This window comes from Hymenobacter segetis, from assembly GCF_038448715.1.
Lineage (GTDB): Bacteria > Bacteroidota > Bacteroidia > Cytophagales > Hymenobacteraceae > Hymenobacter > Hymenobacter segetis.
The window spans coordinates 1-57,671 of sequence record NZ_JBCEVZ010000012.1; the positions used below are offsets into that span (position 1 = coordinate 1).

A 57,671-nucleotide genomic window follows, 5' to 3' on the forward strand; every position below is an offset into this window, starting at 1 on the left:
GCTCGATGCCCAGTACCGCGACCCCAGGGAGCGGGCGGCCAAGCGCCGCGAGCTGGGGTATCTGGACGAGTTTAACTAGGGCCGGCCGGCCCGGAATCTTCCGCCGTGCCCGCCACCGCCGCGCAGCAAAAATCCCCGTCAGCATTGCGCTGACGGGGATTTTTTGTTCTGAATCCAACTTATCGAAAGCTCCCCGGAAACTCCTGCAAGCGGACGATGGAGGCCGAACCCGGCCGAACGGCAGTAACGGGGATTGCCACGCCGGCAAAAGCTCAAATAAAGCTCCCATATTTACGCTCCCTTTCCCCTTCATCATCTGCCAACCGTGAAAATCCATCAGGACGTATTGCGCCTGGATTTGCCAAATCAACCTTGTTGCTATTACGGGCTTGCTGTGTTGGGCTGATGACGTTTGGCGTTAATCGGTCGGGGCTATTTCATTGATTTCTTTACCTATTTCCCACCTTTTACCTTTTGCTTTATGCAGCATAATTTACCTTTTGCCGGTGCGTCGCCATCCCCGTTCGCGGGGAGCCGCACGCCAGTAGCCAGCCGCAGCTGGCGGCCCGTGGTGGCCACTCTGGGCCTCTTAGCCCTCTCGGTGGGTGCTTCTGCCCAGAACCGGGCATTTCCCTTGCCGCAGGCGGCTGAGCGAGTGGCCCGGCCGCTGGCGGCGGCTCCGGTGGCTGTGCAGCCATCCCGGCCCGTGGCGGCCCACAAGGTGCTGTCCGCCATCAGCTCGACGGCGGCGGGCGGCAACTGGAGCGCCCCGGCCACCTGGGTGGGCGGCGTGGTGCCCACGGCGGCCGATGACGTAACCATCGTGGCCGGCGCTACGGTGACACTGGACGTGGCGGCTACGGCGGCCTCGCTCACGGTGGCAGCCACGGGCTCGCTGCTGACTTCGGCCACCACGGCCTACTCGCTGCAGGTGGCGGGCAGCGTGACCAATAATGGCACGCTGGACCTGAGCGCCAGCAGCACCATCGGCTCGGACCTTCGCTTTACGGGCGCGGGCAACGCGGCCTTCACCGGCACGGGTACCACCGATTTGCAAACGGTGTCGCTGGCCAAATCGGTGCGGGCTGATATTGTGGAAATGAACCTGCCGACGCTGTCGGTGCAGGGCAGCACCACTGCCGGCACCGGCTTCCTATCCACGCGCATCACCACCAACACGGTGGATGACATGACCGGTACCCTGAAAATCTCGGGCACGGCCACCATCAGCAACCGGGTGTTCAGCAACGCGGCTTCCTACGTCATTCCCGCCACGGGGGGCTTCTGGCTGAACAACGCCAACTTTACGGTGGCCAGCCAGACGGGCTCGCCCATCGTTAACGGCTCGCTGCGGATTTCGACGGGCACCTACAACGTGGGCAGCTCCATTGGCAACTCCATCAACTTCGGCTCCGGCGCGGTGTACACCCAAGAGGGCGGCACGCTGAACACGGTGGGCCGGTTCACGAGCTTCACCAGCGCCACGGCGGCGGCGGCCATGACCTTCACGCTGAGCGGTGGCACCATGAACATCAGCACCGTGGGCAACACGTCGGGCACGCCCTCGTTCGGCGTGAACGGCACCACCACCATTTCGGGCGGTACCATCAACCTGGTGCAGCGCAGCACGGCCACCACGCCGCTCGACTACTACGTGGCGGGCACCTATACCTACACCGGCGGCACCGTGAACATCGGCACGGCGGCCACGGCTACCAACTTCGACTTCCGCGTGCGCGGCACGTTCCCGAACCTGACCGTCGACAACACGACCAACCCCAAGACGGCCGTGATGCAGGGCCAGACCAACGTGTACGGTACGGCGCTGGTTACGCCCGGTGCCACGCTGAACCTGAACGGCCAGCTATTGCTGCAACTCGGTGCCACCATCACCAACAACGGCACCCTGACGGGCACTACCACCGGCAGCACGGTGTACTTCGCCGGCTCGGTGCCCCAGACGCTGGGCGGCACCGGCACGTTTAGCGTTATTCGTAGCATCACCGTCGATAACAACGGCGGCGGCGTTACGCTGAGTGTACCCGTGGTGACGACCCGGGTGAACATGTTCACCGGCAACCTCAACGGCACCAGCAACCTGACTATTGGCGACGGCACGGCCATCTTCTTCGTTATTCAGATTGGGGTGACGGCCAACACCGGCACCAGCGGTTCGTTGACTTCGGCCCCGGTCTTCAACCTTGGCAGCGGCGCGCTGCAGGTGATTTACGCGCCGGAAGCCACGGCCCGCACCACCGGGTTTGAGATTCCGGCTACCCGCACGGTAGATGTGGTCACCATTTCCAACCCGGCGGGCGTAGTGCTGGCCGGTGGCAACCTGCTGGTAAACGGCGTATCGAACGCCTCGCTGCTGCTTTCGGCTGGTATTCTGACCACCACGGCCGCCAATACGGTAGTGATTGGACCGCTCGCGGGGGCTTTCCCCACGGGCCTGGCTACTTCGTACGTGAAAGGCCCGCTGGGCATCACGGTAAACAGCGCCACGGCAGTTGCCCGCACTTTTGCCGTGGGCGATGCCGCCGGCTGGCGTCCGGTAGTGGTAACGGGCATCACGGCCAGCACCGACCAGACCTTCACGGCCACGGTGGTGAGCGGTGCAACGGGGGGCCAGGTATCGGGCGGGCTGAGCAGCCTGAACCCGACCCGCTACGTGCGCCTCCAGAACACGGCCAACCTGCCGGCTACGGCCACGGTGCAGCTGAGCTATGGGGCCGATGACGTGCTGGGCAATGCGGCTACAGCCGTGGTGGCCCAGGCCCCTACGGCGGCCGGCGCGTATGCTTCCATTGGCGGGGCAGCGGCTACCGTGCCTACTACCGGCTTGGTTTCGACCCTGAACCTGACGCCTGGCAACGACTTCTTCGTGCTGGCAAATACCGAAGGCGGCACCCTCACCACCTCAGTGGCGACGGTGTGCGGCGGCACCAACTCGGGCACCATCACGCTGGCCAACAACGTGGGCACCATCGTGAAATACCAGGCCGACAGCGGCTCGGGCTTCGTAGATGTGGCCGGCACCAACACGGGCAGCACCTACGCCTTCAGCAACCTGACTGCTACCACCACGTTCCGCGCCGTTATCCTCACTTCGGATAACCGCACTGTGTTTTCGGCTCCGGTAACGGTGACGGTGACCCCGGCCACCACGGCCACGTTCGCCTACTCGGGCGCGACGTTCTGCGCCAGCGGCACCAACCCCACGCCGACGGTGACGGGCACCAGCGGCGGCACGTTTAGCTCCACCACGGGCCTGAGCCTGAATGCCACTACCGGCGCTATCAACCTAAGTGCTTCGACCGCTGGTGCCTACACTGTGACTTACACGGTGGCCGGCACTTGCGGCAGCTCCGCCACGGCTGCGGTGACCATCACGGCCGCTCCGGTGGCCGCGTTTAGCTACGGCACTACTTCGACCTACTGCGTGAGTGGGACCACGGCTCCGGCCGTTGTACTGGGTACCGGCGCTACGGCCGGCACGTTCTCCTCGACCACGGGCCTGACGATTAACGCCTCCACCGGCGCAATTACCCTGGCTTCGTCCACGCCCGGCACCTACACCGTGACCAACACGGTGGCCGCTGCCGGCGGTTGCGCCGCCACCACGGCTACCACCACGGTAACCATCACGGCCGCCCCGGTTGCTACGTTCAGCTACGGCACCACCACCAGCTACTGCGTGAGCGGCACTACGGCTCCGGCCGTTGCCCTGGGCACGGGTGCCACGGCTGGGACGTTCTCTTCGACTACCGGCCTCACGATTAACGCCACCACCGGCGCTATCACGCTGGCTTCGTCCACGCCCGGCACCTACACCGTGACCAACACGATAGCCGCTGCCAGCGGTTGCGCTGCTGCTACGGCCACCACCACGGTAACCATCACGGCCGCTCCAACGGCTGCCTTCAGCTACGCTACTGCCAGCGCCTGCGCGGGCTCGGCCACGCTGTTGCCCGCTACGCTGGGCACCGGCGCATCGGCTGGCACGTTCTCCTCGACCACGGGCCTGACCCTGAATGCTACGACGGGCGTGGTGAATCCGGCCACCTCCACGGCCGGCACTTACACCGTGACCAACACGGTGGCCGCTGCCGGTGGCTGCGCCGCCGCTATGAGCACCGCCACGGTGACCATCAACGCGCTGCCGGCCACGCCCACCTTCAACTACACCTACCCCACGCCCAGCACGGTGCTCTTCACCAGCAGCGTGGCCCCGGCCGGCACCACCTACCAGTGGTACCTAACCACCGGGACGACCACCACCATCATCGCGGGAGCTACTGCCCAGACCTATACGGCCAATGGCACCACCAACCCGGGCACCTACACGGTGCGCTTCATCAGCACGGCCACGGGCTGCCAGTCGGCGGCTTCGAACTCGCTGGTGGTAACGGCGGCGGCCCAGCCGCTGGCCGGCACTTCGCTGAACGTGTACCCGAACCCCAACCACGACGGCAACCTCAACGTGGTGCTGACCGGCTACCGCGCCCCCGCTGAGCTGACCGTGCTCAACGCCCTGGGCCAGGTGGTCTTCACGGCCACGGTGCCCGCCTCGAACGGCACCACCACGCAGCCTGTCAACCTGACGCAGCTGTCCTCGGGCATCTACATCCTGCGGGTGAAGACCGAAGGTGGCCTCGACACGCGCCGCGTGACGAAGGAATAGCGCTGCCCCGACAGTAGCCTCTGCTACCCCAAAAAGGCCCCGACCACATGGTTGGGGCCTTTTTTAGTGCCTGATAATGGCCGCCGGGAAGTGCCGGTGCTGGTTGGTGAGCCGCTTATTCGGGGGGGAAGCCGCTAGCTTTGTGTTATGGCTTCCGTTTTCCAGACCTACCTGCAACTCGGCTTTCTGCACATCTGCACGCCGCGCGCGGCCGACCACCTCACGTTTTTGCTGGCCCTGTGCGCGCCCTACGTGCTGAATGACTGGCGGCGCGTGCTGGCGCTGGTTACCAGCTTCACGGTGGGGCACTCGCTCACGCTGGCGCTGGCCACGCTGGGCCTGGTGGCCTTCCGGCCGGCCCTCATCGAGGCGCTCATTCCCATCACCATCATGGTCACGGCGCTGTGGAACCTGCGCGGCGCGGGCCGGCTCATCACCCGACGCGCGCCAATGCTGGCAGCGGCTCCCAATGCCCTGGCGCTGGGGTTTGGGCTGATTCACGGGCTGGGCTTTTCTAATTACCTGCGGGCCTTGCTCGGGCCGAACAGTCGGCCACTAGCGGAGCTGCTGGCGTTCAACATCGGCGTGGAGCTGGGCCAAATCCTCATCGTAGCCGCCATTCTGCTGGCCGGCGCGGTGCTGCTGGGCAGCCTGCGCGTGGCCCGCCGCGACTGGCTGCTGACCACCAGCGGCGCGGCCCTGGGCATTGCCACGGTGCTGCTGGCGCAACAGCTGTGGCCGTAGAAGCAGCCGGGTAGGGGGGAGGCGTTGTGGAGAGGCCTATCGGTGTTTACCGACAGGGGGGGCGGCGGGTCGGGAGGCCTGTCGGTGTTTATCGACATGGGGTCCGGGCGGCCGTCGGGGCACATCGGAAAACTCCGACATGCCCCGACGGCCGCACTGCCGCAACCTTGCCGTAACTTTAAGCGACCTTACCGGTCGCCATTTCTAATCTGATTTTCCCACTTACGCTTTTTCCATGCGTCGTCTTTTATTCGCTGGCCTGGTGCTGGCCGTGGCCGGCCAGCAGGCTGCCACTGCCCAGACCACCAACTCCGGCACCGACAAATTTGCGCAGCTCGAAACGATGCTGCCCACACCCAATAGCTACCGCACCGCCAGCGGCGCGCCCGGCTCCGACTACTGGCAGCAGCGCGCCGACTACGACATCAAAGTCACGCTGGATGATGCCAAGCAGGCCCTCACCGGCCGCGAAACCATCACCTACACCAACCTCTCGCCCGATGCGCTGCCCTACCTCTGGGTGCAGCTCGACCAGAACATCTTCGAGAAAAACTCCATCGCCAACGCTACCCAAGTGGGCCAGCTGCAGGATAAAATGTCGTTTCAGTCGGTGGATGGCATGATGTCGAACTTCGATGGCGGCTTCAAAATCGAGAGCGTGACCGGCAAGGATGGGCGCGCGCTGCACACCGTCACGAACAACACCATGATGCGCGTGGACCTGCCCGCGCCGCTGCTGCCGCGCCAGTCGGTATCGTTCAGCGTGAAGTGGCACTACAACATCACCGACCAGTACAAGCAGGGTGGCCGCAGCGGTTTCGAGTATTTCGCCGACGACAAGAACTACCTCTATGAGATGGCCCAGTTCTACCCGCGCATGGCCGTGTATTCGGATAACCAGGGCTGGCAGCACAAGCAGTTCCTCGGCAACGGCGAATTCACGCTGCCCTTCGGCGACTACAAAGTGAGCATCACCGCGCCCGCCGACCACATCGTGGGCGCCACCGGCACGCTGCAAAATGCCGCCCAGGTCCTCACCAGCACGCAGCAGAAGCGCTGGGAGCAGGCCAAGTCGGCCACCAAGCCCGTGCTCATCGTGAGCCAGGACGAGGCCGTGAAGAACGAAAGCAGCCGCGCCACCGGCACCAAAACCTGGTCCTTCGCCGCCAAAAACGTGCGCGACTTCGCCTGGGCCAGCTCGCGCAAATTCATCTGGGATGCCATGCAGATTAAGCAAAACGGCAAGCCCGTGATGTGCATGAGCTACTACCCCAAGGAGGGCAACCCGCTCTGGGGTCAGTATTCGACGCAGGTGGTGGCCCACACCATCAAAACCTACTCGAAATTCACGATTCCCTACGCTTACCCCGTAGCCATTTCGGTGCACGGCCCGGTGGGCGGCATGGAGTACCCCATGCTCTGCTTCAACGGCGGCCGGCCTGAGAAGGACGGTACCTACTCGCAGCAGGTGAAATACGGGATGATTTCGGTGATTATCCACGAAGTGGGCCACAACTTCTTCCCCATGATTATCAACTCCGACGAGCGGCAGTGGACGTGGATGGATGAGGGCCTGAACTCCTTCGTGCAGTTCCTCACCGAGCAGGAGTGGGAGCGCAACTACCCCAGCCGCCGCGGCGAGCCCCGCAACATTGCGGCCTACATGGCCACGGCTGATAACCTGCAATCGCCGATTATGATTAACTCGGAGTCGGCTCTGCAATTCGGCAACAACGCCTACGGCAAGCCCGCCACGGCCCTCAACATCCTGCGCGAGACTGTCATGGGCCGCGAGCTGTTCGACTACGCCTTCAAAACCTACGCCCAGCGCTGGGCCTACAAGCACCCCACGCCCGCCGATTTCTTCCGCACCATGGAAGACGCCTCAGCTGTGGACCTCGACTGGTTCTGGCGCGGCTGGTTCTACACCACCGAACACACGGACATTGCCTTGGAGTCGGTGAAATCCTACAACGCCAGCACCCGCAACCCGCAGGTGGAAAACGCCCGCCTCCAGCAGCAGAAAGCCGCCGCGCCGCAGTCCATCACCGCCCAGCGCAACGCCACCGACATCCCCAAAACGCTGGTGGATGAGAAGCCCGAGCTGAAGGATTTCTACAACAACTACGACCCCCTGGCCGTGACGCCCGCCGACCAGCAGCGCTACACCGCCATGCTCAACGGCCTCACGCCCGAGCAGCAGCAGCGCCTCAACGACTCGCAGAGCAACTTCTACGAGCTGAGCCTGCGCAACGTGGGCGGCCTGGTAATGCCCGTAATCGTGCAGATGACCTACGCCGACAACACCCAGGAAATCCAGACCATCCCGGCCGAAATCTGGCGCAAAAACAACGCCCAGGTCACCAAAGTCATCGTGACGAAAAAGCCCGTCATCAGCTTCGTTATCGACCCCTTCCAGCAAACGGCCGACACGGATTTGAGCAACAATGCCTTCCCGCGCCAGCCCGCCGCCTCGCGCTTCGAGCTGTTTGAGCAGCAACGCCCGCAAGCTCCCGCCAACCCCATGCAGCAGTCCAAAACCGCAGCCAGCCCCATGCAGAAGCTGGAGCAGAAGCCCGGCAGCAGCGGCAACTAGTCGTCTGTCATTGCGAGTGGAGCGCAGCGCAACGCGGCAATCCGTTCTGTACTAACCAGACACTCTCTTTCACCAGAAAGCCCCGGCACTGCGAAGTGCCGGGGCTTTCTGTTGTTAAAAAAGGCTTTATCACATCTCGGGGTTGGTCGCTCACGAGAGGACGGATTGCCGCGTTGCGCTGCGCTCCACTCGCAATGACAGACGATTTACGCCTTGATATTCGGGGCTTCACCGCCCACCATGCGCGAAATGAGCCCGTGGTCCTCCTTGCTCTCAGCCCAGACCACACCCACCACATGGATGAGAATGAAGCCGATAATGAGGTACATCGTCACATTGTGAATCTCCTCGGCCGTATGGTGCATGGGGCCGAAGAAGGCGGTATCTTCATATATCATGATGAGGCCGGTGGCCACCATGATGGTTAGGAAAAGGTAAAACAGCGCGTAGGTGGTTTTGGCAAACAGAATTTTGCCGGCTTGGCTCTTGTCGGCAGGCGGCGCGAGGCGGTAGCGGCGCAGGATTTCCATTAGCCGCGCCGAGAAGCGCAAGTTGGAAGGTCCCGTCAGCTGCAAGCCCAGACGCATTACCCACAGTGCCACCAGCGCCCAGCCAAAGTAGATGTGCCAGTCCCAGATTCGCTCGCTGATGATGTGCGCAAAAGCGCCGCCCTGCTTCGTGGTTATCGTCACGTTGGCCTTGCTCATGGCCTGCTGAAACTCCGGCACCGCCGACCGGGAATTAACAATCACCTTCTGAAACAGAATGGTAATCAACTGCAGGCTAATCAACAGCGCATTGGCCCAGTGCCAGAACCGGATGGAGCCCCGGTAATCCTTGATGGGTACTTCGACGGCGGGGGCAATGACTTCGTTCATGGCGCTGGTGGGCAAAGGGTCAAATAGTAAGGACAATGCCGGCTTCTACGGCGGCGGCGGGCACGGGTTCGGTGCGGCCGGGATACACCAGTAGCGCGTGCGCCAGGCAGTGGAGCGCCGCCGCTAAATCGGTCTGGTTGATGACGTAGGCCAAGCGTACTTCCTGCCGGCCCAGGCCTGGCGTATGGTAGAAGCCGTTGGCTGGCGACAGCATCAGTGTCTGATTATCCAGCGTAAAATCCTCCAGCAGCCACTGGCCGAACTTCTCGGCATCGTCCACCGGCAGGCGGGCCACCACGTAGAAGGCACCGCCCGGCACTGGGCACACCACGCCCGGCATGGCCCGTAGCGCATTCACGGTGAGGTCGCGCCGGGCCTGGTACTCGGCCCGGGTGCCATCGAAATAGGAGGGGGGCAGCTCGGCGGCGGCTTCGGCAGCCACCATTTCCAGCACCGGCGGGCATATTCGCATCTGGCCGAAGTGGAAGGCCGCCAGCCACACATCCGGGTTGCGGGTGACCAACGCGCCCACCCGCGCCCCGCAGGCACTGTAGCGCTTTGAGATGGTGTCGAGCAGCACCACGTGCTTTTCGCCGCCCACCAGGCTCAAGGCGCTGGTGGCCTGGGCGCCGTCGTAGCAGTATTCGCGGTAAGCCTCGTCCGACAGCAGGTATAAATCGTGCTGTTTGCACAGGCCCAGCAGGGCGTCCAGCTCGTCGCGCCGGTACACGTAGCCGGTGGGGTTGCTGGGGTTGCAGATGAGAATGGCCCGGGTGCGCGGCGTAATCACCGCCTCGAAATCGGCCAGCGGCGGCAGCGCGAAGCCGTCCTCGATGTGCGCCGACACGGCCACGATGCTCACGCCGGCCGCAATAGCAAAGGCTGTGTAGGTGCCATAAAACGGCTCGGCTACAATCACCTCATCGCCCGGATTCAGGCAGGTGAGCATGGCGAAAAGGATGGCCTCGCTGCCTGCCGTGGTCACCATAATGTCTTTGAAGCGGGCCGGAATTCCGGCGCGCTGGTAGTAGGTTTCCAGCTTGCGGCGGTAGCTGTCGGTGCCTGCGCCGGGGGCGTAGCCCAGCACCGCGATGTCGGCCTCGCGCACGGCGGCCAGCATTTCGGGCGGCGTCAGCACATCGGGCTGGCCAATGTTGAGCGGATAAACTACTTTGCCCTGTTGGCGGGCGGCGTCAGCATAAGGCAGCAGCTTGCGAAACGGCGAAACGGGCATGGCCTGCCCGCGCTTGGATACTTCTGGCATATAATAAAGTTAACTCCCCAACCGGCGCGGCATCAGCCGCCGGCCCCTCAATTGGCTAAATATAACGGCCCGCAATTAGTTACAAGCACTTCTTATACAGATTATACAGAATCCGGTTGTCGGCATCGGTCAGCGGCGCGCCCACGTTTTGCTGAATAAAATGCAGCTTGAATGCCCGAATGGCCGCCGGCAAATCCCGCGTGTCGTACCCGATAATCCGCAGCGCCTCACGCGGACTGAACACCGTAATCGGACTATTCAGTCGCGCCAGCTGGGCATCCACCCGGCTGGTATCCACAGGCTGAATAGAAGCCGTCGGCACATCATCCGCCGTCGGCAGGGGAGGAGTGAGCAGGCGGCCGGCCAGGGCAGCGGCGCTATCGGCCACGAAGGGGCTGGGCAGTGGGCCGGCATCGTACCACAGGCCGAAACCATTATCCGCTAGGCGCTTCCAAGGGAAGAGGGCGCTGGGGTCATTCTTGCGGCTGGGAGCAATATCAGCGTGGCCAATGAAGTTGGCCGTGGGAATTCCGTAGGCTTTTTTCAGGCCGGCCAGAATATGCATCAGGCTGGTAATCTGGGCTTCGGCGAAGGGCTCAATGCCGTTGTTATCCAGCTCGATGCCGATGGATGAGGAGTTGATATCCGTGGTGTTGCCCCACTTGGCCACGCCGCCATGCCAGGCCCGCAGGTAGTCGTTCAGCATATGGTACACCCGGCCGTCGCGCCCGATGACGTAATGCGCGCTCACCTGCGTGCTCACCATGGTAAACGTCTTGAGCGTCTGCGCCGTAGAGTCCTGCGCCGTGTGGTGAATGACGACGTAGTTGGGCTTGCGCAGGTTGAAATTGGTGGTGCCCACCCAGTATTTGCCCAGCAGGCTGTCGGCCCCCGGCGTGATGACCGGCGTGGCGCGTAGGGCCTCGGCATAGGCTTTCACCTGCGCTTTATACGACTTGTTGGTGGTGGCGTAGGGGTTCTTGGAGGCGGCACAGGCGCTCAACGCCAAGGTTGCCGCGAAGCAAAGGGAAGGTAAATAAGCCTTCATCAGAAACAGGTTAAACGGCAAAGCTGCCAGTGCAACAGCAAAAAAGAAGCCCTTGGAGCAACTGCTTCAAGGGCTTCCGGTAACAAAACGTCAGCCCGCGCTATTTGGCGTACGCCACGGAGCGCATCTCCCGAATTACGGTGATTTTAATCTGGCCGGGGTACTGCATTTCCTTCTCGATTTTCTGCGAAATCTCGAAGCTCAGCTCAGCGGCGCGTTCGTCGGTCACGTTCTCGGCGTCCACCATCACGCGCAGCTCGCGGCCGGCCTGGATGGCAAAGCACTGGTTCACGCCCTTGAAGCCGTTGGCGGTTTCTTCCAGCTGCTTCAGGCGCTTGATGTAGCTTTCCATCATCTCGCGGCGGGCACCGGGGCGCGAGCCCGAAATGGCGTCGCAGGCCTGCACCAGCGGCGAAATCATAGCCGTCATCTCAATTTCGTCGTGGTGAGCGCCGATGGCGTTGACCACGTCGGGGTGCTCTTTCCACTTCTTGGCCATCTCCATGCCCAGGATGGCGTGGGGCAGCTCAGGCTCTTCGGTGCTCACCTTGCCGATGTCGTGCAGCAGGCCGGCGCGCTTGGCTTTCTTCACGTCGAGGCCCATCTCGGCGGCCATGGTGGCGCAGAGGTTGGCTACTTCACGGCTGTGTTGCAGCAGGTTCTGGCCGTAGCTGGAGCGGAAGCGCATCCGGCCCACCATTTTAATCAGTTCCGGGTGTAGGCCGTGAATGCCGAGGTCGATAATGGTTTTCTCGCCGATTTCAACGATTTCTTCCTCGATGTTCTTGCGGGTTTTGGCTACGATTTCCTCCACGCGAGCGGGGTGAATCCGACCATCTTTCACCAGCAAGTGCAGCGAGAGGCGGGCAATTTCGCGGCGCACCGGGTCGAAGCCCGAGATGATGATGGCCTCGGGCGTGTCGTCCACGATGATTTCAACGCCCGTGGCAGCTTCCAGCGCGCGGATGTTGCGGCCCTCGCGGCCGATGATTTTGCCCTTCACGTCGTCGCTTTCAATGTTGAAAATCGACACGCAGTTCTCGATGGCATGCTCTGAAGCGGTGCGCTGAATGGTCTCCAACACAATTTTCTTGGCATCCTTGGTGGCGGTCAGCTTGGCCTGGGCCACGGTGTCCTTCACAAAGGAGCTGGCTTGGATTTGAGCCTCATTTTTGAGGCTTTCCACCAGTTGCTCGCGGGCTTCGGCGGCGGTCAGGTTGGCGATGGTTTCGAGCTGGCGCTGTACGGAGTGCAGCTGCTCATCGGCTTCGCGCTGCTTTTCTTCCAGTTCAGCCATCGCCTCCTCATGGTCGAGACGGCGCTTTTCGGCCTGGGCTTCCAGCTTATCGCGTAGCTGCTGGGTATCGGTCTGATTTTTCTCGCGCTGGCGCTCCAGGTCGGCTTCCTTTTTCTGAATCTGTTCGAGCTGGCGCTGTGTGGTTTCGGTGAGCATTTTGATGCTCTGCTCTTGCTCCACCACGCCCTGGCGGCGCTGGGTCAGCTCGCTGTCCAGCTCAGTTTTGAGGCGGCGGCTTTCCTGGTCAAACTCGTTGCGCAGCGTCTTGAACTTGTTCTTCGACTGCTCCAGGCGCTCATCGGCCTGCTTAATTTTCTCGTCGCGAAGGCGGTTGCCTTTCTCCTCCGCATCGCGGAGGATTTGTTGAGCGCGGGCCTGAGCCTCGCCCTCGTGGTCCAGCCGGGCTTTGCCGGCCAGCTGCCTGCCTACCACAAAGCCGACCACAAGGGCAGCCACTGCGGTGAGCAGACACATTATTAAAGGGGACATATGAATTATGGTTTTTGGGGTGGGGTAAAAACCATAACCGGGTAGAACGATTTTGCCCGGGCCGGGCGGAAGCGGCCGATTGCCGCGCCGCCCTGCCGGGCCAACGAGTTGTGTGCGTGCCAGTCGGGGGTATTACCCCGCCAGCACCACGCCGGATAGTAGCTCGTCGAAACGAGCCAGCCGTTCGGTTAGCGCCGCATCGGTGCCATCCTTTTCCTTGCTCACTTTCAATTGGTCGGCCATCGTGGCCAACGCAACCATGGCCAGCAAGTCCTGCTTGTCCTGAATGCCATAGCCTTCTTTGAATTCGCGCAGCTTTTCGCCCAGCAGGCGGCCCGCCAGGCGCAGCCGTTCCTCATCCTGCACGTCAACGCGCATGGGATAGTCCCGGTCAGCAATACGAATTTTGATGGCTAGTTCGCTCATACGGCGATAGTTAGGCTCTGGGGGTGAGGGTCGTTCGGTTTAGTCTCTCAAATAGGCAAGACACTTGTCCAGTTCGCGGATGTATTCGTTGAGGCGCAGTTTAAGTTCGTTGGCGTGGGTGGGTTCCCCAGCTATGGTGTGTACAAGTTTAACGATATTTTCCTGGTTTTGGCGCTCCTTCAGCAGGCGGTCCTTCTCGCGCACGTCGGCGCGGAGCTGCTGCACGGTGGTGTTGGCATCGGCCAGCTCCTCACGCAATTGCTGATAGGCAGCCACTAAGGTGGTAATCTGCCGCTCCAGGCGGTCGAGTTGCGCAAGCTGTTGGGAAGAGGCCACGGGCGAATAAATTTTGGGTGAAGATAACGCGACGGGCCGAAAGCTACGCTTTACCCGACGCTTGCTCGCGGCTTGTGGTTCAGCGCGGTTTGAGTTGCAACCGCAAAGAGCCACAAAAAAGAACGTCATGCTGAGCGCAGTCGCAGCATCGCTACCGCAGTAATAATCCAATAGTTAGGATTAGCTGCACGGTAGCGATGCTGCGACTGCGCTCAGCATGACGTTCTATTCGTCGTTGCCAACGACAAGTTGATGTTTACGACTTGCCCTTTTTGGTCTTGGTTTTGATTTTGCTGCCGTCGTCCATTTGCTTCTTCATCTTCTCATCCGCCGGCGCGGCCATTTCCGTGGGGGTGGTCATGGGCTTTTTCATCATTTCGGCAGCCACGGGCTTGCCTTCCATGTCCAGCTCCACCACGGGGTAGCCCAGGGCTTGCAGGGCGGGCAGCTGCTTGTTGTCGCCTACCACCACGATGGCCATTTTGTCGGCCGGCAGGTACTGCTTGGCGATGGCCTGCACGTCTTCCTTCTTCAGGTTCTTCAGGATTTCCGTTTGCTGGTTCACGTAAGTCGGGTCGAGGTTGTACTCCACCAGACGGGCCAGGAAGCCGGCTTTTTGCTGACCGGTTTCATACTTCAAGGCATCGCTCTGGCCCACCGACGACTGCACGAAGGCCAGCTCCTCATCAGAAATACCGTTCGGGTAGTTCGAAATCTCGCTCATGAATTCCTTCACCGAAGGAGCCGTGGCATCGGCGCGCACGCCGGCCTGGGCCGTGAACGGACCCGCGTAGCGCGTGCCGGCGAAGCCCGAGCGCGCGCCGTAGGTGTAGCCCTTGTTCTCGCGCAGGTTCAGGTTGATGCGCGAGTTGAAGGCACCGCCGAGCAGGTAGTTGGCCAAGTAGGCGCGGTAGTAGGGGCCGGTGGCGTCGTACTTCATGTCCGTCAGGTAGCCCACCCGGATTTCCGACTGCGCCGCACCGGGCTTGTTCACGAAGTAGATGGTCGTCTTGTCGGGCTGCGCGCCGGCCACGTCGGCCGGGATGGTCACGTCTTTCTTGGCCCAGTTTTTCAGGAAGCCGAGCTGCGGGTCCAGCGTGGCCTGGTCCACGTCGCCCACGGCTACGAGGTAGCTCACGTTGGGCGCGTAGTACTTGTTGTAGTAGTCCTTCACGTCGGCCAGCGTGAGGCTGCTCACCGAGGCGGTGGTGCCGGCCACGGCCGTACCGGCGATGTTGTTCTGGCCGTAGAGCAGGCGGTTGTAGGTGAGGTCGGCGATGACGGCGGGCTGGTTGGCGAAGTTGGCGATTTTCTCCAGCTGCTGCTTTTTCACACGGTCAAAATCCTGGGCATCAAAGCGCGGGTGCAGCAGGCGCTGGTCGAGCAGGGCCATGGTGGCAGGCAGGTTTTTGGTCAGGCTCTGCACGTACACGGTGGTTTCGTTGTCGTTGGCATTCGCAAATACCGACGAGCCCAGCTTATCGAGCGCCGCCGAGATTTCCTCGCCGGTGTACTTCTCCGAGCCTTCGTTCAGCATGCTGGCCGTGAGCTCGGCAATGCCGGCCTTGCCGGGCATGGCTTGCTCCAGGCGGTGGCCGCCGCGAATGGTCAGGCGCATGGTCACGGCCGGAATCTCGCTATTGCGGGTACCCACTACTTTCAGGCCGTTGGGCAGCGTTTCCTGGTAGAGGGCGGGCACTTTCACCACCGGGTTGGCACCGGATGCGGGCTGCTTGTTGCGGTCAAAGGTGTCGGTGGCCTTCGTGTATTTCAGGTTGTTGTAGCCGTAGTCGGGGGCTTTGTAACCGGCTTTGTCGATGGTGTAATTGTCGGGCTTGGCGGCGGCCACGCTGCCGGTTTTGGGCAGCACGCTCAGAATCACGGCGTGCTTGCCTTTGATGTACTTGTCGTACACGCGCTGCACATCGGCCTTGGTGAGGGCTTGCAGACGCTTGGTTTCCACGGTAATGTAGTTCGGGTTGCCGAAGAAGGTCTGGTTGGCGGCGAGCTGGCTCACCTTGCCCTGCACGCTGGCCAGGCCGCTCACGTTCTGGGCCTCGGTCTGGGCCTTGAAGCGTTGTACGTCCTCGTCGGTCACGCCCTTTTTCTCAAACTCCCGCAACGTGTTGCGGATGATAACCTCCGTGCTATCCAGTGTTTTACCGGGGAAGGGTAGGGCCACAAAATCGAAGAAGCCGCCCAGCTCCGAGTTCTGCTGGTAAGCCTGGGCCTGCACGGTTTTCTGGTTTTTCACCAGGTTTTTGTAGAGCAGCGAGGTTTTGCCGCCGCCCAGTATATCGGCCAGCGCGTCGAGGGGCATCTCGTCGGGGTGGCCGTGGGGCACCGTCGGAAACACCATTTGCAGCATTGGGAAGCGCACATTGTCGGTGTAGCTCACGTAGCGGTCGGCGGTGAGTACGGGCTCGGGCAGCTTCTGCACTGGCACCGAGGGGCCGCGCTTGATGGGACCGAAATATTTCTCTACCAGCTTCACCACTTCGGCGGGCTTCACGTCGCCGCCCACGGTCAGGGTGGCGTTGTTGGGGCCGTACCAGCGCAGGAAGAAGTTTTTCAGGTCCTGCAAATCGGCGCGGTCGAGGTCTTCGAGGTAGCCGATGGTGAGCCAGGAGTAGGGGTGGCCGTAGGGGTACAGCGTTTTCGAGATGTACTCGCTGGCCAGGCCGTAGGGGCGGTTGTCGTAGTTCTGGCCGCGCTCGTTTTTCACCGTCGAGCGCTGGATTTCAAATTTCTTCTGGCTCACGGCATCCAGCAGGAAGCCCATGCGGTCGGCCTCCAGCCACAGGCCGGTTTCGAGCTGGTTGCTGGGCAGCGTTTCGAAGTAGTTGGTGCGGTCCTGGTTGGTGCTGCCGTTGAGGTTGCCGCCGGCGGCCGTCACCAGCTTGAAGTGCTGCTGGTCGCCCACGTGGTCGGAACCCTGGAACATCATGTGCTCAAAGAAGTGCGCGAAGCCCGATTTGCCAATCTGCTCGCGGGCCGAGCCCACGTGGTAGGTCACATCGACGTGCACCAGCGGGTCGGAATGGTCTTCGCTCACGATGAGCGTCAGGCCGTTGGGCAGCACGTACTTCTCGTAGGGAATGACGAGCTGACCGGGCTGCTTGGTGACTTTTTCCACCAGCTTGGTGCCGCCGGGCGTGGTGGCCAGGGCCGTTTTGGTAGCGGGCGCTTTGGCCGCCGGTTTTTGCTGGGCAAAGCTGACGGTAGTCATCAGCGCCAGACCCAGAGTGGACAGGAAACGAAGGTTCATTCTGCGGAAAAGGGGATTGGTGGAAGTAAGGCAAGCAAATCAGGCTGCAACTTACAGCTTCGGACACAACCCGCGCGGCAATAGTCGCTGCGGTTGGTCTTGCGCGGCAAGGGCAATGGCTACATCGTCAGGGTTGCGTCAGGATTACGCCCGCGCCGGATAGTAATTGAAAAAAACCCTAGTCCTGTCATCCTGAGCGGAGCAAAAGACCTTACCATTCGTGAACAATTCGTTCAAACGTGATAAGGTCCTTCGCTCCGCTCAGGATGACAGGATTAGGGGCTTTCTAATCAACTGTTCAATAAAGTTTACTTCCGAATCAGCGCGCCCGCCTGCTTCTCAAACTGCTGAATCAGCTTCTGCATCACCTGGTCGATGGCCTGCTCGCTCAGCGTCTGGCTGAAATCCTGCAGGGTGAAGCTCACCGAGTAGGATTTTTTGCCCGCGCCCAGGTTTTCGCCGGCGTACACATCGAACACATTGATGCTTTGCAGCAGCTTTTTCTCGGTGCGCCGCGCAATTTGCTGGAGCTGGTCAAACGTCACCGCCGAGTCCACCACGATGCTCAAGTCGCGCCGCACTTCCGGGAATTTCGACAGCTCGCGGGCCACCAGCGTGGGCTTGTATTTCTTGCTCAGCGCGTCCCAGTCCAACTCGGCGTACCACACCGGCTGCGTCACGTCCAGCCGCTTCAGCACCGAGGCCGAAACCGCGCCCAGCTGCGCCACCGGCTGGTTGTGCACCAGCAGCGCGAGGCCGCCCGCCAGATATTCGTGTTGCACCGGCTGCGAAGCCGCCCCGCCAAAGCCCAGCGCCGCCAGCACCTGCTGCACCGCCCCGGCCAGGTTGTGGAAAGCGGCTTTTTCCGACTTGTGCTGCCAGGTTTCGCCATCAGCGTTGCCCGTCAGGTAAATCACCAGCTTGTTCTTTTCCTGATACTTGCCGTTCTCGTTCTGTGAGTAGGTTTTGCCGAACTCATACAGCTTCAAATCACGCTGGCGGCGGTTGATGTTGTGCCGGATAATCTCCAGGCCCGAGTGCAGCAGCGTGGGCCGCATCACGTTCAAATCAACGCTGTTGTAGTTCAGAATGCGAACCAGGGCGTTATTCGCCTCACCTTCCTTCTCAAAATAAAGCGAGTTGGTGAGCGAGTTGGTGAGAATCTCCGAATACCCCTGGCCGCTGAGCAGCGAGGCGATTTTCACGCGCGTCACCTCCGGGTCGGGGTTCGGGAATTTGGCCAGGAAGGAAGCCGAGTTGTTCGGGCGCAAAGCCACGTTATTGTAGCCGTAGATGCGCAGGATTTCCTCAATCACGTCGGCCTCGCGGGTCACGTCCACTTTGTGGGGCGGCACGGTCAGCGTCCAGGTGTCCTGGTCGCCGGCATCGGGGTTTTCTTCGGTGATTTCGATGTCCAAATCCGTCAGAATCTGCCGGATGCGCTCGGGCGCGATGTACTGGCCCACCAGCCGCTCCACGCGGGGCAGGCGCAGGCGCACGGTGACAGGCGGCACGGGGGCCGGGTACTCATCCACGATAGGCGCGGCGATGGTCGCTCCCGCCACTTCCTGGAGCAGCAGCGCCGCCCGCTGCAACGCCACCAGTACCATATTGGGGTCGGTGCCGCGCTCGAAGCGGAAGGAAGCATCGGTTTTCAACTGGTGCGTCTGCGATGTGCGGCGCACGGCGGCGGGGCCGAAGTAGGCGCTTTCCAGGAACACGCGGGTAGTGCTTTCGCTCACGCCCGAAGTCTTGCCGCCGAACACGCCGGCCAGCGCCATCGGCGCGCCATTGGCATCAGCAATTACCAAATCTTCGGCTTTCAGCGTGCGCTCGATGCCGTCCAGCGTCACGAATTTCTCGCCGGCTTCGGCGCGCTTCACGCGAATCTGACCGCCGGTAATCTGTTCGGCATCGAAGGCATGCAGGGGCTGGCCCAGCTCGTGCAGCACGAAGTTGGTCACGTCCACCACATTATTAATAGGGGAGAGGCCAATGCTGCGCAAACGGCGTTGCAGCCACTCCGGCGAGGGGCCAACCTGCACGTTTTCCATCAGCAAACCAGCGTAGCGCGGGCTGGCCTCGATGTCTTCAATAGTAACGTTGATATTCGATGCTGCCGAAGCAGGCGCGGAGAAACCGCTCACGTCCGGCAAATGGCAGGGCTGGCGCAGCAGCGCGCGCAGTTCACGGGCCACGCCGTAGTGCGAGGCGGCATCGGCCCGGTTGGGCGTGAGGCCGATTTCATACACCGTATCCGAGCCCAGGCCGAAGTAGTCGGCGGCAGGTGTGCCGTTGGGCAGCTCGGTATCGAGCACCATGATGCCGGCGTGCGACTGGCCCAGGCCAATTTCGTCCTCGGCGCAAATCATACCTTCGGAGGCTGCGCCGCGAATCTTGCTTTTCTTGATTTTGAACGGCTCGCCCTGCGCGGGGTAGAGCGTGGCACCTTCCAAGGCTACCACCACGCGCTGACCGGCGGCCACGTTGGGCGCGCCGCACACGATTTGGCGCGGGGTACCGTCGCCCACGTCCACGGTGGTCAGGCTGAGCTTGTCGGCATCGGGGTGCGGCTCGCGGGTGAGCACGGTGCCCAGCACCACGCCGCGCAGCCCGCCGGGAATGCTTTCCAGCTCCTCGGCGCTCTCCACTTCCAGCCCCGAGCCGGTGAGCAATGCGCCAATCTCGGCGGCAGGTTTATCGGTAGGAATGAGGGTTTTAAGCCAGTCGAGGGAAATACGCATGAGAAGGATTCAGTTATTCGGAGCCGATGGCCCGGCGGGCGGGCACTGCCACAAAGGTACAAACCCCGGCAAGCCCCTCGGAAATGCCGCCGGCCAACCCGGTATTTAGTCGTGAAACGACTTTTCGCCGGCCGGAATAGCGACTTGCAGCCGGTTCTCGGCCGGCGGCACCGGGCAGCTGTACTCGTTATTATAAGCGCAATACGGATTGTAGGCACGGTTGAAATCGAGCTCGATTTCCGTTTCGTTCAGCCTCGGAATGGGCGCATCGAGGTAGCGGCCGCCGCCGTAGGTTTCGTGGCCGTTGGTGAGGTCGGTGAAGGGAATAAATAGCGTGGAATCGCGGCCGTTGGCTTTCAGATAAACGCGCAATTGTTGCGGCGCATTATTAATGCGAAATTTTACCAATCCCCAATTCAGGTATTTCTCAGCTTTATTATCGCTCATTTGAATAAGCGTGGTATCGGGGTTCTCGGTGCGTGAAATATCGGCGTGCGGCACGAAGGCCAAATCGCCAGGATAGTATTTCAGGCTATCAAATTGCGCCTTTTGCGCGGTAGCAATTGGTGATTCTTCTGATTGCCGAAAGCTGCGGTTTTTTTCGCTGCGGAATTTATTTAACTGCGCTAAATAGACGCTGTTATTTGGTTTGGCGTCATTCAGCGAATAGAGAATAATGCCGATAATGGCGGCGGCCAGTGCTATTTTCTTAATCATATTATTTGTTTTACAGCATGCCCTCGTCAGCAAAGCTGTAGTAACCCTGGTCGGAATAAATGAGGTGGTCGAGAATGGGCAAATCCAGGAAATTGCCGGCTTCTTTCAGCTTCTTGGTGAGCTGAATGTCGGCGGCGCTGGGGTTGCGGTTGCCGCTGGGGTGGTTGTGCACCAGGATAATGCTGCTGGCCAATTGCTCTAGGGCTTCTTTGAAAATCATTTTGGGGTCGGCTACGGTGCCGGCCACTCCGCCCCGGCTGATGGCGGTTTTGCGCATCACCACGTTGGCCCGGTTCAGCAGAATTACCCAGAATTCCTCGTGCGGCAAATCCATCAGATTCGGCCGGATTAAATTATAGATGTCGCGCGAGCAGGTGATGGTTGTGCGCGGGGCAGCATCGGCTTCCTTGCGGCGGCGGCCCAGCTCCAGCGCGGCCACCACCGTGATGGCCTTGGCCGGGCCGATGCCGGGGTGGCGGCAGAGCTGCTTCACACTCTCGCGGGCCAGGGCATTGAGGTCGTTGCCAACGCCTTGCAGCATGAGTTTGCCCACGTCCACGGCCGTGAGTTTGGTGGTGCCCGAGCCGATGAGAATGGCCAGCAGCTCGGCATCGGAGAGGGCGGCGCGGCCTTTGGCCATCAGCTTTTCGCGGGGCCGGTCGTCCTCGGCCCAGCTCTTGATGCCGGTGGCGGCGGGGGCGACGTAGGCCGGGGTCGTACCCGGCAGGGTAGCGGCATCGAATTGCGGGAGGTCGTCGGCGGGTTCCATGCGATAGGGCGGCGGTAGAATGTAAAAAGTGCATTAAATGTAAAGCAAAAGCCGGCCGGGCGCGTTTAAGCCCCGAGGCTGTGGCTGCATCGTGGCGCGACGGCGTAATTCGAAGAGAAGATTTTTATGCGAAATCCGTTGGTTTTGTGGTTGGTGCTGGCCGTGGTGGTACTGGCCGAATGGTATGGTTATCAGGCGGTGCGTACGGTGGTGCAGCATCTTTCGCCCGGGGCACGGCGGGCGGCGGCCATCAGTTACTGGCTGCTCACGGTGGGCAGCTGGATGCTTGCCGGCTGGGCTGGTTCCACCCGACAATCGGGTAATATTCAGCTCAAAAGCTACCTCATGAGCCTGCCCGTGCTGCTGCTGGGGGCCAAGCTGCTAATGTTCATCCCGCTACTGCTGGAAGACGTGACGCGGCTAGCGCGTTGGGCTATGAGCTCGGCCAGCCGCCCGGCGGGCACGGAGGCGGTGGCTATTCCGCGCAGCGAATTCCTGGCCAAGCTGGCGCTGGGCATCGGGGCCATTCCGTTTTTTGCGCTGCTGTGGGGCATGGTGAAGGGCGGCACCGACTACACCGTGCGCCGTGTGACGCTGCGTTACCCCAATCTGCCGCCGGCGTTCGACGGCTTCAAAGTGCTGCAAATCTCCGACTTGCACACCGGTAGCTTCAACTCGACCGAGCCGCTGGAACGGGCCGTGGCCATGATAAACCGCCAGGGCGCCGACCTCATCCTGATGACCGGCGACCTGGTGAACAACCGCGCCACGGAGGTGGAGCCTCACATTCCGGCCCTATCGGGCATCAAGTCCGAGCTGCCCATTTTCTCCAGCCTCGGCAACCACGACTACGGCGACTACGTGGCCTGGGAAAGCCCCGCCGAGAAGCGCGCCAACCTGGAGCGCCTGATGCAGAACCACGCCAAAATGGGCTGGACGCTGCTCAACGACACCAGCCACACCATCATGCGCGGCCCCGACAAAATTTCGGTGCTCGGCGTGCAGAACTGGAGCAGCCACGCCAACTTCCCCAAGCACGGCAACCTGGCCCAGGCCCACGCCGCCAGCGGCGACGCGCCGTTCAAAATTCTGCTCTCGCACGACCCCTCGCACTGGGAGGCGCAGGTCCTCAATTATCCCGATATCGACCTGACCCTGAGCGGCCACACCCACGGCATGCAGTTTGGCGTGAACCTGCCATTCATGAAATGGAGCCCCGTGAAATACGTGTACAAGCAGTGGGCCGGCCTCTACGAGCAGGGCCGCCAGAAGCTGTACGTGAACGTGGGCCTGGGCTTTTTGGGCTATCCCGGGCGGGTGGGTTTCCTGCCGGAAATCACGGTGTTTGAATTGCGCCGCGCTTAACAGAGAACGATAAAAAAGAACGTCATGCTGAGCGTAGTCGAAGCATCTCTACCGCAGCGGTAATCCAATCGACAGGATTTACCCTCGTGGTAGAGATGCTTCGACTACGCTCAGCATGACGTTCTTTTTTACAGCGAATTAAAGCCGAGGTAACATCCACGCCACCATTGCCGTAAAGCGCCCCCAAACCATTTTTGGTTTGCATTTCAACTCCCTCTTTCTGAATTTATGAAAAATTCCCTGTTGATTCTCGCCGGCGCTGCTGCCCTTTCCCTCGCTTCCTGCTCGCAGGAAAAAACCACCGAGGTGACCACCGTGCCCGCCGACGGCACCACTACCACGACTACCACCACGACCTCGGCTCCGCTGACGGATGCCCAGATTGAGGCCCGTGCCCAGCAAATTGCTGATAAAATGGTGGCCAACATGAAAATCACGGACGAGGCCACGAAAACCAAAATCCGCACCGTGTATGTGAACCGCTATAAGCGCATGAACGAGCTGCGCACCAAGTACACCACCGATACCACCGGCATGGCCGCCGCCATGCGCGATGCCCGCGCAAACGAGGACCAGGAATTCAAGGTGATTTTTGTGGACCCCACCCAGTACCAGGCCTACGAGTCGAGCCGCTCGACCTACGACGACAGCAACTACTCGGACAATAATTCGTCGGCCACTTCGATGAGCGACACCACGTCGAGTTCGGCCGCCCCGGCTTCGTCGATGACCACCACGGAAAGCACCACTACCACCACTACCGACAACAGCACGGGTAGCGGTATGGGCACCGACGTGTCGAAAATGAAGGCCAAAGCCGAGGACGGCAGCAAAATCAAGGTGAAGGAAAACGGCAAGGTGAAAACCAAAGACGCCGACGGCACCAAAACCAAAAACTAGGGGTTTGGTCGATGCAATCGGCCAAATCATCGCTGAAAAGCCCGCACCTGCAACGGTGCGGGCTTTTTTTGGCTCGTTGGGTTGCTACTTTGTGGTTGCGTTGCGTTTAAGGATTAATGGGTTTCGAAGTAAAGTATTGTGTGCCGGCCGTTTGGCCCAAGCTGGGCCGGGCGCTGGGCTTGCTGCTGACGCTGTGGCTGCTGGCCGGCCGGGCGCAGGCCCAGCTGGCCCCCACGGTGCGCGTGAGCGGGAGTGTTTCGGAGGCCCGGACGCGGCTGCCCATCCCGGGCGCTACGGTGCAGGTAGTGCGCACGAAGCGCGGCGTGGTGACCACGACCACCGGCGATTTCAGCATCGACGCGCTGCCCACGGATACCGTTTTGTTTCGGGCGCTGGGCTACAAGGCGCAGCGCATGGCGCTCGGCGGCACGGGCCTGTCGCAGCTGGTGGTGCGCATTCAGCTGGCCCGCGACAGTGTGCGCCTGGGCGATGTGCAGGTGGTGGGCGACCGGCCCGACCGTGCCATCATCAACCGGGCGCTGCGCAACATCAAGCGGCCCGCGCCGCCGGTGGTGAGCGGGGCCAAGCGCCCGCCCAAGCCCAAACCGCTGTTTGCCGTGGACTCCACGGCCCCCAAAGCGCCCATTCCCACCATCGCCAGCCCTGTGAGCCTGCTCTACGACCAGTTCTCGCGCGAGGGCAAGCAGCGCCGCAAAATGGAGCAGATTGAAGCCGAGCAGCGCGCCGAAAAAGCCCGCAAAGCCCGGGCCGAGTACAACAAGGCGTTTTTGGATAATCGCGGCTACCAGCCGTAGAGGGCAGTTAAGCATTAAAATACCTGTCATCCTGAGCGGAGCGAAGGACCTTATCACCAAAGAACAGCTTGCAGAAACGTTCAAAAGATGTAGCCTTGATAAGGTCCTTCGCTGCGCTCAGGATGACAGACGCTTGTAAGTTCTAACTCCTGGCTGGATTTCCGCGTAAGCCGGGGTATGAGAATTGGGTATCCCTGCGTGAATGAGGCGATGGATTGTAGCTCGGGCAATACGTTCCGGCTGGCCTCGTATTCGGAAGAGCGGCTGATTGCGGCCGTGACGGCCAACCTGGCCTGCCTGCGCCGCATGCTGGAATGGAACGTAGCCCAAGGCTTGCTCTTTTTCCGCATCGGCTCCAGCATCGTGCCGTTTGGCTCGCATCCCATCAATACTTATTCCTGGCAGACGCATTTTGCGGCTGATTTCCGGGCCATCGGCGACTACATCAAGGCTAATAATCTGCGGGTGAGCTTTCACCCCGACCAATTCGTGGTGCTGAATTCGCCCAGCCCGGACATTGTGCAGCGCAGCATTCAGGAGCTGGTTTACCAAGGCTCGATGCTGGATTTGATGGGACTCGATGGCACGGCCAAGCTCCAGATTCACGTGGGCGGGTTGTATGGGGAGCGGGAACAGGCGATGATTCGGTTTGCCCAGGTACACGCTACGTTGCCCGAAGCCGTGAAAGCCCGCGTGGTGGTCGAAAACGACGACCGGCTGTATCCGCTGCGCGATTGCCTGGAGCTGCACCAGCTCACCGGCGTGCCCATCCTGTTCGATAATTTCCACCACGAGTGCCTCAATCACGGCGAGCCCATGGCCGAGGCCCTGCGCCTGGCCGCCGCTACCTGGCACCCCACCGCCGACGGCGTGCCCATGATGGATTACAGTTCGCAGGCTTTGGGCGAGCGCAAGGGCAAGCATACCGATGACTTGGTGGATGAGCGGTTCCGTGAGTTCCTCACCCACCTCCACGGCCATGATTTCGATGTCATGCTGGAAATAAAAAACAAGGAAGCCAGCGCTCTGCGCGCCGTGGCCATTCTGCGCGAGTTGGGCCTGAGCGCCGCCGCGCCCGATATTCCCAGCCCGCCCCTCACGCTGCCGGCCGTGCCCAAAGCCCGGCGCGTAGCCAAAGCAGTAGGGTAGGCGGCAAACTCCCGGTCCGGCCCGCTGTTTCACTTCGACCAACACCTTTTCTCCCTCCCCGAACATGAATTCCGACCACCTCCTCGCCACCGTCAGCGCCTTGCGCAACGGCCTCACCAGCCTGCCCCTGGGCTCGGCCATGGATAATACCGAAACCTGGCAGCACCAGTTTCTGCAAAGTGGCGAACCCGGCTTGCAGGACATTGCCCGCGAAATCGGTAACCTGCAATCGCTGCTCAGCAGCGGGGCGTTGAGCGCGCACGCCATCGGCACCTCGCTCTCGATGCTGGGTGACCAAACCAGCGAAATAATTCCCCAGGCCCCGGCTGACTTGAAAAAGCCACTCACCGAGCTGGCCGACCTGCTGCATCGCCACGGCGGCGACCTGCTGGCCCACGCCGAAAAAAGCAAGAAATAGCCTCTGATTCAGCTTAAGAATCAGCTTTAAAAAAGCCCCGTCCGAAATATCGGGCGGGGCTTTTTTGGGCTAAGTGTGAGGCGGGAAATCTAATTCCGAATGTTGCTGCTGGAGCTGCGGCGCGAACGGCTGGGCACCACTTCGGTAGACTGCCGGCGGCGGTCGTCCTTAATGATGGGCTGCTCCCGGACATCGGGCACGGTGTTGGGCGACATTTCGGGCGTGGCGGCCGGCGAGAAGCCACGGTCGTCGAGCTGGCGGGTGGGCTGGGCGTCGCGGTTAGTAGGAGTGCGCTGCATATCGGGCGGCCCCTGGATGGTGCTTTGGTTGAGGGCGGGGTTCACGGGGGGCACGGTGGTCTGGCCCTGGCTGCCGCCGCGCACGGGGGCCGAGGGGTCGAAGGGCACGGTTTGGGCCTGGGCCGTGGCGGCGAACAACAGGCCGGCGAGTAGGAGGGAGTATTTCATGGATGAGGTGGGGAGAGGAGCCAAAAAAAGCCAACCGCTTCGGTTAAAAACTGCCGGCTGACAACTTGTTACGGCGCTGAGCCGCAAAAAGTTATTGCCTGATAGTCGTGCCTTTGCCATTGGGCATCGTGCCTTTGGTCCTGGTGAGATGGTCTGATATTATAGGAGGGTTATATGTGAAATTGCTGGCGTGATTGGGGCCGACTGGTGGTCAACACTGAAAAATGTTGACCTTCTGTTGTAACCTTCCGCTGCGGGCTCGGTGTCCACATCCAAATACCCTTAAAACCCCCTTTTTTAGGTTGGACTCGCTAACGGATAATGCGCTGATGCTGCGGGTGAAAGCCGGCGACGTGGACCGAATGGGCCTGCTCTTCGAGCGCTACCACCGGCCGCTATTCGGCTTCCTCTACCACATGCTGGGCCGTGCCGCCAGCTGCGATGACCTCGTGCAAACTGTGTTCTACCGCATGCTGAAATACCGCCACACCTTTACCAGCGATGGCGAATTCCGCACCTGGATGTACCACTTGGCCCGCAACGTGCTGGCCGATTTCATAAAGAAAAACCGCCACGCCGCCCATCACACCGACGTGGCCGAAATGGCCGAGCACCTGCCCGGCGGCCTCAGCGCCGATGCCGGCCTGGAACAGGCCCAGGACGTGGCCCAGTTGCACGAGGCCCTGGACCGCCTCCGGCCCGAAGACCGCGAAATATTGGTTCTGAGCCGGTTTCAGGAATTGAAATATGCCGAAATAGCCCGCGTGCTGGGCACTACTGAAGGTGCCGTGAAGGTGCGTGTGCACCGCGCCATGAACGAATTAAAAACGACTTTCCTCCGCATTGAAAACTGACCCATCGCCCATGAACTGCGAAGAAACCAAAGGGCAGCTGGTCGACTACCTAAGCCGCCAGCTGTCGGCCCCCGAGCACGAAGCTCTGGCCGCTCACCTGGCCACCTGCGCCGAATGCCGCGAAGAGCTGCAAGCCGTGGAACGCGTGTGGCACACCCTGGGCCGCGTGCCCGTGCCGGAGCCCGGTCCGCAGGCGCGGCCCGAATTCTATGCTAAGCTAGCCTCCTTCAAAGAAGAGTTGGAAACCACGCCCGATTATTCGCTCCGGGGCCTGTTGGCGTGGCTGAAGGCCCTGCCCATCCCGCGCCCGGCCCTGCGGCTGGCTTACAGCCTGTGCCTGCTGGGCGTGGGCCTGCTGGGCGGCTACTGGCTGAATAACGGTTCTAAACCTGCCCCCGCCGCCGACCAGCAGCAACTGGCCGCGCTGTCCGCCCAGGTGGGCGAAATGCGCCAGGTCATGCTGCTCTCGCTCATCGATAATCCTTCGGCTACTGAGCGGCTGCGGGCCGTGGGCTACACCAAGGAGCTGCCCGACCCCAATGCCAAGGTGGTGAATGCCCTGCTGAGCACCCTCAACCACGATGATAACGTGAACGTGCGGCTGGCCACGCTGGAAGCCCTCACGCCACTGGCCCAGAACGATGCCACCGTGCGGCTGGGTCTGGTGCACGCCCTGGCCCAGCAGGAATCGCCGCTGGTGCAGGCCGCCCTGGCCGATGCCATGGTGCAGCTGCAGGAGCGTCGCTCGGTGCAGCCGCTGCGCCGGCTGCTGAAACAGGCCAACCTGGACGACATGGTGAAAAGCAAAATCGAACAAAGCATTCAAACCCTGAGCGACGGCCAGCCCGCCGACCCCGCAACCCCCCAACGCCATGACCAGCCCCAACTTTCTCCTCAGCCTGCCCGCGCTGCTCTTGCTGTGTAGCGCCACCGCCTGCCAGGCCCAGACCAGCCTGCGCCCGCAGTTCAAAGAGCAGATTAGCAAGGAATTCACGCTCACGGCCGATGCCGCGCGCAGCACGCTGGCCCTGTACAACATCAGCGGCTCGGTGATGGTGCAGGGCTACGCCGGCAACAAGGTGCTGGTGGAAGCCACCAAAACCATTACCGCAGATGATGCCAAAACGCTGGAAATCGGCAAGGCCGAGGCGCAATTGGGCTTCACGCAGCGCGGCGACAGCGTGGTGGTGTACCTGACCGGCCCCTACGACTCGCGGCCCCACAACAACGACCGCCGCAACTGGAACCACAAGGACATCGACTACCGCTACGATTTCGACTTCGTGGTAAAAGTGCCCTACCAGCTCAATCTGCATGTTGCGACCATCAACCACGGCGATGTGAAGGTGCAGGACGTGACCGGCCCGCTGCACGTTTTCAACGTGAATGGCCCCATCACCCTCACCAACGTGAAGGGCAGCACCGAGGCCCGCACCGTGAACGGCAACGTGGACGCCACCTACGCGGCCAATCCACCCGGCGCGTCGTCGTACCACACCATCAACGGCCAGATTCGGGTGAAATACCCAGCCAGTTTCGCGGCCGATATGCACTTCAAGAGCATGCACGGCGAGTTTTACACCAATTTCCCCAATGCCGAGATGTTGCCGGTGCAGGTCACCAAAAACCGGGAAGGCCACGGCGGCGGCACCGTCTACAAGCTGACCAAGGACACGGCCGTGCGCATCGGCAAAGGCGGCCCCGACCTGCATTTCGAAACCCTCAACGGCGACGTGACCGTCACCAAACTCTAATTAGCCAATCAATACCCCGATGAATACTTCATTCCAAATATCACCGCAGCGCATTTCACGCTTTCTGGCTCTGAGCATGCTACTGCTCGCCAGTGCCCTGCCCGGCCGCGCTCAGGATTCCGAAAAGGACGCCAAAGAACAGCTCAATGTGGCCCTGAGTGCCCCCGGTAAGCCCGGCTCGCTGGATTTGAGCCTAGTGAACGGCTTCATCCACGTAACTGGCTACAGCGGTAAGGATGTGATGATTGACGCCGTGGCCCGCGCCCGCCAGGGCGACCGGCACCCCACCAGCAAGGCCGAAACCAACGGCATGAAGCGCCTCTCGTCCGCCAACAACCTCAACCTGACGGCCGAGGAAAAGAACAACCACGTCGAAATCACCACTGACTCCTACCAGCACCCTGTCGACCTGACCATCAAGGTTCCCCAGAATTTTTCGCTCAAGCTCAGCACCGTGAACAATGGCGATATCACCGTCGACAATGTGACCGGCGAGCTGGAAATAACCAACGTGAACGGGGCCATTCAGCTCAGCCAGGTGGCCGGCTCGGCGGTAGCCAACACGGTAAATGGCAACCTGATTGTCACCTTCAAAAGCGTGACGGCGGGCGCGCCCATGGCTTTTTCCACGCTCAATGGCAAGGTTGATGTGACATTTCCCGGCTCCATCAAGGCGGCGCTCAAAATGAAATCGGAGCGTGGCGATGTGTACAGCGACTTTGACGTGGCCGTGGACAAAGGCAGCGCTAAAGTCACGCGCACCAGCCAAAACGGCCTTTCCCGCCTCAGCACCGACGACTGGACCTACGGCAAAGTGAACGGCGGCGGCCCCGAGGTGATGCTGAAAACCTTCAACGGCGACATTTTCCTGCGGAAAGCGAGGTAAAGCCGCATTGCAAATTTTCAGGCCCCAGCAGGGCGGCACTTGCGCCAACAAGTGCCGCCCTGCTGGGGCCTTTTCGGTTTTAAGAGGCATTTGCACCGCTATTCCCGACCTTCCCGAAAAAAAAAGTTGGACCCCTCTGTAACGTCTGGGCCAACTCCCGGTACTCCTTTCATTCCAACCCCTAAACACCTTCCGTGGAAACCACGAGCGACGAAGCACTGATGGCCGCCGTCCGGGCCGACGACCTTGACCAGCTGGTGCCGCTGTTCGAGCGCTATCATGGGCCCTTGTTCAATTACCTCACCCGCCTCACCAACGACCGCGAAACCAGCGAAGACCTCACCCAAACCGTGTTCGAGCGCATCCTCAAATACCGCGGCAGCTACCAGCCCACCCAGCCCTTCAAAGCCTGGGTGTACCAGATGGCCCGCAACGTGCACGCCGATTACTGGCAGCGCCAGCAAAAGCTCCGCGCCGCCGATGTGGACGTGGACGAAGTGGAGCGCACCGGCGGCCTGCGCGGCGCGGCCTTCTCCCAAATGCGGGTTAACAACCACCACGACGACCTGCACGAAGCCCTCGATATGCTGCCCGTGCCGCAGCGCGAAATCCTGGTCCTGAACCGCTTCCAGGGGTTTGGCTACGAGGAAATCGGGAAGCTGCTGGGCTGCACCGCCGAAGCCGCCCGCGTGAAAGCGCACCGCGCCCTGCAAGCGTTGCGCAAAATCTATTTCGCCAATTAAGTCCATGAAAACGCCCGAACTTTCTGCCTGCCACGAGCTCGAAGCCCTGCTGCCGGCCTACGTCGAGCGCAGCCTGCCGGCCGCCGAAGCCGACCGCGTGGCCGCCCACCTGGCCATCTGTCCCGCCTGCCAATTGCAGGTAACTCAGCTCCGCGCCCTCTCTGACGACCTCGATGCCGCCCTGCCCGAAGTGCCCCGCACGGCCCTCCGCGCCAACTTTATGGCCATGCTGGAGCAGCAAAAGCAGCAGCTGAACCCTGAAGCGTCTGCTGCTCCAACGGTTATTCAGCCCGAAGCCAAAGTGGTTTCGATGTGGCCCACCGCGCTGGCTAATAACTGGCTGCGCATCGCCGCCAGCATCGTCCTGATTGCCGCCGGCGTGTTCCTCGGCCGTAACCTGCACTGGGGCAGCAATGTCAACAGCGTGGCCACGACCACCGAGAAAAACGCCCCCACTACCCTGGCCAACGCCCTGACCAACGACAACGGCCGCCCCGTGTCGGCCAGCGACCGGATTCAACTGGTGACCAACGCCACCAAACCCGCCGCCGCCCCCGACGATGCCACGGTGCAGGTACTGCTCAATACCCTCAACTTCGACCCCAACCCCAACGTGCGCCTCGCGGCCTGCGAAGCCCTCTACCGCCTCCGCGATGCCCCCGGCGTGCGCGAAGGCCTGGCCAACTCGCTGCCCATCCAAACCGACCCCAATGTGCAGATTGCACTGATTGACATGGTGGTATCGCTGCGGGTGCACCGGGCCGTGCCCCAACTCCAGCGCCTCGCCAAAAAGGCCGATGCCCTGCCCGTGGTGCGGGCGCAGGCCGAGGCCGGCATCGGCAAACTGATTTAAATAACCCAGTTCGGTGTAGGGCGCGGGGCTTGTCCCCGCCCGCCGCCAGAACGACTCAACCGCAATACGTGCAACGACGGGCGGGGACAAGCCCCGCGCCCTACGGCCAGATTGCCTCAATAATGTCTAATCCTCTCAAATACCATGAATAAGCTCCTATTACTCGCCTTCTCGGGCCTGCTACTTACTCACTCCGGCCACGCCCAGGAATTCAAAACCAAGCTCAACGGCAAAGACCCCAAAGTCGTTATCGACATGCAGGGTAGCGACGTGACCGTGGAAGGCATTGACGGCAACGAGCTGGTGATAAAAGGCGACGGCTTCGAAGAGCCGCCCAAGCGCGCCGAGGGCCTGCGCCCCATCTACAACTCGGCCGTTGACAACACCAGACTTGGCCTTTCGGTAACGCAGCAGGACAATGTGGTCCGCATCACCCGGGCCTCGCGCAAGGATGCCAGCTACCTCATTCGGGTGCCGCGCAATGCCTCGGTGCAATACAAACAGGCCGGATGGAACGGCAGCGGCGACCTAGTGATGCGCGACCTGAACGGCGACATCGAAGTGAGCATGACCAGCGGCGACATCAGCCTGAAGAATGTGGCCGGCCCCGTGGTGGCCAACGCCGTGAGCGGCGACATTCAGGTGCGTTTCGCGCCGATGCGCCAGGGCCCCAGTTCCATCTCCACCGTGAGCGGCGATGTGGATGTGAGCATGCCCACCAACACCAAAGCCACCCTGAAGCTGCGCTCCGTGTCAGGCGAAATCTACACTGATTTCGACATGAACCTGAAAAGCCAGGACAACCTGAACCACATCGGTGGCCAGGTGGTGGATGGCAACATCAACGGCGGTGGCAACACCGTGTCGTTCAAGACGGTGAGCGGCGATATCTACGTGCGGAAAGCGAAGTAGAGCTGTCGGCTAAAACGTTAACCAACCCGTCATGCTGAGCGCAGTCGAAGCATCTCTACCGCGCTAGTAATTCAATCGGAGCAACGAAGCGGTAGAGATGCTTCGGCTGCGCTCAGCATGACGTTCTTTTTTGACCCACTACCAATACCTAATTCCACCTTTCACTCCCATTCTTTCAACACCATGCGCCAGTTCCTATTCCTCCTTTTGCTGGTGTGCGCCACAGCCGCCCGCCAGTCGGTTTCGGCTCAGAAAATCATCGAGAAATCCGCTAATCTGACTGCCGGCCAGCGCGTGTTTCTGAATTTGAAGCAGGCCAGCAGCATCCGCATCCGGGCCGGGGCGGCGGGCAAAATGACCATGAAGGCCACCGTCAGCATCAACTCGAACCGGCTGAACGATGCCCTGCAAATTGACCTGAACCAGACCGGCGACGAGCTGAAGCTAACCGCCGATTTCGACAAGGAAATGCTGCGGAAGGCCCAGCCCGGCGACTGCCCCGGCACCAACGGCGACCGCAACATGTGGTACGGCCAGCAGGTGTGCGACGACATCACCTACGAAATCACGCTGCCCGCCGACGTGGCCTTGCGCGTGTACACCTACAGCGGCAACGTGGACATCGTGGGCTTCAACAATTCCATTGAGGCAAAGTCGTTGAGCGGCTTTGTGGACGTGGCCTGGCCGGCATCGAAAGGCGCGGAACTGTCGCTCAAAACCATCACGGGCGAGGTTTATACCGACCAGGATATTGCCTTCAATAACGAGATGCGGAAAAATCCCATCGTGGGCTACCAGCTCCACGGCACGCTCAGCGGCAGCGGCCCGCTCGTCAAGCTGGAATCCATCAGCAACGACGTTTATTTCCGCAAACGGAAGTAACCAATCCCAACATGCGGAGTTTCCACGCGAAATGGCACCACAAAGGCTGCCAGATGGGATTTTCATTGCCTGACTAAAATGATTTGCCGCGAAAAATACTGGGGTTTTAATGCCCCGGCAACCGCGCCAAATTCCTGACAAATGGAGCTGGGGCACCGCCCGCGCTGGTCTGCAAACCGGCCCGGATGGGAGAGGTATGGCCCGCCCATCTGGTGAGTGTGCGCCGGCCGCAGCCCGCCCCAGCCCATTGTTGGCAGGCCTCAAAATCCCTCCTGAACAGCTCCTGAACGCAATTAACCACCTTTCACCATGCTACACACCTTCTTTCTGCGCACTTGTTTCTTGTTGGTTGCAATGCTGGGGCTGGCGCTTGTGCCGGCCCTGGCCCAAACCCCGGCGGCCACTGCTGATGCCAAAGATGCTGCCACGGCCGCGCCCAAGCGCCAACTGGCGGCCTTGCGCATCGCGCAGCCCATCAAGCTCGATGGCGTGCTGGACGAGGCCGTCTGGCGCGAGGCCCTGCCGGCCACCGATTTCATCCAGAACCGGCCCAAGCCCGGCCCGCACGAGAAGCACCCCACCGAAGTGCGCGTGCTCTACGACGATGCCGCTATTTACGTGGGAGCCATTATGCACGATGTATCGCAGGATTCCATTCCGCGTGAACTGACGGCGCGCGACAACTTCGGTAATACCGACTTTATCGGAATTTTCCTCGATACCTACCACGACCAGCTCAACGGCTACGCCTTTTTTGTGACTACTGGCGGTGTGCAGATGGATGCCCGCTACTCGCCGGCCGGCGGCGAGGACTTCAATTGGAACGCCGTGTGGGAAAGCCGCACCGCGCTGCGCGGCACCGATTGGGTGGCCGAAATGCGGATTCCGTACTCCGCCATCCGTTTCAGTACGGCCGATGTGCAGCATTGGGGGCTGAACTTTATGCGGCAGCGCAAGCGCGACAACGCGGCGTATTTCTGGAACGAAGTGAAGCCGCAGGTCGACGGTTTCGTGAACCAGTGGGGCGACCTGACAGGCGTGCAAGGCGTGAAGCCGCCGCTGCGCCTCTCCCTCACGCCCTACGTGTCGGGCTATGTGAACCACAACCCGCTGAGCGCCGACGGTACCAAACAGCTCACCACCCGCTTCAATGGCGGAGCCGATTTGAAGTGGGGCATCAACGAAAGCTTTACGCTGGATGCCACGCTGGTGCCCGATTTTGGCCAGGTGCAGAGCGACAACCAGGTGCTCAATCTCTCGCCCTTCGAGGTGCAGTTCAATGAGAACCGGCCGTTTTTCACGGAAGGAACCGAGCTGTTCAACAAGGGCAATTTGTTCTATTCGAGAAGGGTAGGGGCCACGCCGGTGGGCTTTTATGGCGTGACGGCGGGCACCAATGAAATCATCACGAGCAACCCATCCGAAACACCGCTGCTGAACGCCACCAAAGTCTCGGGCCGCACCAGCAAGGGGCTGGGCGTGGGCATTTTCAACGCCCTGAGCAACGACACCTACGCCACCATCCGCAACACCGAAACCGGGCAGGAGCGCCAGGTGCTAACGCAGCCGTTCTCGAACTACAACATCGCCGTGCTCGACCAGAGCCTGAAAAACAACTCCTACCTCAGCCTCATCAATACCAACGTGACGCGGGCCGGCAGCACCTACGATGCCAACGTGACCGGCGGCCTTTTCCGCTTCGCCAACAAGGCCAACCGCTACGCCATCGACGGCCGCGCCATTTACTCGCGCCGCCGGGGCACGGAATTCGGCAACACCAACCAAATCAACGACCAAGACGGCTACAAATACCGCGTGGGCGTGGGCAAAATCTCGGGCAATTTCACCTGGAACCTGAGCCACGGCATCGAATCTGATACCTACAACCCGAACGATTTGGGCATCCTATTCGGCAACAACAACATCACCGAATCATTGGATTTGAGCTACGGCAAGTACCAGCCTTTCTGGAAGGTGAATAACCTGTATGTATTTGGCAACGTGACGCATTCGCTGCTCTACAAGCCGACGTTGTATCAGGCGCTCAACTTTTACCTCGGGGCCAACACCACTTTCACCAAGAGCTTCAACCAATTGGGCTTCGACCTGAACGTGGACCCGGTGACGCACGATTTTTACGAGCCGCGCACGGCCACGCTGGGCGAATACTACGTGCGGGTGCCTGAAAATACCCGGTTCACATTCTTCTTCAACTCTGACTCGCGCAAGCCGGTGGCCATCAGCTGGAACGCCGGTTTCCAGAGCTACGGCCTGGATGACCGGCTAACCCGCGCCCGCCGCACCGGCTACAGCCTGGGCTTCTACCCGCGCTACCGCGTGAACACCCACCTCACCTTCCGCTACAGCGTGGACTGGAGCCTGCGCCAGAACCAAATCGGCTACGTAAACGGCGGCCTCGACGCCGGCCAAGCTCTCGACCAGCCCTTCGCGGGCCAGATTCTGCTGGGCCGCCGCAACGTGGCCACGGTGGCCAACGTGGCCTCGGTGGCCTACACCTTCACCAACCGCATGTCGTTCACGCTGCGCCTGCGCCACTACACCAGCAACGTGCGCTACCTCGATTTCACCACGCTCGGCAAGAACGGCGAGGAGCAATCCGCCGCCTACCAGCGCAACCGCGACAACACCTACAACGCCTTCAACATCGACGCGGTGTATTCGTGGTGGTTCGCGCCCGGCTCACAAATCAGCGTGGTCTGGAAAAACGCCGGCTCCACCTATTTGCAGGCCAATGAGGCCACGCCGCAGTTCTTCGATAATTTCAACAACACCATCAACACGCCGCACAATAACTCGCTGTCGGTGAAGGTGCTGTATTACCTGGATTACCTCACGCTGAAGCACCACCGCTAGGCAGAGCTTTGTCGTTCCGACGCAGGAGGAATCTGGATAAAATTGTTGGAATACTCTCCTCAGATTCCTCCTGCGTCGGAATGACAAAAGCAAAAAAAGTCCCCTGCCGTGCTGACAGGGGACTTTTTTGTAATAAAGCCGCAAAATCTATTTCGCCACCATCAGCTGTTGGGTGCTGGATTGACCCTTGCTCACGAAGCGGCACAGGTAGATGCCGGTGGGCCAGCGGCTGGCATCCACTTCAAGTGGGTAGTCGCGCCCAGCCTGAGCCTCGCCTTCAAACAAAGTAGCGACGAGTACACCCATCTGGTTGTAAACCTGCACCGTGGCCGCTGCCGTTACGGGCACGCGGAAGTTTACCACTGTGCTTTGGGCTACGGGGTTGGGGTAGGCTTCCAACACTACTTTAGCCGCTGTGCTTGGCATCGACATTCCCAAGCAGCTGCCCAGGTAATCCTTGTGCGTCGAGCCGGGGCCGATGTGCGCCGGCACCGCATTGGGCGAGATGCAGATTTCGTGGCCTTCGTGGCACACCAGTACCTTGGGATTCTTGGGGTTATTGCCGCAGCTGGCATCAATCACGCTCAGCGTCACGGAGGCCGATGTCTGGCAGCCGGTGGCGTTGGTAGCCGTCACGGTGTAGGTGTACTGGCCGGCCGCCGTGGGCGCAAACACGGGGTTGGCGATATTGGCGTTGCTCAGGTTCATGGCCGGGCTCCAGCGGTAGCTCACGCCGCCAGTGGCGGTCAGGGTGGCCGTCTGGGGGCCATAGCCGAGGAAAATGGTGGTGGGCTGCTGCACCACTACGGGGTTCACGAGCGAAACCGTGATGGTGGGCGGCGTGGCTGGCGCGGGGTCTTTCAGGGTGGCCTGGGCAGTGGCGGTGCAGCCGTTAGCGCCGGTTACTACCACGGTGTAGGTGCCCGCGCGCAGCTGCGAGAGGTTCTGGGTAGTGGCCTGGAAGCGGTTGGGGCCAGTCCAGGAGTAGGTGGCGGGAGCCAGAGCACCCGTTACGGCCAGCGCGATGTTGCCGGTGCTGCTGCCCGCGCAGCTCGGGTTGGTGGCGGTGGGCATGGCGGCCACGTTGCAGGCTATCACGGTGATAACAAACGTCTGTGAAATGGTGCCGTAGCTGTTGCCGTGGTGGTAAATGTCCTCGGCTGTCAGCGTTACGCGGTGGGTGCCCACCTGGGCCAGCGTGGGCGTGCCGCTGAGCGTGGCCGTGCCGTTGCCGGGGTATATCAGCTGCAGCCAGCTGGGCAGCACCGAGGCCGTGATGCTCAGCCGGTCGCCGTAGGGCAGGTCAGGGTCGGTAGCGGTGATGTTGTACGTGAACGGCTGGCCCACCGTGCGGGTCAGGCCGCTGGGCTGCGAGGTGAACGACGGGGCCGAGTTGATGATGAAGCTTATCGCGTGGGTGGCCTGCTCGTTGTTGTTGTCGCGGGCCACGAAGGTGGCGGCGTGCGGGCCCCAGTCGGCCAGCACGGGCGTCCAGCTCAGCTGAGTGCTGGTGGGGTTGGCGGCGGCGGTAGGCAGGGCGGGTGCAAAGCTGGCCGAAGCCGGCAGGCCGGTTGCGCTCGCAATGCTCACCCGGTTGGTCGCTACCGGCGACGACGCCTGAATGGTGTAGCTGAGAGCCGTGCCGGGCGTCACCTGCACCACGCTGGTGTTGGCTGGCGTGGGGGGCACGTCGAAGCGCGGCTTCTGACTCACTTCAATGGTGACGGACGTGGACGTTTGCACGCCGGCCAGGTCCTGGGCCACGAAGTTGATGATGACCGTGCCCAAGTTGGCCGCCGTGGGCGTCCAGGTGAAGGCCGTTTGCACGGGGTTGCCGTTCAGGGGCAGGGTGGGGGCGGTGGTGGCCGCCGCTGGCAGCCCGAAGGCCTTCAGGTTCACCACATCGCCGGGGTCGGCATCGGTGGCGCGCACGCCAAACGTGACCGCCTGGCCCGGCGACACCCGGTACACGAAGCCGTTGGGCGGCGTGATGCTGTAGTCGAACACCGGGGCCGTGGAAGCCGCCGTGATGTTAATCAGAAAATCGACCAGAATGCTGGTGCGCCCGTCACTAACTTTAATCACGCCATTGAACAGCTGGCCCACCGTGCGGCCCACCGTGTTGAAGGTAGCCAAGCCCGTAGCCGGGTTCACGGCCAGCGTCGGAGCATTGACAAAAGGCTCGTTGTTGATGTCAGCCGATGTAGCCAGCGAGTAGGTCAGCGCGTCGCCATCCGGGTCGCTGGCGGGCAGTTGGAACGTGGCGGCGGCCTGGCCCACGGCCAGGTTCACCACCGGCGCCAGCGTCGACACGGGCGAGTTGTTGCCCGAGCCAGCATTCACGAGGCTGCTCACGTACCAGGTGCTGTTGGCGTTGTTCGACAGCGTGTATATGCGGCAGCAGTCCGTGAAAAAGGCCCGGTAGCTGCCGGCCGCCGCGTAGGTGTGCGTCACCACGGCTTCGGCATAGAAGCTGTCGCCCGGCACGTCCACCGATGTCACCACTAGGTTCATGTTGCCGGTCGTGCCATCGCCAAAATTCATCACGTCGGTAAACACCGCGCCGGGCACCGGAACGTTATTGGCGAAAGCCCCAAAGCTGAGCCGCCACGCCTGGCTCACCTTAAACTGCACCGTTAGTTTGCTGGGGTCGGTGGGCACGGTGCGCCAGGTGAGGGTGCCGTAGCGGAAGTGGCTGGCCTGTGCCGGTGCGTTGGCCCCGAGTAGGAAACCCAGCAATAGCAGTGTCCAAAGCACGAGCCGGCCGGCTGGCCGGGGCGCTACCCTGGGCGGAGCAAGCGCCGAACCCCGGTTGTTTTTAGCAAAGTCGAGTTGTTTCATGGGTAAGAAATTTGGGTTGAGAATTAAATATGAATTTTTAAAGAATTTCAGATTTAAAAATTGGATACTGTTAAATCAGTTTTATTGTAATTGTTATACGATAATATTATTGAAGTGATAATTAGGCCTATTTCGAATGATATAGTTCAAATGTATATGTTTTTGTCGGTCATCCAAATAAATGTGTAATATTGATAAGAGATTTTTTGTGAAATCTTGCTTCGCTGCCAAATTCAGCACCTGGATAGGTGCATTCGCTCATTCCAGGCCCCGCTGCCGCTGGCCCAGAGCCCGGAATTGACCGTCCTTTGCCGGGTTATTTTCTCCCTATCTGCTGTATGCCGGCCCCCAGTATTATCGAACTCCGCACCGTAGAGCTCACGCGCTACGTGACGCCGCTCCGCGAGGGCGGCTCGCTGCCGGCCCTGATGGAGGCCGACGACAACTTCCTCTACGTAGTGAAATTTCGGGGCGCGGGCCAGGGCGTGAAGGCCCTGATTGCCGAGCTGATTGTGGGCGAAATAGCCCGCGTGCTGGGTCTGCGCGTGCCCGAGCTGGTGTTTTGCGAGCTCGACGAATCCTTCGGCCGCACCGAGCCCGACGAGGAAATCCAGGACCTGCTGCAAGCCAGCACTGGCCAGAACCTGGCCCTGCACTACCTCTCCGGCGCCATCACCTACGATGCGCTGGTGACCACCGTGGAGCCGCATCTGGCCTCCCAAATTGTGTGGCTGGATATGCTGACGCTGAACGTGGACCGTACCGCCCGCAACACCAATATGCTGATGTGGCACAAGGAACTGTGGCTCATCGACCACGGCGCGGCCCTCTACGTGCACCACGCCGGCCCCGAGTGGGCCGCGCCGCGCCCCCGCCCGTTTCCCCAGATTAAAACCCACGTCCTGCTGCCCCAGGCCAGCGAGCTGGCCGAAGTCGATGCCGACTACAAGGCGAAACTCACCCCCGACATCCTCCGTGCCATCGTGGCCCTGGTGCCCGATGCGTGGCTGACCAACGGCCACGGCACCGCCGCCGACCAGCGCGCCGCCTACGTCGGCTTCCTCGAAGCCCGCCTGGCCGCCTCAGAAACCTTTGTTCAGGAAGCCCAAGATGCCCGCAATGCACTTATTTGAGTACGCCGTGCTGCGCGTGGTGCCCCGCGTGGAGCGCGAAGAATTTCTGAACGTGGGCGTTATCGTGTACTGCCGCTCGCTGGGCTTCCTCGAAACCCGGTTTGCGCTGCCCGAAGCCCGGTTGCTGGCCGTAGCCCCGGATTTGGATTTGGCCGAAATCACGGCCCGACTGCAGGCCTTCGAGCGCATTTGCCAGGGCAAGGCCACCGGCGGCACCATCGGCCAGCTGCCCATTGCCGAGCGGTTTCGCTGGCTCACGGCCACGCGTAGCACGGTGGTGCAGTCGTCGGCGGTCCACCCCGGCCGCTGTGTGGACGCGGGCGCGACGCTGGCGCGGCTGTTTGCGGATTTAGTGCTGTAATAGTGATGGATTCGTAAAAGAGAACGTCATGCTGAGCGGAGTCGAAGCATCTCTACCGCAGCAGTAAATCCTTTTGATTGGATTAGTTGCGCGGTAGAGATGCTTCGACTCCGCTCAGCATGACGTTCAATATTATTCAATTACTTCTCTAATACAGCGTGATGCGCTTAAGCACCGGGCCGCGCGAGGTCTGAATAACAAGCAGGTGCAAGCCCGTCTGGCCCGGGGCAAATGGTAGCATCAGGCTGGGCGTGGCACGGTGACTCAGGTCCTGGGTGCTTACGAGCTGGCCCAAGGCATTATACACCCGCACCTGCTCCACCTCGAAATCAGCCCGCTGCCAGTCGAGGGTAACGGTGCCATGCGCTGGATTGGGGTAGGTGGCGATGGCATCGGCGGCACTCAAATCCAGCACTGTGAAGGCGGTGGTGCTGGCGCTACGCCCGCCGGTACCGCCCATTGTCAGCGGACCCGAAAGTGCGCCCTTGGGCACCCGCACTGTGGCTGACGTAGCCGTAGTGGCCAGCACGGCAGCTTTGATACCATTGAAATAAATGGTGTCGGGCTGGCCTTCCACCAGGAAATTCAGGCCTGTCAGAGTCACCTCTTCGCCCACGCTGGCCTGTGCGGGCACAAAAGCCGTGATGGTAGGCGGGGGCAAAAACGTGAAGCCGGTCACCGAGACAGATGCGCCGCCCGGGGTGCTTACCCGAATTGGTCCCGACTGGGCGCTGGCCGGTACCCGCACCCGCAGGCTGGTGCCGGTGGCCTGCACCACGGTGCCCGCGCCGGTACCAAAGGCTACATCATTGCGGGCAGCCGGGGCGAAGTTGCTGCCCGTCATCGTCACCACATCACCGGCCTTGCCCCTGGTGGGGCTGAAGCTGACGAGCGTGGGCGGGTACCACACCACAAAATCCTGCACGCTTTCAACCTGCCCGCCCAGTGTGTTAATACGGATTTTGCCGGTCGTGGCATTGGCGGGTACCACTACGCGCAGCGCGGTGGCCGAGGCCTGCTGCACCACGGCCGCCACGCCGTTGAAGCGCACGGTGTCCTGAGCTGCTACGGCCGCGAATTCGGTGCCGGTGAGCGTGATGGTGGCGTTGGGGATGCCTTCGGCCGGGGCCAATGGGGCCAGGGTGGGCGGCTGGTACACGGTGAATGCCTGCGCACTGCGGCCCGAGCCTTCGCCGGTTATCACCTGAACGCTGCCGGTGCTGGTGCCGGTGGGCACGCGCACGGTAAGCGTGGTGCCCGAGGCGCTGAGCACCGGCGCGGCCACGCCATTGAAGCGAACGGTATTGCCCGCCAATGTGGTGGCAAACCGCTGCCCGTTGAGCGTGACCAGCGTGCCGGCCCGGCCTTGGGCGGGCACAACCTGCGTGAGCACCGGCGAAGCCAGTACGCTGGCATAGCCGAGCGCCACGGCGGGCGTCACCACCAGCGGCACGTCGTAGATGCGATTGGCGGTGGTATTGGTGCGAACGGGCGGGTTGTAATCGAAGAAAATGTCGGCGTTATTTTCAATCAACTCCCGGGCCGGCAAGCCTGCTTTGGGCTGAATGCTGAACTGTACAAAGCCGTTGCTGCCGACGGCGTCGCGGGTGGCAGGCGGCAGGTTGATGTTCTCAAACGTGAAAGTGAGCACGGCGCGGCCGTGGCCCGACACCGCCACCCGGTAAGGGTGCGAGGCGGTGAGGACGTGCAGGGTGCGCAGGTCGAGGTTGGCGGCCAGGGTATCCACTACTTCCACACGGTAAGCATCGTCGGTGCCGGTGTTCTGGAAGCGCACCTGGTAGCGCAGGGGCACGCCGGTGGGGGTGTAGTGTTGGGCCGTGGTGCCGGTGGGCACCACCTGTTTGTCGTTAGGGTCGTAGGAATCCCGGATGGGCTGGCAGTCTTCGGCGGTTTCGGGGCCGGACGGGGTGGGGGGCGAGGCGCTCATGTCGGAGTTGGGCTGGCCGGCGGTGCCCAGGGCGGATACTTCCACGGTGCTGCTGGCCATGCGCTGGGTGGGGTGGCCGGTGGGCTGGTCGGCTTCGAGGCGCACCACGGGGCGGGTGGCGGGCACGCGCAGCACGAGGCTGTCACCGGCGGCCAGGCGGTAGCGGTGCTGCAGGGCTAGCTCACTGTTCTGGTACAGGCGCAGGGCCAGGCTATCGGTCATGGCGGCGGTGGCGGTATTGCGCAGCACAAAGCGGACCTGGTTGCCGGCCTGGGCTTTGCCCTGCACTGTCACAGCAGCTCGGTTCCAGGTGGGCGGCGTGGGGTAGGTGTTAGGGGGCGTGATGGTGGCGCGGGTGCACACCGTGAGGCCCCGAATGGCGGGGTTGCCGCACACCACCGAATCGGTGATGAAGATGGTGCCGCCGTCGTTGGGCTGCAAGGTGCCCACCGCAAACAGGTAGCGGCCCTGCGCATCGCGGGTGTAGGGCGTGGTGGCGGTGAGCAGAATGACCTCCGGCGGCATGGTCACGGCCACTTGGGCACTGGGTGCGGCCGCGAAGCCGGTGTTGGCATACGTGACCGTGGTGGTGTTGCGGGCGCAGCGCCGCCGCCGGTTGGCCGCGATGGCCACCCGCAGGTAGGCTGTGGTGCTCACCGCATTGCCAAAATTGACAATGCCCGCCGCGCCCCCGTAGTTGCGGAACGTGACGACATTGGTGGTTGAGCAGGTTTGCTGCACCAGGCGGCCGGGCTCATCCACGGCCGGCAGCTGCTGCACGGTGTAGCGGCCCGTGTCGGTGGCAATGCTGTACATGCCGTTTTCGTCCGAAATGCCGTAGTAGTTGCCGGGGGTAGCGGCTACCACCACGCCGGGCAGGGCCTGCTCGGCGGGCTCTTTCACGCAGTTGCCGTTGAGGTCGTTGAAAATTTGCCCGTTGATGAGGTTTTCGGGCCGCAGCGTGGTCGAGGTGTAGAAGCGCACCAGGTCGTTGTTGTTGGTCAGGGTTATCAGGCGCGTGCCCAGGCGGTTCACCGAGAGGCGGGTGCCGGCAGTGGGCATGGCCTTCTGGGTACTGCCATCGGCCGAGAAAATAACGCTGCTGTTCATGTTGGTGATGGTGTACACATTGCCGAAGCCGTCCACATCCAGCCCCACATCACCCGACGTTACCGTCGGATTGGTGCCGGGCGCGGACGGGCCATACTGCCGCAGCACCACGCCGCCGGGGCTGAATTTCTGCACCCGCTTGCCATCATAGTCGGCCACAAACACGTTGCCGCGCAGGTCCACCGCAATGGCTCGCGGAATGTAGAGCTGCCCCAGCGCCGTGCCCCGGCTGCCCATCGTGCTCAGAAAAACGCCCTGCGGGTTCAGCTTGCGCACGCAGCAGCCAGAATAATCTGCCACGTACATACTGCCGCCGGCATCCACGGCCAGGCCGGAAAACCGCTGGTAGCCCTGCGTGATGCCAAACGACTGGAATTTGACAATGAACTGCCCGCGCGGGGAGAATTTCTGAATGTCGGAAGCCATATCCGACGTTTCGAGCACGTACACGTTGCCGAGCGCATCAAGCGAGAGCCCGGCAAACTGCAGCCCCGCCGAGAAGCGCCCACTGCCGAAAGCCAGCACTTCCTGCCCGGCCGCGTCGTACTTCACCACCTCGCCCCGCCGGTTGTCGAGGATGAACACGTTGCCCAGCTCGTCTTGCCGGACGTGGCTCAGCGAGCCGATGTTGCCCCAGCGCTTGAGCAGCGTGCCGGTGGGCGAGAGCTTGAAGAGGTGGTCGGAAAATATCTGGTGCGTGTAGACGGTGGCGTAGATGTTGCCGGCCGCATCGCGGGCCAAGGGCGTGCGCGTGCTGCTCGAAAAGCTCGTATACATGGGCGATATGATGCCGAGCTGGGTGCCTGCCTGATTAAAGCGGATGATATTCAGCTGTATGCCGGTAATCAACAGTTCGCCGTTGGGGGCCACCAGCAGGGCCACGGCGCGACTGGGGTACTGGCCGCCGCCCAGCCCGCCCATCGATACCCGCGACATGAATTGCCCGGCCGCCGTGAGCTTGGTCACGAAGAAGTTTTCTTCCAGCAGATAGATGCTGCCCGTGGCGGGGTCCACATCCACATCCACCAGGTTGGTTTGGTAAGTGGCGTTCGGGATGGTGTATTCAAAGAGCCGGGTGCCCTGGCTGTCGAAGCACTGCAGCCGGGGCGTGGAGAATATGTAATCGACGATATAGACGCGGCCGGCCGCATCAACGCACATGCCGTGCACCTCCTGAAACTGGCCCGGGCCCGTGCCCACCGAGCCAAATTGCAGGAGCAGGTTGCCATCGGGGCCATACTTGCGCACGAAGTCGTTGGTACCGCTCGCCGTGCTGTAGTTGCACACGTAGAGGTTGCCCGCGCCGTCCAGGCCCAGGGTCTGGGCGTTGCTGGCCGAGCGGCCGGCCGGCGTGGCGCTATAGGCCGCGTAGCAGCGCCCCGTCGAGTCGAGCTTCGTGACGCCGCCCCCGTCTATCATGTATATGTCGCCGTTGCGGTCCACGGCCACTTCCCGCGGGCCATACACCGGCGTGCCCATCATCTTATTGAGCTGGTAAGTGTTGAGCGTCTGGGCAAAGCCCAGCGTAGTAGCCAGCAATGCCAGCACCAGTAGTAGTAGTTTTTGCATAAATCCGGAAAAGAAACCGGCCCGGGCCAGCCTGTGGAAAGACCAGTAAATATAGTATTCAGTCTCAGTGTGGCGCGCTAAATAAGCGGGCCGGCTCATCCCGAAACCGAGCAAAATTCACCAGTGAAAATTCACTGGTTAGCCACGTATTAGCCACGCATTTTGGCCCTGGCCGGCGAATGAAGCCGGGTTCTTTTGTGAATGGCACGTAATTTATCCACCTCACCGAAGCTGTATGGGCGGTTGTGCCCCGCGCCGGCTGGCGCGCCAAAAGCCCGCCCGCTTGCCCAGACCATCCGAACCGCTTCATCGTTATAAGAGCCTCATGAGAAAATTGCGAAGAATGAATCGTGCCCGGACGGTGCGCTTGACGACAGGGTTGCTATGGAGCTTGCTGCTGATGCTGGCCGGCCCAGCCTGGGGGCAAGGGACGACGGCCGTGCTGCGCAAAGACCTGAAAACCGATTTCGGCGCGGTGGGCGACGGCAAAACCAACGACCAAGCCGCCTTCGAGCGCGCCGCCGAGTTCTTCAACCAGCGCGCCAAAACGCCCGCCGGCGCGGGTGCCGCCGTGCTGCGCATTCCCAAAGGCGTATACCTGGTGGGCCGGCAGGATGCGAACAACCAGGGTGTGAACGTGTTGCAGCTCAACGGCTGCCGCAACCTGACCGTGACCGGCGACGACAGCGCCACCACCGAAATCCGCTACGCCAGCGGCATGCGCTACGGCTCGTTCGACCCCGCCACCAAACGCCCGTTCGAGTCGCCGAACGCCTATTTTACCGACTGGAAATATGCTTTTTCCGGCGGCACCTGCTTCGTACTCCAGGGCTGCGACAACGTGCAGGTAAACAACCTCGCCTTCAATGGCAGCAGCGCCCAGCTGGAAGTGGGCGGGCACTGGGGCGATACCGGCATTCAGCTGCAGTTCGATGGTATTTTTATTGAAAACTCGCGCCGGATTTCGATGCGGCGGCTGGCGCTGCACCACTTCGGGCGCGATGGCATTCAGGTCCTCAACCACCTCGCCAAAAGCCTCGACGACCCCAACCGCGAAGAAATTCTGCTCGAAAACTCCACCTGCAACTACAACGGCCGCCAGGGCCTCTCGCTCACCGGTGTCAACGGCTTTCGGGCCGTAAACTGCAACTTCAGCCACACCGGGCGCATCGTACCGGCCTCCACCGGCAAAGCCCTGTTCTCAAACCCCGGCGCGGGCATCGACCTGGAGCCGCAGGACGGCTACGTGACCAACGTGAGCCTGGAAAAATGCCGCTTCGTGGACAATGCCGGCCAAGCCATCGTGTCGGATTGGGTTGATGAAAGCCACCCCTCGGGCACGCGCAACATTGTGATATCCGGCAGCCTGCTCTGGAGCACCACCAACTGGTCGGCCTGGGTGACGCAGGCCGGTTTCCTCTTCAAGGACTGCCGCATCTACGGGGCTTTCGTGCACGGCTGCCACGCCGCCACGGCCCAGGAAGCTACCCGTTTTGTGGGCTGCACCTTCGAGGACCGGCCCTACCACGGCCAGCCGGCCTACGGCCCGTTCACTATGCATTCGGACTCGCACGCCACCCGTATGAGCTTCACCAACTGCCGCTTCATTGGCACGCACGGCTACCTCATTCACGCCATCCCGGCCGCTACGGATACCGCCAGCCTGTTTCATTTCCGCGGCTGCTCGTTTCTCTACGACTACGCCCAGGCCCCTAGCGGTTCCTACGATAAAATTCTGGGCGGCGTCTTCAGCGGCAATACCGTGTTTCAGAACGGGCCGCACCGCACCAGCCCCCACCGCACCGATTTCGTGCTGGGCAGCACCAGCCTGCCCGGCACCACCGTGCTGCGCGCCCCCGGCAGCCTGCAGTTTCAGGCCCCCAATTCCTATTATCTGGTGGGTAGCGGGCTGGATATCGGCCGGCAGCCGGCCCGTGCCCGCGACTCGGCCCGGGTAGTGGTGGCGAATGATAACAACCTGGTCATCACCGAAACACCCGGCCAGATGCCCGCGCTCTACATCGGTCCCACTTCGCGCTTGGTAGTGAAGAAAGGCGGCGGGCTTGAAATCCTGCGCCGCGCCAAGGTCACCATCGCCGGGCAATTAGTGATTGAAGAAGGCGCATATTTCTTCCGCGACCCGCTGGCCGAAATCACAACCACCGGCAAGGGCCGACTGTGCGTCAGTCCCAGGGCGCTGGCCACCAAGCACCCCAAGCTGCCTTCCACCTACTATTGATGCCGCCGGCCGGGCCTAAACAAAAACACTCCGGCGGTGCCTGGTCGCCAGGCCCCACCGGAGTGCATCGTTAAGCGTGTCGCCGCAACGTAGGCCGCTACCGCGCCTCCATCACACTGATGGCGTAGCCGCCACCCGGCGCGCAGTATTGCGCCAGCTTGGTCTTGCGCGTCACGTTCATCTTGCGGATGGTGTAAGCCTGCGGGTTCTTCTCGTAGTGCGCGTCCTTGGCATCAGCGTAGATGGTGGCCACGTACTTCTTGCCGGGGTCGAGGAAGCTCAGGTTGATGTTCGACGTGCGGCCGTTCTCATCACAGGTGCTGCCGATAAACCAGCTGCTCTTGCCTTTGGCCTTGCGTGCAATGGTGATGTAGTCGCCGGGTTCGGCTTCGAGCACATGGGTGTCGTCCCAGTCCACGGCTACGTCCTTGATAAACTGGAAGGCGTCGAGGTGCTGGTTGTAGTTCTCGGGCAGGTCGGCCGCCATTTGCAGGGGCGAGTACATGGTCACGTACAGGGCCATTTGTCGCACCAGCGTGCTGTGCACGAAGGACTTGTTCTGTGGGTTGAGGACGCTGATTTTGGTCTGGAAAATGCCGGGCGTGTAGTCCATCGGCCCGCCGATGAGGCGGGTGAAGGGCAGGATGGTGGTGTGGTCGGCATTATTACCGCCGAAGGATTCGTACTCGGTGCCGCGGGCGGCTTCGTTGCCGATGAGGTTGGGGTAGGTGCGGGCCAGGCCGGTGGGGCGCACGGCCTCGTGGCCGTTCACCATGATGTGGTGCTTGGCGGCGGTTTCCAGCACGTAGTTGTAGTGGTTAATCACCCACTGGTCGTAGTGGTGGTGGCCCAGGGGCACGATGTCGCCCACGTAGCCGGTTTTCACGGCATCGTAGCCGTACTTGTTCATGAAGTAAAAAGCCGAGTCTAGGTGCCGCTCGTAGTTGCGCACCGAGCCCGAGGTTTCGTGGTGCATTATCATCTTCACGTGCTTGCTGGCGGCGTACTGCTGCAGTTCCGGTACGTTGAAATCGGGATAAGGCGTCACGAAGTCAAACACGTAGTCCTTGTGCTTGCCGAACCAGTCCTCCCAGCCGGTATTCCAGCCTTCCACCAGCACCGCGTCGAAACCGTGCTTGGAGGCGAAGTCGATGTACTCCTTCACGTGGGCCGTATTAGCGCCGTGCGTGCCGTTGGGCTTCACCGTTTTATAATCAACGGAGTCGAGCTTGATGTTGTCCATGTTGGTGTACGACCACGTGCTTTTGCCCGTAATCATCTCCCACCACACGCCCACGTACTTCACCGGCTTTATCCAGCTCGTATCCTTGAATTTGGTCGGCTCGTTCAGATTCAGCACCAGCTTCGATTCTAGAATATCCCCCGCTTTGTCGCTCACAATCACCGTGCGCCAGGGCGAAAGCGCCGGCGTTTGAATCAGCCCTTTATCACCCACTGCATCGGGCGTGAGATGCGATTCCAGTACGAAATTCTTGTCGTCCAACTCCAGCGACATGCAGGAGTAATCAATCAGAGCCGCCTCGTGGATGTTGATATACAGCCCATCTTGGCTCTTGAGCATGAGCGGTGTTTGCAAGCCAGTAGGGGAGAAGGTGGTCTGCGAAGCATTGCCCGTCACGGCCGATTTCATCAGCCCGCGCACTTCCGAGAGCTTCGAGGTCACGGTGCTGTACTCCTGCGTGTCATAGTCGCCGGGCAGCCAGAAGGCCTTGTGGTCGCCGGCCAGGGCAAACTGCGTGCGCTCCTCCTTAATGGTGAAATAGTCCAGCTTGGGCTGGCGCGGAAACTCGTAGCGGAAGCCCAGCCCGTCATCAAACACCCGGAACCGCACCCGGATGCTGCGGCCGGTGGCAGCCTGCGCGAGCGTCACGGCCAGCTCGTTGTAGTGGTTGCGGATGGTTTTTACCTCGCCCCACACCGGCGTCCAGGTTTCATCGAAGCTGCGCTGCTTGGAGTCGGTTACGGCAAAGCCGCTGGCGAGGCCCGGCGCGTTTTTCAGGTCCAGCCCCAGCTTGCTGGTTTTGATAACGTCGCGGCCTTTGTAGGTGAGGTGGTAGGTGGGCACGCCGTCGCTTTGCAGCGCGAATTGCAGCGTCAATTGCCCGTTGGGCGACTTGATGGCCTGGGCCTGGACATCGTTCCAGAGCAAAGCCAGGCAGCAAATAGCCAGCAGCCGGCGGGTATAGTTCAGCATCACAGATGGGAAAAAGAAGTAAGGGTAAAGTGTGCAAACGGTTGATTTTGGCGCAAGCCGAAAACCAAAAAACCCCGTTTGCACCAGGCAAACGGGGTTTAAAGTGGAGATGCAGGGATTCGAACCCTGGTCCAGACAAGGAAATCAACGTGCTTTCTACGTGCGTATCCAGACTTGGATTTTCATGGTATTCCAGGCGTCAGTCAGGCCTTTGAAATCCCCCTAGCTGCAGTTGGGTTTCGCCCCCGAGTCACAGCTCCTCGAAGGCTATTTTCTACTTACGACGCTCCGAACTCCCAGGTGTAGAAACTTACCCGGGCGGAACGATGGCAATTACCTAATTCTGAACTAGGCAGCCATGGCGTACGAATAGTCGCCAGTTGATTGTTGATAGATTTTTTGACAGGAGAGCTTCCATCAACTCCTGGCACGCTTACCCGCAATTTGCGCAAGCTGTCAATTCCGGTCATCCCCAAATGGTAAAGAACGAGTCCCAAACGACCGGTTAGGGCCAGGCGGGCCGCGAAGGTACGCGGTAGATGTGAAACGATGGGGCGGGAGGGAAGGTTTCCGGCGGTTTGGGTGTTTGATGGATGGGAAGGATGGGAGCGTAGGGATAAAAAGAACGTCATGCTGAGCGTAGTCGAAGCATCTCTACCGCTTCGTTGCAAGCAGTGAATTACTTACGCGGTAGAGATGCTTCGACTACGCTCAGCATGACCGCGCCGGTAAAGACAGCCAACCCCAAACCCGCCCGATTTCCCTTCCAAAGCCGCCCATTTCTGGGTAACTTTGTAGACAGAACTTATGGATAATTTCGTCGTTTCGGCCCGCAAGTACCGTCCTTCCACGTTTCGCAGCGTGGTGGGGCAGCAGCACGTCACCACCACGCTGCAGAATGCCATTCAGAGCCAGCACCTGGCCCAGGCATTCCTGTTTTGCGGCCCGCGCGGGGTGGGCAAAACCACCTGCGCCCGCATTCTGGCCAAGACGATAAACTGCACCAACCTCAGCCCCGAAACCGAGGCCTGCGGCACCTGCGCGTCCTGCGTGGCCTTCCAGGAAAATGCCTCCTTCAACGTCCACGAGCTGGATGCCGCCTCGAACAACTCGGTCGAAGACATTCGCTCGCTGGTGGAGCAGGTGCGCTACGCCCCGCAGGCCGGTAAGTACAAAATCTACATTATTGACGAGGTGCACATGCTCTCGAATGCGGCCTTTAATGCGTTTCTGAAAACGCTGGAGGAGCCGCCGAGCTACGCCATTTTCATCCTCGCCACCACCGAGCGCCACAAGATTATACCCACCATCCTGTCGCGCTGCCAGATTTTCGATTTCAGCCGCATCAAGGTGGAGGACATGCGCGGGCACCTGCGCTACGTGGCCACTCAGGAAGGCATCACGGCCGAAGACGATGCCCTGCACCTGCTGGCCCAAAAGGCCGACGGCGGCCTGCGCGACGCCCTGTCGATGTTCGACCAGATGGTGACCTTCGGCGGCAACAACCTCACCTACAAAGAGGTGGTGCAGAACCTGCACATCCTCGACTACGACTACTACTTCCGCTTAGTCGACAGCCTGCTCACCGAAAACCTCTCGGCCGCGCTGCTCCTGCTTGATGAAGTGATGCAGAACGGCTTCGACCTGCACAACTTCGTGGTAGGCACCGCCGAGCACCTGCGCGGCCTGCTGGTCTGCAAAGACGCAGTTACCGTGCAGCTGCTGGAAGTGTCCGACGGTATCAAGCAGAAGTATGTGCAGCAGGCCCAGGCCGCGCCGCTGGCTTTCCTGCTCTCCGCCCTCAACCTAATCAGCCAGTGCGACCGCGAGTTCAAGCAGGCCAAAAACCAGCGTCTCCACGTCGAATTAGCCTTGATGAAGCTGGCTTACCTGAACGGGGCCGTGCAGTTCGTTCGTGAGCTAAGCCCTGCCACCAACGGCGAGGCTAAAAAAAAAACTAGTGACCTAAACGGCGGGGAAGAAGTTGCGCCCGCGGCCCTGGCTCCGGGTAGCAATGGTCACAACCAAGTCGTTGCGGCCACCGCACCAGCTCCAACTGTTTCCTACGCGGCTCCGGCCGCCTATGCTACCGAGTCGCCGGCCGCGCCCTATCATTCTACGCCGCGCCCGGCCGCTGCACCCGCGCCGCTGCCCATGCCAGCCGGTGCACCCGTGGCCACCGGACCCGCCCCAGCCGATGGCCCCGACCCGCTACCCGTCGAAAACGGCGTGGAAGAACTGCACGACACGCCCAGCATCGAAGCCGACCCCGATGCCGCCATCACCGAGCGCCACCAGATGCGCGACACGCTGCCGCACGTCGAAATCGGCGTACCCAGCTTCGAGGGGATTGAGCCTGCGCCGCGCCCGTCGCCAGCTGCCGCATTCTCCAAAATTCCCAGCCTAGCCAGCAAAATCCCGAGCCTGAAAGACTTGAGCAGCCGCACTGCGGCCGCCGCCAGCAAGTCAGCTCAGGATGCAGCGGCCCTGGCCGAGCCGCAATCCCCCAGCGGCCCGCTGGCTCCCATCGACCCTGCACTGTTACAGCGGGTTTGGAAGGAAATAGCCGAGGAACGTCGTGCCCAGGACCGCATGAGCGAGTATTGGGTGCTGAACCGCCCCGTCACGGCCAACGCCGAGCACAGCATCGAGTTGGCCGTCGACAACCCCATCCAGATTGACCAGTTCAACGAAATGCGGGTAGAATTTCTGGCCGACCTGCGCCGCCGCACCGGCCACCCCCGCCTCAACGTGCTGCCCGTGCTGACGGAGGCCGCCCCCACGGCTAAGCGGCTCTATACTACCTCGGATAAGTTCGAGTACCTGGCCGAGCGTTTCCCCGCCCTGCGCGAGGCCAAGCAACGTCTGGGCCTAGAAGCCGACTATTAGAACGAGTAGGGGCGGGGCTTGTCCCCGCCCGTCGTTGAACGGAATCGTTGCTTCGGCGCGAACGGAAGGCGGGGGCAAGCCCCGCCCCTACATCGTCAAATTCCTGCAAACGATTGGGAAATCCCGTCGCCAATACCCAAGCCACTAGCTGACACCGAAACAATCGGCCAAGATAAGACGAAATTTTGTTTTTTATTCCTCTATCAGCCAGCTACCTTTGTTTTTTGAATCCCCCAGCTACCCGCCTGCGCCATTCGTGAAAAACAACTTTTTGCTGCTGTTTCCCGCCCTGGCGGTACTGGGCCTCACCACGCAATGCCAATCGAGCAAACCGGCTGCTACTACTGCGGCGGTAACTGCGGCCGCGCCGGTTTCTACGCCGGTTGCGCCGAAGGAATACCACTACGAATCGGTGCCCGGCGACCCGCTCGGCGTGCGCATCTATAAGTTGGATAACGGCCTGACGGTCTACCTGTCCGATTATAAAGATGCGCCGCGCATTCAGACCTATCTGGCCGTGCGCGCCGGTTCCAAAAATGACCCTGCTACTGCCACCGGTCTGGCGCATTACCTGGAACACATGGTGTTCAAGGGCACCTCGCAACTGGGCACGCAGGACTGGACCAAAGAAAAAGTTGAGCTCGATAAGATTGAGGCGCTCTACGAAGTGTACCGGGGCCAGCGCAACGATGCCGCTGCCCGCAAGCGCACCTACCACCAGATTGACTCAATTTCGGGTGTGGCGGCTAAGTACGCCGTGCCGAACGAGTACGATAAAGTAATGGGTGCCATCGGGGCCAAAGGCTCCAATGCCCACACCTCGAACGAGGAGACGGTGTACCAAGAAGATATTCCCAGCAACCAACTGGAGAAGTGGGCCGCCATCCAGGCCGAGCGGCTGCGCGAGATGGTGCCGCGCCTGTTCCACACCGAGTTGGAGGCGGTGTACGAGGAGAAAAACCGGGGCCTGGACTCCGATTTCAACAAGGAGTTTGAGGCGCTGAATGCCTCGCTCTACCCCACGCACCCCTACGGCACGCAGACGACCATCGGCACGATTGAGCACCTGCAAAACCCGTCCATTACGGAGATTAAGAAGTATTTCGGCGAATACTACGTGCCGAATAACGTGGCGCTGTGCCTGAGTGGCGACCTGGATTACGACGCTACTATTCGCGTTATTGATAAGTATTTTGGGGCGATGCCGAGCAAGCCGGTGCCGGTTTTCAACGCTCCCGTTGAAAAGCCGATTACGGCCCCGATTACCAAGGAAATCCTCGGCCCGCAGTCGGAAAACGTGATGATTGGCTACCGCCTGCCGGGCAAGGCGTCGAAGGATGCCGTGCGCCTGCGGATGCTGGATAAAATCCTAACCAATGGTCAGGCCGGCCTTATCGACCTCGACCTGAACCAGCAGCAGAAGGTGTTGGAAGCTGCCTCGTTCACGGATATGAACGACGACTATTCCACGCACGTCATCTACGGCACGCCGCGTCAGGGGCAGAAGCTGGAAGACGTGAAGGCGCTGCTGCTGGGCGAGCTGGACAAAGTCAAAAAGGGCAACTTCCCCGACTGGCTGATTCCGGCCATCATCAACAACGAGAAGCTAACGCGCACCAAGAGCTACGAAAGCAACGAGGCCCGCGCCAGTGCCATGTACGAGGCCTTTATCGAGCGCATCGACTGGAAAGACTACCTGAAGCAGCAGGATGATTTCGGCACGATTACGAAGGCTGAAATCGTGAAATTCGCTAACGACAACTACGGCCCGAATGTCGTGACCGTTTTCAAGCGTACCGGCGTCGACCCCAATAAGGTGAAAGTGGTGAAGCCCGCCATCACGCCCGTGCCGGCCAACCGCGACGTGGCCTCGGCCTACTACAAGCAGCTCACGGCGATGCCAAGCACGGAACTGCAGCCGGTGTTTGTTGATTACAAAAAGGATATTCAGGAGACGGAAATCAAGCCCGGCCTGCCGCTGTACTACACGCACAATGCGGAGAACGGCCTGTTCAACCTGTCCTACGTCTTCGACCTGGGCAAGAACAACGACCCGCGCTGGAGCCTCGCTTCGGATTACCTACAATACCTCGGCACCGGCAAATACACCGCCGCGCAGCTGCAACAGGAATTCTACAAGCTGGGCTGCTCATTCAATGTGAGCAGTGGGGCTGACCGGATTTACGTAACCCTGAACGGTCTCGATAGCAACCTGGAGCCGGCACTGAAGCTGTTCGAACAGCTCATGGCCGCGCCCAAGCCCGATGCCACTGCCCTCAAGGACATGGTAGCCGGCGTGCTTAAGCAGCGCCAGGATGCCAAGCTCGAAAAGCGCGTGATTCTGAATCAGGCGATGGTGAGCTACGTGAAATACGGCCCCAAAAACCCCTTCACGAACATCCTGAGCGAGAAAGAACTGAAGGCGCTGAAACCGGAGCAGCTCACGGCAATGATTCAGAAGCTGCCGACGTACCAGCATCGGGTGCTGTACTATGGGCCGCGTGCCCAGGATGCCACGGTGGCCGTCCTCAAAACCGAGCACCGCACGCCCGCCAAGCTCACGCCCGCCCCGGCGGCCAAGGACTTTGCTGAGCAGCCGTTGAAAGACAAGAAAGTCTACTGGGTGGATTACAACATGGTGCAGGCCGAAATCCTGTTCCTAACCAAGGGCGACCTGTATAGCAAGGAAATGGTGCCCACGGTGGCGCTCTACAACGAGTATTTCGGCGGCGGCATGGGCAGCATCGTGTTTCAGGATTTGCGCGAGAGCAAGGCGCTGGCCTACTCGGCCTACTCCGGCTACACCAACGCCGACAAGCTGGGCCGCTCCAACTACAACCTGAGCTACATCGGCACGCAGAGCGACAAGCTGCCCGAGGCCATGGCCGGCATGGAAGCCCTCCTCACCGACATGCCGGTGGCCGAAGCCAATCTGGAAATCGCCAAAAACGCCATCCGCAACAGCATCAGCACCGAGCGCATCACCAAGGGCAACATCCTGATGAGCTACGAGCGCGCCAAGCGCCTCGGCCTCGACTACGACCTGCGCCGCGACGTGTATGACTACACGCAGAAAATGACTTTTGATGTATTGAAGAAGTTTCAGACCGCCAAGATTAAGGGCCAGAACCAGGTTATTCTGGTTATCGGCTCGAAAGACCGGCTCAATTTCAAGGAGCTGGCCAAGTATGGCACCGTGCAGCAGCTCACGCTGAAGGAGATTTTTGGGTACTAGCTAACCGTACCATTCCGGGGGAACCTCACCCCCCTAGCCCCCCTCTCCCCCAGAGAGGGGGGGACTCGTTTCTAGCCCATGCTGGAACAGTTCTCAGGCTAGAAATAAAACCAGAACTAGTTCCCCCTTTTTTGGATAGGGGGCTAGGGGGTGAGGTTCCCCCGTTCCGAATAGTAAAATCAAACTCGAACACGCTTAATAGACGACCACATGGCAGAGCAAAAAATCACCATTAAAAACGGCAAGCTGACCGTTCCGGACAAACCCACGATTCCCTTCATCGAGGGCGACGGGACCGGGCCGGACATCTGGCGTGCTTCCAAGCTGGTGTTCGACGCGGCGGTGGAGAAAGCCTACGGCGGCAAAAAGCAGCTGGTGTGGAAGGAAGTGCTGGCCGGTGAGAAAGCCTACAAAGCCACCACCAACTGGCTGCCCACCGAAACCCTCGACGCGTTCCGCGAATACCTCGTGGGCATCAAAGGCCCGCTGACCACGCCCGTGGGCGGCGGCATCCGCTCGCTGAACGTGGCCCTGCGCCAGGAGCTGGACCTGTATGCCTGCGTGCGCCCCGTGCGCTACTACGACGGCGTGCCCTCGCCGGTGAAGCACCCGGAACTGACCGACATGGTCATCTTCCGCGAGAACACGGAGGACATCTACGCCGGCATCGAGTATATGAACGGTACGCCCCAGGCCCAGAAAATGCTCGAATTCCTGCAGGACGAGATGGGCGTGAAGAAAATCCGCTTCCCCGAGTCGTCCTCGTTCGGCATCAAGCCCGTGAGCAAGGAAGGCACCGAGCGCCTCGTGCGCGCCGCCATCAAGTACGCGCTGGACAACAAGAAGCCTTCGGTGACCATCGTGCACAAGGGCAACATCATGAAGTTCACCGAAGGCGCGTTCAAAACCTGGGGCTACGAACTGGCCGAAAAGGAATTTGGCGCGAAGGTGTTCACCTGGGCCCAGTACGATAAAATCGTGGCCAAGCAGGGCGTGGCTGTGGCCGACGCGCTGCAAAAGCAGGCCGTGGACCAGGGCAAGCTCATCATCAAGGACAGCATCGCCGATGCCTTCCTGCAACAGATTCTGCTGCGCCCCTCGGAGTACTCGGTGGTAGCCACCCTGAACCTGAACGGCGACTACATCTCCGATGCGCTGGCGGCCATCGTGGGCGGTATCGGCATCGCGCCGGGTGCCAACATCAACTACACCACCGGCCACGCCATCTTTGAAGCCACCCACGGCACGGCCCCCAAATACGCCAACCAGGACAAGGTGAACCCCGGTTCGGTTATCCTCTCCGGCGTGATGATGCTGGAGTACATGGGCTGGAAAGAGGCCGCCGCCCTCATCAACAAAGGCCTCGAAGCCGCCATCGCCAGCAAGCGCGTGACCTACGACTTCGAACGCCAGATGGAAGGTGCCACCCTCCTCAAAACGAGCGAATTCGGCCAGGAGATTATTAAGAATATGTAGTAGCTTGGCTGCTGCCTAAGCACCAATAGAAACCCCCGCGTCGGCTTTGGCTGGCGCGGGGGTTTTGCATTTTAAACTATGAACGAAAAGCAAGCCCTTCAAGACGTAGAAAACGTTTTGAGAGATTTTATTTCTGCGGGACTCGATAAAAAATTCGGACCAGATTGGTTTAGTAAATGCGGGTTGCCAGATGATAGAATCGCCAAATGGAAAGAGAAACTTGAAATTGAGAATAAGAAACAAAAGCACTCTTCTTGCGACCCACGACTTATTTATTATTCAGATTTCTATGACTTAAGAAATATGCTCAATAAAAATTGGGACATATTTAGTGCTGCTTTAGGCGAAAAAAAGGAAGTAGATGCCTTGCTTGGAATGCTTGAAAATTATAGAAATTCCAATGCACATGGCCGTGAGTTATTGACGTATCAAAAGCATCTTGTGGTAGGAATTACAGGTGAAATTCGAAATAGAATCACAAAATTTAGAAGTATGCAAGAAACAGGTGCAGATTACTTTCCAA

General features: G+C 61.0%; 38 protein-coding genes and 1 other RNA gene (1 of these 39 running past the window's edge). 24 read left to right on the forward strand and 15 right to left on the reverse strand.

Annotated features, from left to right (window positions below):
• Window positions 1-481: 481 nt before the first annotated feature.
• From AAFH49_RS06960 to AAFH49_RS06970, 3 genes are all read left to right on the forward strand, one after another.
• Window positions 482-4,684 (forward strand): beta strand repeat-containing protein, encoded by a 4,203-nt coding sequence (locus AAFH49_RS06960; RefSeq protein WP_342296866.1) that lies wholly within the window; start codon window positions 482-484, stop codon window positions 4,682-4,684.
• 147 nt (window positions 4,685-4,831) lie between these two features.
• Window positions 4,832-5,428: a HupE/UreJ family protein gene (locus AAFH49_RS06965; RefSeq protein ID WP_342296868.1), complete on the forward strand. Its 597-nt coding sequence runs from the start codon at window positions 4,832-4,834 to the stop codon at window positions 5,426-5,428.
• Between the two features lie 235 nt (window positions 5,429-5,663).
• Window positions 5,664-8,024 (forward strand): M1 family metallopeptidase, encoded by a 2,361-nt coding sequence (locus AAFH49_RS06970; protein ID WP_342296869.1) that lies wholly within the window; start codon window positions 5,664-5,666, stop codon window positions 8,022-8,024.
• Window positions 8,025-8,230: 206 nt separating this feature from the next.
• On the opposite strand, the gene AAFH49_RS06975 is transcribed toward AAFH49_RS06970, so the two are convergent.
• From AAFH49_RS06975 to radC, 10 genes are all read right to left on the reverse strand, one after another.
• On the reverse strand, window positions 8,231-8,902 hold the full coding sequence (locus tag AAFH49_RS06975; RefSeq protein ID WP_342296871.1) for a cytochrome b/b6 domain-containing protein: 672 nt from the start codon (window positions 8,900-8,902) through the stop codon (window positions 8,231-8,233).
• A gap of 19 nt (window positions 8,903-8,921) precedes the next feature.
• Window positions 8,922-10,166 (reverse strand): pyridoxal phosphate-dependent aminotransferase, encoded by a 1,245-nt coding sequence (locus AAFH49_RS06980; RefSeq protein WP_342296873.1) that lies wholly within the window; start codon window positions 10,164-10,166, stop codon window positions 8,922-8,924.
• Between the two features lie 79 nt (window positions 10,167-10,245).
• Entirely contained in the window at window positions 10,246-11,214 is a 969-nt protein-coding gene (locus AAFH49_RS06985; RefSeq protein WP_342296874.1) for an N-acetylmuramoyl-L-alanine amidase, read from the reverse strand.
• Between the two features lie 100 nt (window positions 11,215-11,314).
• Complete coding sequence (gene rny / locus AAFH49_RS06990; RefSeq protein WP_342296876.1) at window positions 11,315-12,985, reverse strand: ribonuclease Y; 1,671 nt, start codon at window positions 12,983-12,985, stop codon at window positions 11,315-11,317.
• Between the two features lie 147 nt (window positions 12,986-13,132).
• Window positions 13,133-13,426 carry a cell division protein ZapA gene (locus AAFH49_RS06995; RefSeq protein ID WP_342296878.1) on the reverse strand — a complete coding sequence of 98 codons (294 nt, stop codon included), beginning with the start codon at window positions 13,424-13,426 and terminating at the stop codon, window positions 13,133-13,135.
• Window positions 13,427-13,465: 39 nt separating this feature from the next.
• On the reverse strand, window positions 13,466-13,762 hold the full coding sequence (locus AAFH49_RS07000; protein WP_342296880.1) for a hypothetical protein: 297 nt from the start codon (window positions 13,760-13,762) through the stop codon (window positions 13,466-13,468).
• Between the two features lie 256 nt (window positions 13,763-14,018).
• On the reverse strand, window positions 14,019-17,030 hold the full coding sequence (locus tag AAFH49_RS07005) for a M16 family metallopeptidase (protein WP_342296881.1): 3,012 nt from the start codon (window positions 17,028-17,030) through the stop codon (window positions 14,019-14,021).
• A gap of 308 nt (window positions 17,031-17,338) precedes the next feature.
• Window positions 17,339-19,774, reverse strand: a complete 2,436-nt coding sequence (gene pheT, locus AAFH49_RS07010; protein WP_342296882.1) for a phenylalanine--tRNA ligase subunit beta — start codon at window positions 19,772-19,774, stop codon at window positions 17,339-17,341.
• A 105-nt stretch (window positions 19,775-19,879) separates the two neighbouring features.
• Window positions 19,880-20,491, reverse strand: coding sequence for a DUF1684 domain-containing protein (locus AAFH49_RS07015; protein ID WP_342296883.1), 612 nt, complete (start codon window positions 20,489-20,491; stop codon window positions 19,880-19,882).
• Window positions 20,492-20,501: 10 nt separating this feature from the next.
• The gene (radC, locus tag AAFH49_RS07020) at window positions 20,502-21,260 is read right to left on the reverse strand and encodes a RadC family protein (protein WP_342296885.1); all 759 of its coding nucleotides are present in this window, start codon (window positions 21,258-21,260) and stop codon (window positions 20,502-20,504) included.
• A gap of 126 nt (window positions 21,261-21,386) precedes the next feature.
• Between radC and AAFH49_RS07025 the strand changes: the two genes are divergently transcribed.
• From AAFH49_RS07025 to AAFH49_RS07045, 5 genes are all read left to right on the forward strand, one after another.
• A complete protein-coding gene (locus AAFH49_RS07025) occupies window positions 21,387-22,625 on the forward strand; it encodes a metallophosphoesterase (protein ID WP_342296886.1) in 1,239 nt (412 codons plus the stop codon).
• A gap of 228 nt (window positions 22,626-22,853) precedes the next feature.
• Window positions 22,854-23,525: a hypothetical protein gene (locus AAFH49_RS07030; RefSeq protein ID WP_342296888.1), complete on the forward strand. Its 672-nt coding sequence runs from the start codon at window positions 22,854-22,856 to the stop codon at window positions 23,523-23,525.
• A gap of 116 nt (window positions 23,526-23,641) precedes the next feature.
• A complete protein-coding gene (locus AAFH49_RS07035) occupies window positions 23,642-24,340 on the forward strand; it encodes a carboxypeptidase-like regulatory domain-containing protein (RefSeq protein WP_342296889.1) in 699 nt (232 codons plus the stop codon).
• Window positions 24,341-24,517: 177 nt separating this feature from the next.
• Window positions 24,518-25,489: a UV DNA damage repair endonuclease UvsE gene (uvsE, locus tag AAFH49_RS07040; RefSeq protein ID WP_342296890.1), complete on the forward strand. Its 972-nt coding sequence runs from the start codon at window positions 24,518-24,520 to the stop codon at window positions 25,487-25,489.
• A gap of 64 nt (window positions 25,490-25,553) precedes the next feature.
• Entirely contained in the window at window positions 25,554-25,907 is a 354-nt protein-coding gene (locus AAFH49_RS07045; protein WP_342296892.1) for a hypothetical protein, read from the forward strand.
• Window positions 25,908-25,996: 89 nt separating this feature from the next.
• On the opposite strand, the gene AAFH49_RS07050 is transcribed toward AAFH49_RS07045, so the two are convergent.
• Complete coding sequence (locus AAFH49_RS07050; RefSeq protein WP_342296895.1) at window positions 25,997-26,374, reverse strand: hypothetical protein; 378 nt, start codon at window positions 26,372-26,374, stop codon at window positions 25,997-25,999.
• Between the two features lie 302 nt (window positions 26,375-26,676).
• On the opposite strand from AAFH49_RS07050, the gene AAFH49_RS07055 reads away from it, so the two are divergent.
• The 9 genes from AAFH49_RS07055 (at window position 26,677) to AAFH49_RS07095 (ending at window position 36,132) form a co-directional block, all read left to right on the forward strand.
• On the forward strand, window positions 26,677-27,228 hold the full coding sequence (locus AAFH49_RS07055; RefSeq protein ID WP_342296897.1) for an RNA polymerase sigma factor: 552 nt from the start codon (window positions 26,677-26,679) through the stop codon (window positions 27,226-27,228).
• 10 nt (window positions 27,229-27,238) lie between these two features.
• Window positions 27,239-28,153 (forward strand): HEAT repeat domain-containing protein, encoded by a 915-nt coding sequence (locus AAFH49_RS07060; RefSeq protein ID WP_342296898.1) that lies wholly within the window; start codon window positions 27,239-27,241, stop codon window positions 28,151-28,153.
• Entirely contained in the window at window positions 28,101-28,982 is an 882-nt protein-coding gene (locus tag AAFH49_RS07065) for a DUF4097 family beta strand repeat-containing protein (RefSeq protein ID WP_342296899.1), read from the forward strand. The genes AAFH49_RS07060 and AAFH49_RS07065 overlap by 53 nt, the downstream gene beginning before the upstream one ends.
• 76 nt (window positions 28,983-29,058) lie before the next feature.
• On the forward strand, window positions 29,059-29,868 hold the full coding sequence (locus AAFH49_RS07070) for a DUF4097 family beta strand repeat-containing protein (protein WP_342296900.1): 810 nt from the start codon (window positions 29,059-29,061) through the stop codon (window positions 29,866-29,868).
• A 194-nt stretch (window positions 29,869-30,062) separates the two neighbouring features.
• Complete coding sequence (locus AAFH49_RS07075; RefSeq protein WP_342296902.1) at window positions 30,063-30,611, forward strand: RNA polymerase sigma factor; 549 nt, start codon at window positions 30,063-30,065, stop codon at window positions 30,609-30,611.
• Between the two features lie 4 nt (window positions 30,612-30,615).
• Complete coding sequence (locus AAFH49_RS07080) at window positions 30,616-31,464, forward strand: HEAT repeat domain-containing protein (RefSeq protein ID WP_342296904.1); 849 nt, start codon at window positions 30,616-30,618, stop codon at window positions 31,462-31,464.
• A gap of 144 nt (window positions 31,465-31,608) precedes the next feature.
• Window positions 31,609-32,376, forward strand: coding sequence for a DUF4097 family beta strand repeat-containing protein (locus AAFH49_RS07085; RefSeq protein ID WP_342296906.1), 768 nt, complete (start codon window positions 31,609-31,611; stop codon window positions 32,374-32,376).
• Between the two features lie 183 nt (window positions 32,377-32,559).
• Window positions 32,560-33,258: a DUF4097 family beta strand repeat-containing protein gene (locus tag AAFH49_RS07090; RefSeq protein ID WP_342296908.1), complete on the forward strand. Its 699-nt coding sequence runs from the start codon at window positions 32,560-32,562 to the stop codon at window positions 33,256-33,258.
• 309 nt (window positions 33,259-33,567) lie between these two features.
• Window positions 33,568-36,132, forward strand: coding sequence for a DUF5916 domain-containing protein (locus tag AAFH49_RS07095; protein WP_342296910.1), 2,565 nt, complete (start codon window positions 33,568-33,570; stop codon window positions 36,130-36,132).
• Between the two features lie 147 nt (window positions 36,133-36,279).
• Here AAFH49_RS07095 and AAFH49_RS07100 read toward each other — a convergent pair whose 3' ends face one another.
• Window positions 36,280-38,973: a putative Ig domain-containing protein gene (locus AAFH49_RS07100; protein WP_342296911.1), complete on the reverse strand. Its 2,694-nt coding sequence runs from the start codon at window positions 38,971-38,973 to the stop codon at window positions 36,280-36,282.
• A 338-nt stretch (window positions 38,974-39,311) separates the two neighbouring features.
• On the opposite strand from AAFH49_RS07100, the gene AAFH49_RS07105 reads away from it, so the two are divergent.
• Both AAFH49_RS07105 and AAFH49_RS07110 read left to right on the forward strand, forming a co-directional pair.
• The gene (locus AAFH49_RS07105) at window positions 39,312-40,106 is read left to right on the forward strand and encodes a HipA family kinase (RefSeq protein ID WP_342296912.1); all 795 of its coding nucleotides are present in this window, start codon (window positions 39,312-39,314) and stop codon (window positions 40,104-40,106) included.
• Complete coding sequence (locus AAFH49_RS07110; RefSeq protein WP_342296913.1) at window positions 40,084-40,467, forward strand: DUF3037 domain-containing protein; 384 nt, start codon at window positions 40,084-40,086, stop codon at window positions 40,465-40,467. The genes AAFH49_RS07105 and AAFH49_RS07110 overlap by 23 nt, the downstream gene beginning before the upstream one ends.
• A gap of 148 nt (window positions 40,468-40,615) precedes the next feature.
• On the opposite strand, the gene AAFH49_RS07115 is transcribed toward AAFH49_RS07110, so the two are convergent.
• Window positions 40,616-45,094, reverse strand: a complete 4,479-nt coding sequence (locus AAFH49_RS07115; protein ID WP_342296915.1) for a DUF7619 domain-containing protein — start codon at window positions 45,092-45,094, stop codon at window positions 40,616-40,618.
• Window positions 45,095-45,437: 343 nt separating this feature from the next.
• On the opposite strand from AAFH49_RS07115, the gene AAFH49_RS07120 reads away from it, so the two are divergent.
• Window positions 45,438-47,333, forward strand: coding sequence for a right-handed parallel beta-helix repeat-containing protein (locus tag AAFH49_RS07120; RefSeq protein ID WP_342296917.1), 1,896 nt, complete (start codon window positions 45,438-45,440; stop codon window positions 47,331-47,333).
• Between the two features lie 97 nt (window positions 47,334-47,430).
• Here AAFH49_RS07120 and AAFH49_RS07125 read toward each other — a convergent pair whose 3' ends face one another.
• Together AAFH49_RS07125 and ssrA are read right to left on the reverse strand one after the other, a co-directional pair.
• Window positions 47,431-49,548, reverse strand: coding sequence for a glycoside hydrolase family 97 protein (locus AAFH49_RS07125; protein WP_342296919.1), 2,118 nt, complete (start codon window positions 49,546-49,548; stop codon window positions 47,431-47,433).
• Window positions 49,549-49,649: 101 nt separating this feature from the next.
• Window positions 49,650-50,022: a transfer-messenger RNA gene (gene ssrA, locus AAFH49_RS07130) on the reverse strand.
• 333 nt (window positions 50,023-50,355) lie between these two features.
• On the opposite strand from ssrA, the gene AAFH49_RS07135 reads away from it, so the two are divergent.
• From AAFH49_RS07135 to AAFH49_RS07150, 4 genes are all read left to right on the forward strand, one after another.
• A complete protein-coding gene (locus AAFH49_RS07135) occupies window positions 50,356-52,437 on the forward strand; it encodes a DNA polymerase III subunit gamma/tau (RefSeq protein ID WP_342296920.1) in 2,082 nt (693 codons plus the stop codon).
• 217 nt (window positions 52,438-52,654) lie between these two features.
• Window positions 52,655-55,672, forward strand: a complete 3,018-nt coding sequence (locus tag AAFH49_RS07140; protein WP_342296921.1) for a M16 family metallopeptidase — start codon at window positions 52,655-52,657, stop codon at window positions 55,670-55,672.
• Window positions 55,673-55,882: 210 nt separating this feature from the next.
• The gene (icd, locus tag AAFH49_RS07145; protein ID WP_342296922.1) at window positions 55,883-57,148 is read left to right on the forward strand and encodes an NADP-dependent isocitrate dehydrogenase; all 1,266 of its coding nucleotides are present in this window, start codon (window positions 55,883-55,885) and stop codon (window positions 57,146-57,148) included.
• Window positions 57,149-57,226: 78 nt separating this feature from the next.
• Window positions 57,227-57,671, forward strand: partial view of a Swt1 family HEPN domain-containing protein gene (locus tag AAFH49_RS07150; RefSeq protein ID WP_342296923.1) — the 5' portion only. 326 nt of this gene lie beyond the right edge of the window; only the first 445 of its 771 coding nucleotides appear in the window; it begins with the start codon at window positions 57,227-57,229; the stop codon falls past the right edge of the window.

What these genes read in the sequence shown, in the direction of transcription:
- AAFH49_RS06965 (WP_342296868.1), top strand. Translation starts at nt 4,832, where the DNA reads ATGGCTTCCGTTTTCCAGACCTACCTGCAACTCGGCTTTCTGCACATC.
- AAFH49_RS07060 (WP_342296898.1), top strand. Translation starts at nt 27,239, where the DNA reads ATGAACTGCGAAGAAACCAAAGGGCAGCTGGTCGACTACCTAAGCCGC.
- radC (WP_342296885.1), bottom strand. Translation starts at nt 21,260, where the DNA reads ATGGAACCCGCCGACGACCTCCCGCAATTCGATGCCGCTACCCTGCCG.
- AAFH49_RS07085 (WP_342296906.1), top strand. Translation starts at nt 31,609, where the DNA reads ATGAATAAGCTCCTATTACTCGCCTTCTCGGGCCTGCTACTTACTCAC.
- AAFH49_RS07100 (WP_342296911.1), bottom strand. Translation starts at nt 38,973, where the DNA reads ATGAAACAACTCGACTTTGCTAAAAACAACCGGGGTTCGGCGCTTGCT.
- AAFH49_RS07105 (WP_342296912.1), top strand. Translation starts at nt 39,312, where the DNA reads ATGCCGGCCCCCAGTATTATCGAACTCCGCACCGTAGAGCTCACGCGC.
- AAFH49_RS07065 (WP_342296899.1), top strand. Translation starts at nt 28,101, where the DNA reads ATGACCAGCCCCAACTTTCTCCTCAGCCTGCCCGCGCTGCTCTTGCTG.
- AAFH49_RS07135 (WP_342296920.1), top strand. Translation starts at nt 50,356, where the DNA reads ATGGATAATTTCGTCGTTTCGGCCCGCAAGTACCGTCCTTCCACGTTT.
- AAFH49_RS07095 (WP_342296910.1), top strand. Translation starts at nt 33,568, where the DNA reads ATGCTACACACCTTCTTTCTGCGCACTTGTTTCTTGTTGGTTGCAATG.
- rny (WP_342296876.1), bottom strand. Translation starts at nt 12,985, where the DNA reads ATGTGTCTGCTCACCGCAGTGGCTGCCCTTGTGGTCGGCTTTGTGGTA.
- AAFH49_RS06980 (WP_342296873.1), bottom strand. Translation starts at nt 10,166, where the DNA reads ATGCCAGAAGTATCCAAGCGCGGGCAGGCCATGCCCGTTTCGCCGTTT.
- AAFH49_RS07090 (WP_342296908.1), top strand. Translation starts at nt 32,560, where the DNA reads ATGCGCCAGTTCCTATTCCTCCTTTTGCTGGTGTGCGCCACAGCCGCC.
- AAFH49_RS07050 (WP_342296895.1), bottom strand. Translation starts at nt 26,374, where the DNA reads ATGAAATACTCCCTCCTACTCGCCGGCCTGTTGTTCGCCGCCACGGCC.
- AAFH49_RS06960 (WP_342296866.1), top strand. Translation starts at nt 482, where the DNA reads ATGCAGCATAATTTACCTTTTGCCGGTGCGTCGCCATCCCCGTTCGCG.
- pheT (WP_342296882.1), bottom strand. Translation starts at nt 19,774, where the DNA reads ATGCGTATTTCCCTCGACTGGCTTAAAACCCTCATTCCTACCGATAAA.
- AAFH49_RS07045 (WP_342296892.1), top strand. Translation starts at nt 25,554, where the DNA reads ATGAATTCCGACCACCTCCTCGCCACCGTCAGCGCCTTGCGCAACGGC.
- AAFH49_RS06985 (WP_342296874.1), bottom strand. Translation starts at nt 11,214, where the DNA reads ATGAAGGCTTATTTACCTTCCCTTTGCTTCGCGGCAACCTTGGCGTTG.
- AAFH49_RS07110 (WP_342296913.1), top strand. Translation starts at nt 40,084, where the DNA reads ATGCCCGCAATGCACTTATTTGAGTACGCCGTGCTGCGCGTGGTGCCC.
- AAFH49_RS06970 (WP_342296869.1), top strand. Translation starts at nt 5,664, where the DNA reads ATGCGTCGTCTTTTATTCGCTGGCCTGGTGCTGGCCGTGGCCGGCCAG.
- AAFH49_RS07030 (WP_342296888.1), top strand. Translation starts at nt 22,854, where the DNA reads ATGAAAAATTCCCTGTTGATTCTCGCCGGCGCTGCTGCCCTTTCCCTC.
- AAFH49_RS07005 (WP_342296881.1), bottom strand. Translation starts at nt 17,030, where the DNA reads ATGAACCTTCGTTTCCTGTCCACTCTGGGTCTGGCGCTGATGACTACC.
- AAFH49_RS07070 (WP_342296900.1), top strand. Translation starts at nt 29,059, where the DNA reads ATGCTACTGCTCGCCAGTGCCCTGCCCGGCCGCGCTCAGGATTCCGAA.
- AAFH49_RS06995 (WP_342296878.1), bottom strand. Translation starts at nt 13,426, where the DNA reads ATGAGCGAACTAGCCATCAAAATTCGTATTGCTGACCGGGACTATCCC.
- icd (WP_342296922.1), top strand. Translation starts at nt 55,883, where the DNA reads ATGGCAGAGCAAAAAATCACCATTAAAAACGGCAAGCTGACCGTTCCG.
- AAFH49_RS07115 (WP_342296915.1), bottom strand. Translation starts at nt 45,094, where the DNA reads ATGCAAAAACTACTACTACTGGTGCTGGCATTGCTGGCTACTACGCTG.
- AAFH49_RS07125 (WP_342296919.1), bottom strand. Translation starts at nt 49,548, where the DNA reads ATGCTGAACTATACCCGCCGGCTGCTGGCTATTTGCTGCCTGGCTTTG.
- AAFH49_RS07015 (WP_342296883.1), bottom strand. Translation starts at nt 20,491, where the DNA reads ATGATTAAGAAAATAGCACTGGCCGCCGCCATTATCGGCATTATTCTC.
- AAFH49_RS07080 (WP_342296904.1), top strand. Translation starts at nt 30,616, where the DNA reads ATGAAAACGCCCGAACTTTCTGCCTGCCACGAGCTCGAAGCCCTGCTG.
- AAFH49_RS07120 (WP_342296917.1), top strand. Translation starts at nt 45,438, where the DNA reads ATGAATCGTGCCCGGACGGTGCGCTTGACGACAGGGTTGCTATGGAGC.
- AAFH49_RS07035 (WP_342296889.1), top strand. Translation starts at nt 23,642, where the DNA reads ATGGGTTTCGAAGTAAAGTATTGTGTGCCGGCCGTTTGGCCCAAGCTG.
- AAFH49_RS06975 (WP_342296871.1), bottom strand. Translation starts at nt 8,902, where the DNA reads ATGAACGAAGTCATTGCCCCCGCCGTCGAAGTACCCATCAAGGATTAC.
- uvsE (WP_342296890.1), top strand. Translation starts at nt 24,518, where the DNA reads ATGAGAATTGGGTATCCCTGCGTGAATGAGGCGATGGATTGTAGCTCG.
- AAFH49_RS07025 (WP_342296886.1), top strand. Translation starts at nt 21,387, where the DNA reads ATGCGAAATCCGTTGGTTTTGTGGTTGGTGCTGGCCGTGGTGGTACTG.